We start from the raw sequence: 56,533 nt of genomic DNA, 5'->3' as shown, positions 1-56,533 counted from the left end.
CCTCATATCCACTGAACTAAACGGAAGCGCGAGCACACAGGTGCTGTGACGGCTGACATTGACCAGGTCTGACCTCAGCACGCTGAGCGGCTTGCTGTCAGCCTGAATGCCATCTGACAACACATGCCACGGTCCTTCTGAATCAAGATGATATTTAATTGGGGAGCCATGAGCATTGTGTATAACCGTATACTTCGCATAAGGTCCATGATCTGCAATTAAATCATAGGCAATCAATCTTTCATCAGTCGGATGAAAGTGCATATGCTCGATTACTTCTTCTTTTGTCCGCATTCTGAAAGCCGGATGTTCTTTTCTGAGTTTAATCAGTCCTTTGACATACTGAACGGTCTGACTGAATTCCTCCCGGCGGTGCCAATCAAGCTTATTAATATCGTCAGGTGAGCGGTAGCTGTTCTCAACGCCGAATTTCGTTCTCATAAATTCCTGGCCTGCATGAAGAAACGGAATACCCTGAGACAGCAGAACGATTGACGTTGCCAGGCGGTGCATTCGTTTATGATCGCTCATTGATGCATTTGGTGACGTGAAGCTGATTTTATCCCACAGTGTATGGTTATCATGAGCTTCAGCATAATTGACGACCTGTTCAGGTGAAGTGAATGTCTTCCTGTCATAAGGCACTTTCATGCCTGCAGATACACCCTGAAGCAGGTGATGTCTCATACCAATTCTGCCGTTGATAAATCCGTTATCCTGCTTTGAAAAAGTATTCCCTTTTAAATGATCGCGCAGTGCATCATTAAAATGGGCAATCCCTTTCATCTGACCGGCCTGATGCTGGTTTGCTTTCAGGTGGTCAGGAAGCGCCGTCTGCAAATCCCATCCTTCTCCGAGCATGATGATGGAAGGACTGACCTGATCGAGTGCTTTTCTGGCAGCAATCATCGTCTCAACATCATGTATGCCCATCAGGTCAAATCTAAATCCGTCAATCTGATACTCAGTCGCCCAGTAGACAAGTGAATCCACGATAAACCGTCGCATCATCGCGCGTTCGGATGCCGTATCATTTCCTACTCCGGTCCCGTTTGAGAGCTTGCCATTCTTCGCATAACGGAAATAATAACCCGGCACAAGCTGATGGAAAGGCGAGCGGCTGACATCATACACGTGGTTATAGACAACATCCATAATTACGCTCATCCCGCGGTCATGAATGGCCTGAATCAGTGTCTTCAGCTCCTTTATCCGCAGGGCAGGGTTATGAGGATCTGTAGAGTACGATCCTTCCGGCGCATTGAAATGCTTCGGGTCATAGCCCCAGTTATACTGCGGCTGGTCAAGCTTTGTCTCATCCACTGTCCAGTAATCAAAGAATGGGAGCAGTTGAATATGGGTGACACCAAGCTCAGCCAGATAATCCAGACCTGTAGAGAATCCGTGCGTGGTTGTTGTGCCCTCTTCAGCTAATCCAAGATACTTGCCCTTGTTAAAAGTCCCGCTGTCAGGGTGAATCGTTGCATCGCGGATATGCAGTTCATAGATCACTGCATCAACAGGAGAGGAGAGTGTTCTTGCTGATTTTTTCCATGATAAAGGTCTCGTTTTTTTCATATTAATGACAGCACTGCGCATCCCGTTCACGCTGACAGCTTTCGCATAGGGATCCTGCGTTTCGCGCCACTCTTTTCCGATTCTCACACGGTACAGGTACTGTGCGCCGTCCCAGTCACCGGGGAGATTCAGATGCCAGGCGCCGCAATTGGCCTGCTGCATGTTATATAAATGAATCTGATCATTCATGAAAATTTTTACTTCAACTTCCTGAGCGGGAGGAGACCATACGCTGAAAAATGTCTGTTCCGGCGAATAATCGGCTCCAAGAAAGCCGTCATAATTGAATAACTGATCAAACTTTTTGGTCCGCATAATATCACCAAAAGTGACTTCGCAATACCCGAAATGAGAAATATTCACCTGATATTTTTTGGTTAGTGACAGACGGTTCTTCGTCTTGATCACAAGCCTGTTTGCAAGGTCGGATCCTGCATGATCTTTTTCAGCACGAATCTTTTTGATTTCAGCCCCATCAAGTGACACTTGAAGGTTGTCGTGCTTCCAGTCAAAAGAAAGATTCGTCAGGACAGTGATCTCATCCCATTTATCAATTTTGGCACTAATGATCCCTGGAAAAACGGTTACATCGTTCACCCGTTCATAGATGCGCTCCATTCCCTGCATCAGCCAGACTTCAGCTTTTCCGGAGCGGTCGAATGAAGTAATAAAGCGGTCATCAAAACGCTTACCCGCCCAGTCATCTTCAGCTGTACTTTTTCTTATAATAAAACCGACGCGTTTGATTTCATCAGGACTCTGCAGTGTGAAGACTGCGACTTTGCCATAGCTGTCTTCCTGAGAGAACTCAACCATACGGCCAGGTTCACCTTCAAGCCATACCCAAAGATTCCATCCGTCGTAATCGTTATCATAGCGATGGTAATGAAGTGTTACCGTGACTTCTTTCAGAATTGGAGGCTGCTTTTCAAAAGACTCTATTTTTACCATGCTGATCAGACCCTTCTCTATGGAGTGCCGGAAAATTCATTGTGTTACGACTATTATACGTCAGAATCAGCAGGAGGACATCTTCATGTGTAAAATCTGTATACCCCCTTTCTCATCAAATAGTCTGAATTCATGCCGGATGAGTGCAGAAAAGTGGCAACATTCCGTATATCGCTTAAAATAGAAGAAGACCATAGTAAATTAAAGGGAGGAATAGAGATGAAAGTACTTTATATTAATGCAAACCCGCGAACAAAAAAATCTGTCAGTGAAGAAATTGCTGATACATTTATAGAAGAAATAAAAAAAGCTGAGCAGGGTGTGGAAGTTGAATATGCTCATCTGTATGAAATGGACCTGCAGGAGATTGACGAGGATGTATTAGGATCATGGGGTAAACATCGTACAGGGGAAGCATTTACTGAAATCGAGAAAGAGAAAGTAAAAAGAATGGATGATGTACTTGATCAGTTTTTAGCTGCTGATCTATATGTATTTGTCACACCGTTTTGGAACCTGTTATTCCCGCCAAGAGTGAAGACATATATTGATTCGTTATGTATTCCGGGAAAAACATTCCGTTATACCGCAAGTGGACAGGAAGGATTAATTGAAGGCAAACGCGCTGTTCATATCGAATCTGTCGGCGGGGTGTATAAAGGAACAGGATTAAATTTCTCTGAAGATTATTTACGGGAAGTGATGCGCTTTCTTGGCATTAAGGAATACGATTCAGTCATTTGTGAAGGGATGAGCCAGTACCCTGATATGGCAGATAAGATTCTTGAAGAATCAAAAGCGGAAGCAAGAGAACTGGCCCAGAAGCTTGCGAGACTAGAATAGTGATCAGTCAGGCGTGAAAAAACGGATGACAAGCGGAATCTTGAATACATCACCTTTTAATGCGTATATTCCGGCAATGATGGCAAACACAATCCACAATACAGTCAGCACTGAGTTAATCACCCAGCCGATGCCGATGAAATAAAAGAATCCCGCAAATGCCTGGTACAAAAAGTAGCTGACAGCAAAGTTCAAATAAACATAACCGTGCTCCCTGACAAAGGGGGCATCTCTTTTGATCAGCCATAGAATCAGCGGTCCGACAATAAACGTTACAGTGCTGGTGAAATACATCAGTGCAGCAACGAGACGATCTTCTGACGAATGCATAACCAGGTCCCCCTTTAAAAGTCTTCTTATGATTATATACGTACCCGGAGAGAATAAGTTTCAAAAGAGGATGACTTCGAATGGGGTTGCTACTTTAGAATCGTTTCGCTGCGCTTCAGGCGGATGCTTTCCACGTGGATGGGCCGTTTTTTGACCCCATCAGACCTTCTCGGGGTCTCACCTGTCCGTTTTATCCCGTTGGAGTCACCGTCTTACGCTCCGCTGCACTTACATTGGTCCAACCCGTCAGTTCTTCATAGCTCAAGAGTGTACACCATGAGAGCATACTATAACCCAATAAAAAAGTCTGAGACATATCTGCCTCAGACTTCATCATATTAACTGCTTCTGCCAAGTAATACTGCCGCATAAAAGCCTGCAGCAAGTGTAACTGCACACATGATGACGTTAGCAGCCGACAATGCCAGTCCTGGATACACCACAAACAGTGAGCCGAATACAAGACCGATAATAAATGCATACATCATCACCGGGTAACGGTTCATTAAAAAACGGATCAGCTTACTTGTGAAAATAAAGCCAAAAGCAACACCCGCTCCAACCAGCGCAATCACGGGCAGATTAAAGTTACTGATCGCGGCAATTGCAGTATTATAGACGCCAAGCACAAGCAATAGAAAAGACCCGCTGATACCAGGGAGCATCATTGCAGAACTTGCAAGGATACCAGCCCCGAAAAGAAGCGCCATATTGCCTGCGGTTAATTCCGTAATAATCGCACCCTCCTCTGAAGGGTTCGAAAAGCCGATCATCAATACAATGACTGCGCCAACCAGCAGCATTGCGATATGCTTTGCTTTAAAGTTTTCCTTTGCATTCGATTCTCTCAGCAGATAAGGCAGGATTCCGCCAATCAGCCCGATAAAAAAGAAATAAGTAGGTTGAGGGTGAACTTCAAGCAGCCACTCAATTAGGTTACTGAGCGCTATAATTGAGATCCCCATCCCTGCACCAAGCATGATCAGAAATGGCAGATGTTTCTTCCATTCTCTCGTCGTAATGCCGCTTAAAGCATTGATAAACTGATCATAAATACCGAGCAGGACAGCGATCGTACCACCGCTGACGCCCGGCACAACATCACTTGCGCCCATCGCCATACCGCGGAATATATTTCTCCAGTCAAACATATATACATGCTCCTTTTGAGTTGGTAAAATCAACAATCTTCATTATACGTGAACAAAACGGTTTCGTCATGGCTGAAAAAAGGAAAGATATAGAGAAAACGTTCACATTTTAGGGAGGTTAAAAAAATGAAGAAAGCTATGTTAATTTTAAATCCCTCTTCAGGCAAGGAAGAGGCGCTTGATCATAAAGAATCTGTCCTGACTGTACTAAAAGAAATGGACTATGAAGTAACGTTAAAAGAAACAGAGAAAGAAGATGACGCAACCCGTTTTGCTGAACAGGCATGCCAGGAACAGTATGATACAGTCGTATCCATGGGTGGTGACGGTACGCTGAATGAAACGATTACAGGGCTTGTTGGACAGGATTACCAGCCGTCCCTTGGTATTGTACCTTTAGGCACAGTGAATGACTTTGCAAGGGCATTAAATATTTCAATGGACCCGGAAGAAGCCATTCAGCAGCTCAAAACAGCAGAAACAAAACGGGTGGATATCGGCCGGATCAATGATAAATACTTTATGAATATCATCGCACTCGGCGGGATCGCAGAAGCAACGTTTGGTGTCTCAGTAGAACAGAAAACAAAGCTTGGACCGCTTGCTTATATGATTGAAGGCTTCAAAACCATCAAAGAAAAAGAACCGTTTGCAGCGGATATTACATACGACGGGGTCAAGTGGGAAGGTAATGCACTGCTATTTTTAATGGCATTGACTAACTCTGTCGGCGGTTTTGAAAAGCTTGCACCGGATGCAGAAGTGAATGATGGACATCTGCATTGCTTTGTCATTAAGGATGTTCCACTATTTAAGTTGATCAGCATTATGACCGCTTTACTTAAGGGTGAGCTCGAAGAAGATGAAAATGTAGAATATTTTAAAGCAAAAGAAGTACATGTTAATTCAGATACAGATCTGATATCAAATGTTGACGGCGATGAGGGAGCCCATGTGCCACTGACTGTAGAAGTATTAAGCAGACATATTCCGATACTATGTCCTGTTGAAACAGAGAATGAATAGGAGGAAAAAAATGATTAAAGCAATTGTAACAGGCGGATCAAAAGGACTTGGCGCAGCGATTGTCAGTCATTTGATTGACCGTGATACCGATGTGACAGATGTATCTAGATCAGGGAATGAAGCGATGAAGGGGAATAAACGCTATCATCATAACCAGACAGACATGACATCACTTTCAGATTCACTGCGTTTCCTGAGAACATGGGTTGAAGAACAGAAGGACCTTACAAAGCTGTATCTGATTCAAAATGCCGGAACTGTTCAGCCGATGGAGACAGTCGGCAATATGGACCCATCAGCGATTGAAACGGCGATAACACTGAACTATACAGCGCCTGCAGCCTGGGCAAACCTTGCATTTAAGCTGGCAGATGAACATGGGTTTGAGCTCGTGATTGTCAATATCACTTCAGGAGCGGCGGATAAGCCGAATCACGGCTGGAGTGTATATGGCAGTACGAAGGCTGCACTAAACCTTTTCACAGAGACTGCTGCGCTGGAACAGGGAGATCAGGGCCACACCATCATATCGTACAGCCCGAGCATTATGGACACAGGTATGCAGGAGGAAATCAGATCAACAGATGCATCGTCTTTTGCAGCTGTTAAAACTTTTCAGGCATATAAAGAACAGGGAAAGCTGCGCACACCTGATGAAGTTGGCGGTGTTCTTGTGAAGGTACTAATGGAAGAGGATTTGATAAACGGAAAGCTTTATCACGTGAATGATTATCTCCCTTCAACAAAGTGACATCTGAACGAAATGTTACTTAATGGAAATGTAATGTGTTTTAATTGTTATTATTCTCATAATCCGGGTAACAATAAGTATTGAACAAAATACTTACAATCCTGAAGGGAATGTTGAAGATGAATCTTAAAAAATGGATGCAGGTTGGAGCAGCCGGAATGTTGAGTCTGAGTGTACTCGCAGCATGTGGAGGCGATGAAGAAGAGATGGACCCGGCAGAACCAGGCATGGAGGAAGAAGAAGCACCGATGGACGAGAACACTGATGAAAACATGGAAGAGGACATGGAAGACACTGGTGAAGACATGGAAGACGGAATGGAAGATACCGGTGACGAAATGGAAGAAGAAACAGATGAGATGGAAGATGACACCGAAGAAGATACTGAATCTTAATAGTAAAAAATGGAACTGCCCTGCCAGCTTAGCGGGCAGTTTTTTATATACGCTCTTTCGTCATCCGAAATAAAATGGTAAGCTGAACAAAAAGAGGTGTACATTTTATGAAAACACTATTGTTAACCGGCTTTGAGCCATTTTTACATTTCAAAAAGAACCCGACAATGGAAATCGTAAAAGAATTAGATGGTGAGGTCATCAATGGATGGAAAATTGAAGGACGGATACTGGAAGTGGACTTTGCGAAATCAGGGGATCAGATCATTCAATATTATCACGATGTAAAACCTGACGCTGTGATGTCACTCGGTCTTGCAGGAGGACGTACTCACATTACACCTGAACGTATTGCAATTAATTGTAATGAAGGAGAAAAAGATAACAACGGCTACACACCTTTAGGAGAAAAAATTGCAGAAGAAGGACCTGATGGACTATTCACAAAGCTGCCGATCCGTTCAATGGTTGATCATTTACATGACAATGGACTGCCGGCAAGCATATCGAACTCTGCCGGGACTTACCTTTGCAACCATGTCATGTACCGCATGCTGTGGCATCTGCAGCAGGAAGGCAGAGATATCCCTTCAGGCTTCATCCACATCCCCGCCTCCCACGACATGGCCACAGCCTCCAAAAGACTCCCAAGCTGGTCAGAGCAAGATCTCAAAACAGCAATCAGGCTGTGTATTGAGAAGTTATAGGTATTGTTGGACAATTAAAATGAAATTAACTTGTGAGAGATGGTCTGAGGCGAACGGAGCGTAGGGTGGCGACTCCAGCAGGAGAAGCCGGTTAGCTAAGACCCCGCAGGACGAAGTCCGAGGAGGCTTAGCGCCGGCCCTGCGGAAAGCGTCCGCCCGAAGCGCAGTGAGCCGGTTCAAAGCTTAAGCATCTTTAATGTTACGGATACGCGCATCACACATCGCAAGCTTCTCTTCAAGCTCATCAAGAGACGCAAGAAGTGCAGCGCGATCTCTTTTACGTGCAGCCGTCAGCCGGTCAATCGAATCAATTAGTGAAAGTACATGATCTTTATTAAAAGAAGATTCTTTTCTCATAGAAAAAGCCTCCATATGTTTATGATTTACTAAAACATACGGAAGCTTTTTTATTTTGCGGGGGTATTACGCAATTCTTTTTTGATGCATCACTATCGAAAGCAGGATAGCCGGCATAACGGCAATGCTCATCCCGGTAAAAGCAAGTCCGGAATCGATATCATACAACAGCCCTCCAACCTGAGTGAGAACTGCAGCACTAAGCCCCATTCCAAGTGACGCATACACACCCTGTGCAGTCGGAATCAGCTGTTTATCCACTGACCTGTAGAGGTAGCGGATAAATGCATAATGTGCGAGCCCGAATGTCAATGAATGAAACAGCTGTGTGATCAGGAATATCCACAGTGACGGGAACAGCCCGACAAGTGCCCAGCGGACCACAGCTGCAATTGAAGCAATAAAAAACATGAAAGCTGCAGGACGATCCTTGAAAAAGCGGTCTGCCACAGCAAAAAACAGGATTTCTGAAAGCACCGCAATATTTAAGATGAACCCTATGTATGCATTAGATACGTTCAATTCCTGCAGATATATAAACCCGTAATTATAATAAGAAGCATGTGCCCCCTGAATTAATACACAAATTGAAATGACCAGCATAAAGCCTGGCGTTTTAAACACAGCCTTATAGCTGCCGCGCTTTGGGCTAACCTTTTCCTGAAGTGCATCAGGTGCATATTGAAATGCTCCTGCAATCATCATCACAGAACCGACGGCCATCACGGCAAAAATAGCTGACTCCGTCCAGATCGCAGTCACAAGCCCCACAATGATCAGTCCTACAGTATAACCGACAGACCCCCACGACCGGCTTCTGCCATAATGAATATTGTCAGTACGCATTAAAAGTGAAGCATTACTTTCCATCATCGGCAGGATATTCGGATAGAATAAGCTGAATAAAATCATGACAATCATTAATCCAGTAAAAGAATCGACAGGAATAAAAAGCAGCAGAATACATGTTGAAATGACTGGCAATGCTCTCATCAGAAAAGCCAGTGAAAAACGTTTGCTCAGTTCAGGAAATAAGTAAAGTGTTGAAAAGGACCGTGCGAATAAGCCTGCAGCAATAATAGAACTCGCAGCAGCTACTGTCAGGTCTTTTTCATATACAAGCCAGCCTGTCCAATATGGCAGGAAAATTCCCCATGTAAAGAAGAAAGTAAAAAAGTTAATTGAAAGCCAGGATTGTGCTTTCATATCATCACGCTCCATCTGACAAATGAAAGTTTGTCCTGAGCTAGTATAGCATATTTCCACATAGAAAAAGGCTGAAACATAATCGTTTCAGCCTCAAAATCATTACGTATTATACAGCTGTAATGCTCAAGTCGACGTCGATGTTGCCGCGGGTTGCTTTAGAGTATGGGCAGAAGTCGTGTGCTTTTTTCAGAAGGTCTTCTGCTTCATCCTGAGACACGCCGCTGACTTCAACTTCGAGTTTTACAGAAATTTTTACACCATCATCTTTTTCATCTTTATTCAGACTCACATGTGCAGTTGTTGTTGACTCTACTTTTTTGCCTGCATTTTTAGCCATGAGATTAAACGCCCCGTCAAAGCAGGCTGAATAACCGGCTGCAAAAAGCTGCTCGGGATTCGATTTGCCTTCCGGGTCCTGACCGTCACCAGGCATTGCAAGATCAAGCTGGATTAAATCGTCTGAAGATTTTACATGTCCGTTTCTGCCATTTTTCGCTGTTGCAGTGCTTGTTAAAATTGCCATCAATCTCATCTCCATTTCATTTATTAAAAAATTTTACTCTCTTGTATGATTCACTTTTATTCAATTAGTTAAACATTTTGCTCTGTTGAAGCTGGCTGGTGATTTCCGCTTCAGGGGAACGCTTTCCGCATGGGTGCGCCGTTTTGTGGCGCCATCCTGCCTCCTCGAGCTTCGCTCTGCGGGGTCTCACCTGTCCGACTTCTCCTGCTGGAGTCGTCCCCTGCAGCGAGAATCACCAGTTGAGTTAAAATAACATTGGACTATAACATGGTTATCAATTAAGGACATTCTGCGAATTGCTATAATGATCAGCAGATTTTTGATAAACTGAAAGAATGGAAGACACGCAACAGGAAAGGGACTTGGACATCATGCGACTTGAACAGAATCAAAAAAAGAAAAAAACAAAATGGTGGATTGCACTTGGGGCTGGCGTTACGATCTTTGCCGGCGCTTCACTTGGTGCGCTCAGCGCCTATAACTGGTCGCCTGAAGAGGCAATAGAAGGATTGTTTGGCAGCAGTGAAGAACAGTCTATTACTGAAAGCAGCCATGAAGAACGTAATATAGATGAAGATGTTAAGGAAATGACACGTCAAGAAGATAATAAAACACAAAACGAAACAGAGACCTCTGAAGAAGAAATACCGGATGAAACAGAGGCACCTGAAGACGTGCCTGATGAAACAGAAGAACCGGCAGAAGATACTGAAACACCCGAAGAACCTGTAGAGCGAACACCTGAAACAATGACTGAACCACTTTATGTAGATGGTGTTCTGATTGCGAATAAAGAATATCCGCTGCCGACAGATTATGCACCGGGAGAAGATCCGGAAGCCCGAGCTTCCTATAACGAAATGCAGCAGGCAGCATCAGCAGCAGGATACAGTCTTGTGGCATTCAGCACTTACCGGTCATATGATTACCAGACAGACCTGTATAACAACTACGTTGCACAGCATGGGCAGGAAGAGGCTGACAGATTCAGTGCAAGGCCGGGATATTCTGAGCACCAGACAGGACTTGGTTTTGATATTGGTGCAGAAGGTCAGGAAGAGCACTGGGCTAGCGATAGCTTCAAAGATACACCGGAAGCAAAATGGCTTGCAGAAAATGCGCATAAATTTGGTTTTATTCTGCGTTATCCTGCAGGAAAAGAGCATATTACAGGATACCAATATGAATCATGGCATTTCCGTTACATTGGAAAGGATCTTGCCGGAAAAGTGTATAAAAGCGGACAGACGCTCGAAGAATATCTTGGCATTTAATGCGGAAATATTTCCCGGGAAATCCGAAATGAGGCTGAATAGCAGAAATGCTGTTCAGCTTTTTTTGTATTCTCTTAGTTTCCCTAAACAAAAATATCAGTTATACTACTATTCAGAACAGTCAAATAATGGAGGGTGAAATGGGGACGAGGATTTTGAAATTGCTGTTACAGTGGCTAGCAGCATTTAGCGTACTAATGATTTTATTATTACTCCCGCGGGAAGTGGAGATTCAATCAGGTCCTTCTGGAGAGTTCGAAGCTGCGCACTATCAATATTCTATAGCAGCACATGCAGAAAGTATTAAAGAGTTTTTTACACCTTTGATCAATGGGGAAGGGTTTGGCACTGACAGCTATAACAGACCGTTTATCAGTCATGCCTGGGACATGATGCAGCGCAGTCTCTGGCTGATCATACCGGCGTTTTTCATCAGTATTTTTACTGGGGTCGCAAAAGGTGTATTTGATTTTAAAACCCGTCATGGAAAAAGAAAGTTTGCAGGACTGCAGACGACGTGGATTGGTCTTTCGGTTCCGGATATAGTTTTTATCATCTTTATTCAAATGATTTTAATGTACTTGAATATGAAAGGCATCATTACAGGACTGAGCCTTTACGGAGCGGGCAACCCGGAAGCAATTGTGCTCAATGTGATTTATCTTTCTATTTTTCCGATGTTTTATCTTGCTAATATTACGTTTTCTGCACTTAGTGATGAAAATGGTGCCGACTATATCAGAACAGCAAGGGCGAAAGGGAGTTCATCATTTAAACTTCTTTATATACATATGCTGAGAAACGGGCTTGCGAAGATCTTTGTACATACAAACACGATTGTGCTGTACCTGCTGTCAAATCTGTTTGTCATTGAATATTTTACAAACTACAGGGGAGCGGCTTATTACTTCAAGGAATATATTGCAGTTTCCAATGTCATAAATGGACCGGATTCACTGTTGCTGAATACTGGAGCGATTGCTGCGTTTGCTTTTTTCTTTACAATATTAATTTTACTGGCCGGTTTGATCAGTCAGGTGGCAAGAGGGTTTCTTCTGCCTCATGAAAGGGGTGGAAACGGATGAATAAGCATTTAACGATTGGCGGACTCATGATGGCTTTTCTGCTGGTCCTTACTTTTTTAGGACCGCTGTTACCTGTAATAGACAATAGCATTTCGCAGGAAGGCGTACGTTTTACTGACGAAGGAATCGAAGTGCCGCCATTTCCTCCTTCAGCAGAAGATCCGCTTGGTTCTGACAGAGAAGGCAGAGATATACTGAGTCTGATTGTTGCAGGAGCGCAAGAAACACTGCTTGTTATACTTGCGATTGTTCTTATCAGATTCGCAGTGTCGGCCGTGCTTGGTATCGGCAGTTATTATTTCAAAACGATCAGAGCGGTTCTTTCAATATGGAGTCAGCTTTTCTCTTTTATGCCATCTATTTTTATTGTGATTTTCTTCGCCGGACTGCCATTTGTGGTATTTTCTGAACACAGGCAGATCTGGATGATTGTCATTATCGCAGCGGTTGAAGTAGGGCGGACAGGAGATATGATTAAAACGTCAATGGATTACAGCGCGAAGAAATCTTTTTTTGAAGCGGGGATCGTATCAGGCTGTTCTCAGTGGACACTGTTTAAAAACTACTTCTGGCCGGATTTGCGGCTGACGATTGTCACAAACTTTATCAGTGATATGGGTCGGACGTTATTTTTAATCGCCCAGTTCGCGATTATCGGAGTCTATTTACAAAATGCATTCTGGTCGATCAGAGGCGGTGGCGTTGAGACGGTCAATAATTCATTTATCTGGCCGACGCTGCTGCAAAATATTCATCGTGATGTTTTTACAGCTGAATGGGTGGTATTGTCGACAGTAGGGATCATCACATTTACAATGGTGACATTTTATCTGTTAAGCAGTGGGATCAGGAAATATTATCAGAACAAATATCATCAATCCAGTTAAAAGGAGTGTTCTTCAACATGAAACTGTTAATTTTAGGCGGGACAAAATTTCTTGGCAGACACCTGACAGAAAGTGCAGTCAATAAAGGTCATGAGGTCACACTTTTTAATCGGGGACAGACGAATACATCCCTTTTCCCGGATGTTGAGAAGCTGACCGGGGACCGTAACGGTGATTTAAGTGCACTTGAAAACAGAAGCTGGGATGCAGTCATTGATGTTTCAGGATACACACCATCCCAGGTCAGACAGACTGCTGAACTGTTAAAAAATCACGTCAAACACTATACGTTTATTTCCACGATCTCTGTCTATGAGGATTATACGAATGGACCGGCAGTAGAAGGTGTGACAAAGCTTGCTGAACTGAAGCAGGACACTGAAGAGATAACTGGCGAGACTTACGGACCGTTGAAACAAAAGAGCGAAGAAATAATTGAAGACCTGTATAACGGGCACTCACTGGTCATCCGTCCCGGCCTGATCGTCGGTCCCCATGACCCGACTGACCGCTTCACTTATTGGGTCTGGCGGGCACAGCAGGGTGGAGAAGCACTGGCGCCTGGGAATCCGGATCGTAAAGTTCAGTGGATCGATGTTCGCGACCTGAGTGAATGGGCCATTACGATGATCGAACGCCAGGAAACCGGCACCTATAATGCAGCCGGAGGAGAGCCGCTGCCTACAATGGAAAAATATCTGGAGACAGCAAAGAAAGTCGCCAACACAGAGGTTAAGTATCAATGGGTCAGTGACCGGAAACTGATTGAACATGATGCAGGGCCTTTTGTAGAACTTCCATTCTGGCTCCCGATTTCAGATACTCATCCGGATGGCTTCCTTCTGGCTGACGCATCAAAAGCGATTGATAAAGGACTGACATTCAGACCGCTTGAAGAAACAATAAGTGATACACTGCTCTGGCTGAACGAGCAGAAGGATCATGAATGGAAAGCCGGTCTGACAAAAGAAAGAGAGCAGACTTTGTTGAAACTAAATTGATTTACTTTTCTGAAAATATGATATAATGAAGTTAAATATTTGCGGGGGTGGAAAAAATGAATCGTATTTCGCGTGCAGGATATATCTTCACAGCTTTGCATACGTTGTTTTTCCTTAACCTGACCTTTGATTTTATTGTGTTCTATTAACAAAAGCTGTAGTGAGTTAGACTTGAAATGTATAAGAGTTGAGTGTTTTAAAGGTGAACTTCTCTGCAAAGTGAACCGGATACAAAAACAACGGCTGAGACATCATTGTCACAGCCGTTGTTTTTTGCTTATAGAATTGGAGACAGCAATCTTGAAATCGACTCCTTAAATTTAATCAGATTCGACCGCTCCTGATAGATCTCAGGCGTCAGCTCAGTTGAATCTTTCATGTCCTCTTCAAAAATCATCGCAAGTGAAGTAGCCGTTTCCTGATGATAGAGAAACGCGTTTACCTCAAAGTTCAGGCTGAAGCTCCGCAGATCAATATTTGCCGTTCCAACTGATGCTGCTTCATCATCAGTCACAAGTGTTTTCGCATGAATAAACCCTTTTTCATATACATATATCCTGGCGCCGGCTTTCATCAGTTCTCCGACATAAGAATAAGTTGCCCAATATACAAACATATGGTCAGGCTTATTCGGAATCATTATTCTCACATCAACACCTGACAGAGCTGCTACGCGAAGGGCATCGAGCAGGCTGACATCAGGAATAAAGTAAGGCGTCTGAATGTAGACATATTTGTCAGCATTATTAATCAGTTTCAGATAGCCTGTTTTAATCTGCTCCCAATCCGAGTCCGGACCACTTGAGACGATCTGCATACCTACATCGCCTTTTTGCGGAATCGGAGGAAAGTATATATCCGAATATTCAATATCATAGCGGTGCGACGCCTGATTCCAGTCGAGTATAAACCTTGTCTGAAGCGGGTGTACTGCACTTCCTTCAATTCTCAGGTGTGTATCCCGCCAATAACCGAAACGCTTATCAAGACCAAGATATTCATCCCCGATATTAAAGCCGCCAATATACCCCACACGCCCATCGATAATAGAGATTTTACGGTGGTTTCGGTAATTGAGACGGGGGTTAATGACTGGTACTTTTGAAGGGAAGAAAGCTTCCACCTCACCGCCAGAAGCCCGTAATTCCCTGAAGTACCTCTTAGTCATCCCGCGTGACCCCATGTCATCATAAAGTACACGAACTTTTACACCCTGCTTGGCTTTTTTCACAAGCAGCTGGTAAAGCTCGCGGCCGAGGTTATCTCTCCTCAGAATATAGGTCTGGATATGAATATGATCTTTTGCATCTTCAATATCATCAAACAGCGCTTTGAATTTCTTTCTGCCATCTACTAATATATCAACCTGGTTATCCTGAGTCAGTACGGCGGCATTGTTCACCAGCTGCATATAGATCAAATCACGCATTTTTTCGGTTTCTTCAGATTTGAAATGAAATTTACGTTCATGAATTGCATCAATCTGATAACGGATCAGCTGTTCAATTCCCACACGCTTTCTGCCTTCCCAATTAAAAAGGTGCTTTTTTCTGAGACTTCTGCCAAGCAGCAGATAAAGCGCGAACCCGGCGATAGGGATAAAAAACAGGACCATAAGCCATGCCCATGTGGCACTGGCATCCTTTCTTTCAAGAAAAATAAGGATCCCTGCAAAGAAAAAGTTCAAAATGAAAATAAATCCTACAAAAATTGAGATCCAGTCAAAAGAGATAAAGTCCATATTCAGCCCCTGCCTATCTGAGATTTCTTCTTATTATGTATTATACGCATAATCTCTGATAATCTCTAATTACGGATGACATGCGGAAAAGTTTCGGGAATATTTCAACTTTAATCCGCTTTAAAGTGTTGAAATCTTCAGTTATATGGGATATTTTTGTTATAGAGAGTTTAGAGCATTCGGATTCTTTCTGTTGTATACCTTGTAGGGGTATGTTATGATGGAAATATCAAGAATGCAGTGCAGGGAGGGAATGTGTTTGGAAGCGACAGAATTGAATGAACATACACATTGCAGCAGTGATCGTAAAAGTCATCACTCTGAAGATATGAAGAAAAATCTGACAACCCGTCTGAACCGTATTGAAGGACAGGTGCGTGGGATTAAAGGAATGATTGATAAGGATACGTACTGTGACGATGTGATTACTCAAATCGCAGCAACTCAGTCTGCACTGAACAGCGTATCAAAACTGCTTCTTGAAGGGCACATGAAAAGCTGTATCGTTGACCGGATTCAAGAAGGTGACCTTGAAGTTGTAGATGAACTTCTAGTCACCATGAAAAGGTTAATGAAAAAATAATGTTCAGGAGGAATACCAAATGTCTCAAGTTACATTGAATGTAGAAGGAATGTCATGTCAGCACTGCGTAAAGGCTGTGGAATCAAACGTAGGAGAAATGAGTGGCGTGGAATCAGTAAAAGTTCACCTTGATCAGGGAACAGTCGATGTTGACTATCAGGATTCTTCAGTGACAGTTGACCAGATTAAAGATGTGATTGAAGATCAGGGATATGACGTAAAATAATTTTAATGCGCAGTAATCCTGCGCATTTTCTTCAGAAAATAATATACCCCATATAGGTATATAAGGAGGGCTGTAAAAATGGCTCAGAAGGAATTGAACATTACAGGCATGACTTGTGCAGCGTGCTCAACCAGAGTGGAAAAAGGGTTGAACAGGATGGATGGAATGGAAAAGGCGAGTGTGAATCTCGCTTTAGAACGCGCAACGGTTTCATACGATCCTGACAAAGTGTCGCTGAATGATATTCAGGATAAAGTCACCAGTCTTGGTTACGGTGTTTCTGTTAAAAAAGAGGAATTTGATATTACAGGCATGACCTGTGCAGCGTGTTCGGCGCGTGTAGAAAAAGGGTTGAGCAGACTTGAAGGTGTAAAAAGCGCAACCGTCAACCTTGCACTTGAACAGGCAACCGTTGAGTATACAGACGGTGTGCTGTCAGTTGATGACATTATTGCAAGGGTAGAAAAGATCGGTTACGGGGCAACGCGCAGACAGGACCGCGCGCCAGAAGAAGATCATCGGCAGACTGAAATTAAGCGTCAGCAAAAGAGATTTCTCTTTTCGTTAATTTTTGCAGTACCTCTGTTGTGGACGATGGTCGGCCATTTTTCATTTACAGAATGGATGTATGTCCCTGATCTGCTGATGAATCCATGGGTACAGATGGCACTCGCAACCCCGGTTCAATTCATTGTCGGGGGGCCATTTTACACAGGTGCTTATAAAGCACTGCGCAACGGCAGCGCGAATATGGACGTTCTGGTCGCGCTCGGGACGTCAGCTGCATACTTTTACAGTGTCTACCTGGCCATACAGAGTCTTTCTATGCCAGGACATACAATGGGACTGTATTTTGAAACGAGTGCTGTATTGATTACATTAATCGTGCTGGGTAAGTTATTCGAAGCTAAAGCAAAAGGAAGATCATCTGAAGCAATTAAAAAGCTGATGGGTCTTCAGGCAAAAACAGCATTTGTCATTCGTGACGGTGAGGAAGTTGAGATTCCGCTTGAACAGGTGAAAGCAGGGGATTTACTTGCAGTGCGCCCGGGTGAAAAAATTCCGGTGGACGGTGTGATTAAAGAAGGACAGTCTGCTGTCAATGAATCAATGATTACCGGTGAAAGTGTTCCGGTCGACAAAACTGCAGGCGATGCTGTAATTGGCTCGACGATCAACCAGCAGGGCTTCCTGAAAATTGAGGCAGTCAAAGTAGGAAAAGATACTGCACTCGCACAGATCATCCGCGTGGTAGAACAGGCTCAGGGCTCAAAAGCGCCTATTCAGCGTCAGGCTGACAGAATCTCAGGCATCTTTGTTCCAATCGTTGTCGGTATTGCGATCGTGACATTTATTGTATGGATTTCACTTGTATCACCTGGTGAAGTTGCACCGGCATTAGAAGCAACGATTTCGGTTCTCGTGATTGCCTGTCCTTGTGCGCTCGGTCTTGCAACACCAGTCTCTATCATGGCGGGTTCAGGTCGTGCAGCAGAAGCGGGCATCCTGTTTAAAGGCGGGGAACACCTTGAGGCAGCTCAGGGCATTAATACAGTTGTACTTGATAAGACAGGTACAGTAACTAAAGGTGAACCTGTTCTGACAGATGTTGTACCGCTGGGTAATTGGACTGAAGAAGACCTGCTTATTATGGCAGGATCTGCAGAAGCGGGATCAGAACACCCTTTAGCGAAAGCAATTGTAAGCGGTGTGCGGGAGCGTGGGGCAGAACTTAAAGAAGCGACAGACTTCCAGGCTGTATCAGGATTCGGTATCCGTGCAATTGTTGATGGAAAAGAGATTCTTGCCGGTACACGTAAATTAATGACGCAGGAAGGCATTAACGTATCTGACCTTGAAGCGAACCTGCTTGAACTTGAAGAACAGGGACGCACAGCGATGCTGATCGCAATAGACAGCGAGCCTGCAGGCATCATCGCAGTAGCTGATACAATCAAGGACACCTCAAAAGAAGCGGTCAGCCGTCTGAAGCAAATGGGGCTTGATGTGATCATGATGACTGGTGACAATGAACGCACAGCCCGCGCTATTGCGGCAGAAGCGGGTATTGAAAAAGTGATCTCTGAAGTGCTTCCGGATGGGAAAGCAAATGAAGTGAAAAAGCTTCAGGAAAAGGGACGTACGGTTGCGATGGTCGGAGACGGCATTAATGATGCGCCTGCTCTTGCAACAGCTGATACAGGACTTGCAATCGGAACCGGTACAGACGTTGCAATGGAAGCAGCGGATATTACGCTGATTCGCGGAGACCTCAACAGCATTGCAGATGCTATTATGATGAGCCGTAAAACGATGAAAAATATCAGACAGAATTTATTCTGGGCGTTCGGCTACAATACGCTTGGTATTCCTATAGCAGCAATCGGTCTGCTTGCACCATGGTTAGCCGGTGCGGCGATGGCATTCAGCTCTGTATCAGTTGTGTTGAATGCACTGCGTTTGCAGAGAGTGAAGCTGTAAATATAAAAAGCCTTTCAGCAATGTTGTGCTGAAAGGCTTTTTTGCCGCATAGGTAGCGCTGCAGGCTTTTTGTCTATCTAAGGATGCGAAATATCTGACAGTGTATCTCCCGCTTTTTCATCAGATCGTGGATTCACAGACAAGTCTCCAAGTGACACAATTCCAATGACCTGTCCATTTTCAATAACCGGCAGGCGGCGCACCTGTGTTGAAGCCATCAGGTCAGCGGCTTCTTCTGCAGGCGTATCTGGTGTCACATGAATTAACTCATGTGTCATGACTTGATCGACAGTCTGCTCTTTATGTTCCGCCACTCCGCGTATGACGATATCCCGGTCAGTGACCATACCTGCCGGGCTGCCATTCTTATCAAGAACAGGAAGCACACCAATATTATGTGTTTTCATCAATTCAGCGGCTGTTTCAACTGAATCCGTGATCTTGCACGTGTAGATCTCATCTGTCATTACTTCTCTGATATTCATCTTTCCACCTCCAAATGTAGTACGTCATTATTATTTCACCTGGCTGGATGATTATGCATGAATCTCTCACTTCAGAAAATGTGTAAAAATAATTAATTTTTCACTGAATGAAGGTTAAATCATTGTATCTGGTGGTATGATAATCGTAATGACACTTATTTAAATAATGAAAGAAACATTTATAAATAAAACGAAACTTCTTTAACCACTGATTCGTATGATTAACTATTCAGACTACATTTGCGGGAGAGGTGCTGCTAAGATGTCAAGAAACAGAGAAAGCATCAAAGAAATGATGACAAAAATGACTGAAGTAGGCGTTAAAATCACCACTACAAAATCACGTCTTGAAATACTTGAAGCTGTCAAGGAGCCTCATCAGGTTTCCAGTACATGATCCGTTAGCGGACTAAAAGGTGCTCAATATGAGAGGGCCTTTTTTATTTGGAGGATTTTTTGCACAAATAGTGGGAATATACATATAAAACAGGTAAGGCGAGGAGGGGCAGAGATGTTTCAAAAAGCAATGCTGATCTATAACGGCAATGCAGGACAGCGGGATGCTGAGAAAATTTTGAGTCAGACCGCACCAATCCTGGCATCCAAAATTCCAAAACTGTTTTTATATCAGACGCAAAAACCAGGTGATGCTGAACATTTTTGCCGTCAGCACGGCGAAGAAGTTGAACTGGTCATTGTTATGGGTGGTGATGGGACTGTTCATGAAGCTATTAACGGGCTTGCCCCGCTTGATAAAAGACCCGGTCTCGCAATATTGCCGGCTGGTACCTGCAATGATTTTGCGAGGTCACTTAACATACCGCTCAATCTGAAGCAGGCTGCTGAACTGATTGTATTTAACGGGGTGGAGTGCGAAGTGGATCTTGTAGAAACGGATGACCGGTATTTCAGTAATTTCTGGGGTACAGGGTTAATTGCAGCGGCTTCTGAGAGCATTGATGACACGTCAAAAGGAATGTTTGGACGTCTCAGCTATTATATGAGTGCGCTCAGAACGTTATCTGAACAGGACACTTTCCATTTTAAGCTGGAGTTTGACGGACGTACAGTTGAAGATGATGCTGTTATGCTGTTGTTTATGAATGGCAAATCAATAGGTGCTGCTGAGTTTCCGATGGAGTCTATTCAGATGGATGACGGGTTATTGAATGTCCTGGTAGTGAAGGAAGCAGGGTTTACACTTTTAAAAGAGATCTTCACTGCCAAAACGTCTGTAGATTGGGAAGAAAATGAATCGACGATTACACAATACATGACATCTTCCTGCAAAGTGACACTTGATGAGACGCAGACAATAGATCTTGATGGGGAGCACTATAAAGGAGCACATGATACCATCCGGATTCTAAACAAGCATATTTCTGTGATTGTACCTTCTGGTGCCACTGCTGAAAATGGATAAAAAAAACCGTGTTAAAAGCCTGAAGCCCCTAACACGGTTTTTTAATCATCATCTTCATTCGAGAACATATAGGTCCTGTGATGGAATTTCATTGAGAATAACAATCCGAGTGCAAACAATGTACCGATCAGTGAGCTTCCCCCGTAACTGATCAGCGGCAGTGGAATTCCTGTGATTGGCAGCAGCTGAATGGTCATGCCGATATTCTGAAATACGTGGAAGGTAATCATACTGATTACGCCTGCACACACATATACATTGAATTGGCTCTTTGTTTCAAGTGCTACTTTTGTTAAATGGTAGATCAGCAAAAAGAATAAGCTGACAACAATACTTGCTCCAATAAATCCATATTCTTCACCGATGACTGCAAAAATAAAGTCAGTATGATTATCGGGTACATATACCTGCCGATCCTGATAACCTTTACCGAAAATTTCACCTGACCCGATCGCACTCATTGCAGTGGTGAGCTGATAAGCATCACCTGAAGCATAGCTGTATGGATCAAGCCATGAGTAGATTCGACGCAGCTGATAATCATCGAAAAAGCGCTCCATCAGGTCGCGTCTGAATAGTACGAGATAGATCGCTGAAGCTGCAATTGCACCAACTGAAGCAAATGTAGGAAGCAGCAGCTTCCACGTAATACCCGATACAAGGATAATACCAATTGTAATCGCAATAAAGACAAGCATGGTACCAAGGTCAGGCTGTTCATTAATCAGTATAAAAGGAATACCGACAATCAGTCCGATTTTTGCGAGCAGCCATATGTCGCTCTTTAAATCCCTGTTAATAAATGCTTCATTATGGCCCGCTACAACTCTAGCCAGAACAAGGATGGTAAAAGTCTTCATAAATTCAGAAGGCTGGAGTGTTCCGATAACCGGGAAGTTATACCAGCTGTAAGCACCGTTGATATACGGAACAAGCGACTCCGGAAGGACAAGCAGACCGACAAGTAAAACGATCCCTATCCCGTAAAACACCCAGGCTAATTTCCTGTATTGATCCATATCAAAATACATCATCATACCAATCAGGACGAAGCCTGCCCCGTAGATCATGCCCTGCCTGATTGCGAAATTGGTCCCGATAGCGGCATACTGACCCGTTGTCTGGGCAGATGAAATCGCCAGCACACTTGCAATCATAAATAAAATCAGCAGTGATGCAAGGGTCCAGTCTATTCTGTCTGAAAAGTGTTTATTTGTATTCAATCTATTCACCTGAATTCTAATTTTTCCTCTATGAACAATGCATTCAGCGTATCAGATTATACACTGTTTCACAATTCACTAGAAGTCACAACGCCTGAAAATGTTTCATTACTTTTGTCATAAACGTCTGTCTAATAGACGGATGAGCATCCAAAAAAGTTTCTTTTTCTCCTTTTTCAAACAATTTGATACAATGAAAATATGAGGTTACATAGAGGAGATGGTGGCATGAAGAATCAGGGAAGCAGCCAGGGCTGGATTTATCTTCATTTGAATACAGCACAGGATTTTGCAATGTCCAGCGGGATTGATATGAAGGACTTTTATCATGCGTTATCAGACAGGCTGCATCACCTGCTCCTCTTAAAGCATAAATTTGAGCAGTCTTCTTTCAACATGCATACATATCTGGAATATGTGCATGAACAGGAAGTAAGCGATCTCGTAAAAGAGGACATAGCTGCTTACGGAGAATTCTGCTGGATTGATTTTGAGGATGAAGCAGGCGTTGATGAGATGAGCGCACAGGAATTAGCGGAACTATTATATATGGGACATATGAAGTACCATCTGAACCTGCCGTTTTATAAAAAATTAAACAACCGTTTTGTCTATTTATCAACGGAGGACGGAATGCTCAACCGTACATATTATAAGGAGTGGACAGACTTCTTTTTAATGATTGGAAAGGTGATTCCTGAAAAAATAGCAGTGCGCAAAAATACAAAGCTGCTTCAGTTCAAAAAAGAAAAAGCACTCTCTCCGATTCCGAAAGAAGTGGTGATGAAAATTTCACACCTGCTAAGAGAAGGGGTAGTCATTTCATTCCAGCACAGTGTGGTTAATAAAGGAAAAGTCGAGGTGCCGGTCTGGGTATCGGGTGACTACGTAAATATGGATGATCTGCAGGAAGATATGCAGAAAAAATATAAGCGTGAGCCGTCTGCAGTGTTTTCTTATGACCGGAAAACAAAAGAATGGTCGGCAGTATGATTAATCGGGCACTTGCATGAAGCAGGTGCCTATTTTTATAAGAAAAGCGGAAGGCGCTCGATCAGCTCCGACAGGCATAAGACGGGGAGCTAGCGCCTGTATAGTGAATGAAATACGTTAAACCTTGAAGGTACTTTAAAGGAGCGGTTAAATCAATGAAAAAAATGTCCATTCTTATAACTGGTCTGCTGCTTACCGGCTGCAGTTCAGCGTCTGACACAGAGGAGATTGACCTTTCAAATCGATCATGGGAAGACATAACAGAAGCGGCGGCAGGTGAAACAGTCCGACTTTATATGTGGGGCGGGGATACAGGTATTAACAGCTACATTGATGAGTATGCCATTCCTGCGCTGAAAGAAGAGTATGATGTCACACTTGAGCGGGTTCCGCTTGATACAAATGAAATTATTCAGAAGCTTGAGACTGAAAAAAGAGCAGATCAGAATGAAGGGACAATCGATCTGATCTGGATGAATGGAGAGAATTTCAAGCGTGCGAAAGAAGGGGATCTTCTCTTCGGACCTTTTGTTGAAGAGATTCCATCTTATCAGGAATATTATCAGGCTGAGGATTACGCCTATGATTTCGGCACAGCAACTGAAGGCTACGAAGCACCATGGGGGAAAGTTCAGTTCGTTTTTCAATATGACTCGGCAGTTGTGGATACGCCGCCTTCAACACTTGATGAACTTGCAGACTGGGTTGCAGAGAATCCAGGGAGATTTACATATCCTGAAGCGAGTGACTTTACAGGCAACGCCTTTATCAGACACGTGATGCTAGGTAAAGCTGCAGAAGCGGATGAACTGCTCGGGGAACCTTATGAGCCGCTTGAAGAAGAACAGTCAGCTGCTATGTGGGACTTTTTGAATCAGCTTGAACCTGATCTATGGAGAGGCGGGGAGACATATCCTGCTTCACTTGAAGAGCTTGACCGCCTGTACAGCCAGGGGGAAGTATGGATAACGATGGGATACAACGAGGCACGTGCTGAATCACTTGTGCGTGACGGTATTTTCCCTGAAACAACTGAATCCTTTGTGCTTGAAGATCCCGGCTCAATCGGAAATACACATTTTCTCTCCATCCCTTATAACAGTCCGAATAAAGAAGCTGCCATGGCAGCGATTGACTTCTTCTTAAGTCCGGATGCTCAGCTTGAAAAACTGAAGCCTGATTACTGGGGTGAAAGTACGCCGCTTGATCAGGCGAGCTTAAGTGAAGAGCAGCGTGCAGCATTTGATGAACTTGATCGCGGCCAGACAGTGCCGGATGCAGAAAAACTTGCTGACACGTATATTTCTGAAGTAGACGCAGGATACGTGGAATGGATCGAAACGGAGTGGCGTAATGAAGTGGCAGCGGACTAACGGATTGTTTCTGCTGCTTCTGCCGGCTTATGCATTCTTACTGCTTGCCGGAGGAAGTTTTATACTCGCTTTTATCGAAAGTACAGGCAACGGTGAAGGGTTCACATGGTCTTATTATCTATCACTTTTTGACCGTCGTGAGCTGACAGATGGCTTGACCTACAGTATATGGATTACAGTCAGTTCAACAGTCGTTTCCCTGATCACTGGCTGGCTGATCGTCAGAAGTTTTTATCGTCTGATTGATGGAAATGCAAAATGGCTTGTGTGGATTCCGATGCTGTTTCCGCATTTCGTATGGGGATATTTTGTGCTCCTTTTACTAGGACAGAGCGGGCTGATCTCAACTGCACTGGTTCAAAGCGGGCTGCTTGAGGACCGGACATTATTTCCGGTGCTCGTTCAGGACAGAAGCGGAATCGGTATTTTTATCACCTATGTATGGAAAGAGATTCCCTTTGTCATTTTAATGCTGCTCCCTGTCTATCTACAGCTCCCGCGTCAGTTCCGGGAAGTGAATACCGTACTTGGCGGCGGGCAGAGACACTGGTTCAAAACGGTTGAATGGCCGTGGATAAAGCCGGTGATGTTTGAGACAGGGCTGATTATTACAGCATTTATCTTTACTGCCTATGAAGTGCCAGGTCTGCTCGGGGTATCTTACCCGCAGATGACACCGGTCATTGCCTATGACTGGTTCTACAGCGCTTCAGGAGAAGAACGGTCAATGGCCTTTGCGCTGTTGATGCTTGCGGCTTTCATCCTGGGGGCATGCGCATTAACAGGCTTTGCGCTGATGAATAAAAGAAGAATGCTGCTGTCAAAAAGCAGCCACCGTTATTAGGAGGGGACAATGAAAAAGAACATTTTTTATATGAGCAGTGTGATCTTCTTTTTAATTCCCGTCCTTTTACTGATATTAAAAAGCATAACTGCCCCGTGGCGCTCTGGAAATCTGCCTGACTGGACACTCAGAGGCTGGGAAACAGTTTTTCAGGATAGCAGAGTGATTGAATCAATGGCGATCACGCTTGGCATTGCACTTGCTGTTGCACTCATTAATCTGATCGTGGGCATCCCTGTAGCAAAAGCACTTTCCCACCGGTCTTTTAAGCTGAAGAATACGCTTGAAGTGCTGCTGCTATTACCACTATTTCTGCCGGTCATAGCCGCTGCGATGGGGCTTCACATTACAATGATCCGTCTCGGACTCGCAAATACGTGGATCGGTGTTACGATTGTTCACCTGGTGCCGACCATACCCTACACAATTAAAGTGTTAAAAGCAGGATATGATCGGATTCCGCAGGATATGCTCAATCAGGGCAGGATGCTAAAAGCAGGTGTCTGGCACGCTTTCCGTACGATTGAACTGCCACTTCTCATTCCAAGCATCAGAAGTGCCATCTTTCTCGCTGTTACGATCAGTGCCGGTCAATATGTACTGACCGCTATTATTGGCGGAGGCAGCGTGATTACAATGCCAATCATCTATTATCCGTTTTTGCAGTCAGCTGATGATACAGTCATGTCTGCATTCTCAGTCGCATTTGTACTCATTCCTGCAGCAGCCGTTCTCATTGCAGAAGCAGCTGCTATGGCACTTGCGGGCAGATTATTTATAAAAAGGAGGAGCATACAATGACTCTCCCCTATCTGGAAGTAAAAAACGTCTCAAAACAATTTGATAAAGCAGAAATTTTCAAAGATCTATCATTCTCTCTCAAAAAAGGTGAGATTCTGTCACTCGCAGGCCCTTCAGGTACAGGGAAATCCACCCTTCTTCGCTGTCTGGCAGGGCTGGATCATTTTTCAAATGGAGAAGTGCTGATCGAAGATACTGATCTGTTAGCTATGCAGGTAAAAAAGCGTCCGGTTGGTATGGTGTTTCAGCAGGCGCTGCTGTTTCCGCACCTGACACTTTTAGAAAATGTTGCTTACGGGAAAAAGATTACGCATGGCAAAAAAGAAGCGTATGAAATGGCGCACAGTTATTTGAAGGAAGTAGGACTTGAAAACCATGTGAAACAATACCCCCACGAACTTTCAGGCGGTCAGCAGCAGCGGGCAGCACTGGTCAGAGCCATGCTGTTAAAGCCGAAACTCCTGCTGCTCGATGAACCTTTTTCAAGCCTTGACCCCGGTCTCAGAAAAGAGCTGAGAGAATGGGTCAGAAGTTTTTTGAAAAAAGAAGAGATGACATCTATTTTTGTTACCCATGATAAAGATGAAGCGATGCTGCTCGGTGACCGCACAGCTGTGATGGCTGAAGGGAGACTGCAGCAAATCGGTCTTCCTCATGAGCTGTATCATACGCCGCATAATGCGCTCGTTGCTGAGCTGTATTCAGATGTGATCGTACTCGATGAAGCACGGTACTGTCCGGCTGAAAAAGCCAGCTGGCGTGCAGAAAGAAAAGATGGGCATGAGTGGTTTGAGGCAGAGTGGGTAAATGAAACATATCACTTCGGCAGGAGACTGGCGCATATAAGGCTTATCTCAACCGGCCGCCGTATTACGATTCCGGCAGGTGAGTCGGGGAAGGAAGCAAGTGGATATGTAACAATTCCGCCTGAAGCAATCAAATATTTTAAAGAAACATGATAAGAGAAAGAGGGAAGGGGGCAGGGCATGAACAGAAAAACAGTGTTAGCGATCATTGGGATACTGCTGGCTGCAGCAGGATTGTTCTGGTTTAACAGAACCTATCTGAATGTATCGCCTGTAGATATTCAGCAGTGGATCCAGTCGCTGCACTGGTGGGGACCGCTGTTATTTATCCTGATCTATATGGTCAGACCGCTGATTCTGTTCCCTGCTTCAGTTTTGTCAATCGCAGGCGGTCTTGCTTTTGGGGCAGTATTCGGGTTCATTTACATTATGATAGGTGCGACACTGAGTGCGATTGTCGCATATTTTATTGCCCGCCGTTTTAACCGGTCATTTATTAAAAAGATTCAGGACCCCAGAGTGCAGCTGGTTACGTCTAAGATGGAAGAGAAAGGGTTTTTGTATGTGCTGATCCTGAGACTTGCACCTCTTTTAAACTTTGATCTTGTCAGTTACTCTGCAGGGCTCGCAAACGTGAAATTGAAGGATTTTACCCTGGCTACGATCATTGGTATTGTTCCCGGAACATTCGGCTATAGTTTTCTGGGCTCAAGTGTAGCAGAAGGGGATATGAGAATTATTTTACTCGGTCTTGCATTTCTTGCAGCATTCATTGCTGTTTCATTTATTTTCAGGAAAAAAGTAGCCGTGTGGCTTGGTCTTAAAAAAGAGAAGAATGAAGAGTAGGGGGTGCTGACACTGCTTGATACATATGGAAGGAAATATGCAGAACCGGTAATTCGTAAAACGGCTGACCGGTTTTTAACATTCGGCTGGACCGCTAACCAGGTAACCATTGGCGCATTTATCATCGGAGCGACTTCCGGCCTGATCTATTATCTCGGTTTCCCGGTCCTGGCTGTCATCGTCCTATGGCTTTCAGGATTTCTTGATGCAGTGGACGGATCAATGGCACGGGCAACGAAAACGTCACCTTTTGGCACAGTGATGGATGTCACCTTTGACCGTATCGTGGAGATCAGTGTCATTCTTGGTGTCGCTTTTCTCTACCCTGATATCATGTGGGCGGCCCTATTGTTAATGGCGTCGATTGTGATTTCGATGACGATATTTTTAACCGTCGGAAATGTTTCTGAGAACAATGGAGTAAAGTCTTTTCGCTATCAGGCTGGGCTTGCTGAGAGAACGGAAGGTTTTCTTTTCCTGAGTGTGATGATGCTCGCCCCATCCATCGTCTTGTGGACAACCCTGGCATTCTTCGCAGTCGAATTGTTTACCGCGGGACAGCGGTTTATGGAGGCGAAGAGATTATTGGGATGAGCCCCGTTCTTATCGTCTGCACCGGAAGCAAACCGAAAAAAGCACAGAGCGGTTAGCCGCCCTGTGCTTTTACTTACTGCGCCAACTGCTGTTCAGCAAACTCCCGGTAAAGCGGGTGCGTCTCAATCAGCTGACTATGTGAACCGATCCCTGTGATCCGGCCCTTTTCAATAAAAATAATCTTATCCGCATCTACAATTGTAGACAGGCGGTGCGCAATGACAAATGTCGTACGGCCTTCCATCAGCCGTGTCAGCGCCTGCTGCACAATTCCTTCAGACTGACTGTCAAGACTTGCCGTTGCTTCATCCATCATCAAAATTTTTGGATCCCTCAGAAAAGCCCGCGCAATCGCAATCCGCTGCCTTTGTCCACCTGACAGTTTTACGCCACGTTCGCCAACCTCTGTATTCAGTCCTTCAGGAAATTCCCTGATAAAAGGCTCGGCATAAGCCATGGCCGCAACTTCCCACAAACGTTCATCGCTGATTGACGTTGCATCTGTTAACCCATAGGTTAAATTATCGCGAATTGTCCCAGCCATCATCGGACTATCCTGTGACACATACCCGATCTGACTGCGCCACGCATCCATTGAGAGGCTCGTCACCGACGTGTCCCCAATAAAAATCGCTCCATCAGAAGGCTCATAAAAACGCTCAATCAGCCCGAACATCGTTGTCTTTCCGCCTCCACTCGGTCCGGCAAAGGCGACCATCTCACCAGGCTGCGCTTCAAATGACACGTTGGATAATATCGGCTCACCTTCTTCATAAGAGAAAGAAACATTCCGCACATGAACCGGCAGCCCGCTGATATCCATCTCCTCACCGGAACGTCCTGTTTCCTGAGGTGTATCAATAATACCGATAATCCGTTCTGTCGCACCCTTTGCTTTTTGAAGCTGTGTAAAAAACATCGCAAACGACGTAATCGGAAAAACGATCTGGAACAAGTAGAGTAAAAATGCAACAAGAGATCCGGTCGTCATAGAGCCTTCAGCAACACGAATACCGCCATAACCGATTATAACGACAATAACAGCCATCATAATCAGGTAGATAAGAGGTCCGACAATCGCGAAAATTTTCATCTCTTTTAATCCAAATGACAGCAGCTTACGGATCCCGCCTTTCCCTTTTTCAGACTCAAATGTCTCTGCATTTGAAGCCTTCATCAACCGGATTTCACTTAACGTCTGCTGGATCTTACCGGTGAAAGTTGCCGTCTCATCCTGCAGTCCGCGTGAGATCTTAGACATCTGCCGCCCAAGCGGGATCATAATTCCGACTGTTACTGGTACAGAAATCAGCATCAGCAGTGTCATCTTCCAATCCATAATCAGCAGAATAATGACTGCACCGATAATCGTAATAATTCCGGTGATAGACTGAGGGAAGTGCTGTGAGATCAGATCTTTTACAATCCCTGTATCATTGACTACCCGGCTCACAGACTCACCGCTTGCCTTCTGATCATAATAACTGACAGGCAGCCTGATCATCTTTTCCCACATCTGTTCACGCAGTCTTGCCACAACGACCTGTCCGGTATAGCCCAGTAAATACGTCGATCCGCCGTCAATCAGCGCCTGCACAATAAACACAATCGCAATCGCAGCCACAAGCCAGCCGTTCAGATCCACAGAAAAACCATCAACCAGTTCTCTTGTCAGTAAAGGGATGGTCAGTCCGACAAGTGTGGTCAGGATACTTCCTGCAAGACCGAGCGATAAGGCCAGCCGCGGCACTTTTGTTGATAAAATTAACTGAATAAATGGTTTCAAACTGGTTTCGTTGTTAGCCATGAAATACTCCTGTTCTTAAAAATGTGTATAGGTAAATTATATCTTATTTAACTCTGAATAAGGGAGACGGTGCCTGTATACTTTATTTTCAGGCTGGCCCCCTGCTATGATGGAGAAAACACGCAGGAGGATTTTATGAAAACAGTTATTCTTGCAGGGGGCGGTCACACGCATCTTGAAGTACTGAAGCGTCTGTCGTCACATCACGATTCTTCAGTAAAGTGGATCCTCGTGTCTGCCTCCCGCTACCATTATTATTCCGGAATGTTCTCAGGCTTTGCCGAAGGGTTATATGGAATAGAAGACATTCGGATTGATCTCAAACAGTTATGCGAAAATAAACACATTCATTTTATAGAAGCATCAGTAGAATCATTTGATCCTGAACATAAAACTGTCACTCTCTCAGACGGAGAACGCCTGACATACGATCGCCTTTCACTCGATATCGGTTCTCATACAGCACCGGATCAGATCGAAGGACTCTCAGAAAGACAGACGCAGATGAAGCCTGCGCACCTTTTTCCTGACAGAATTGAAGCATGCCGCAAAGCAAAAGAGCTCGTGATCATCGGAGGCGGTGCAGCAGCCTGTGAAATGGCGTTCTCATTCCATCAGTGGAAACAGCAGCACGGACGCAAATACGACCGTATCACGGTGATTGCCTCAAATGAATTCATTGACCAGAGATCAGATCAGGTTATTGAAGCAATGTTCGAGGAAAAAGGCATTCATTTTATAAAAAATGATTATGCTGTAAAAGTAACGGACCGACACGTTATCACAAAAAATGATAAAAACATTCTATATAAAGAAGTAATCTTTCTCGGCGGGGCACAGGCGCCTGATCTTTTGAAGACATCCGGCCTGCCTGTAGATCAGAAAGGATTTATAAAAGTAAATGCAGGATTACAGACGATTGATAACAGCAGCGTGTTTTCAGCCGGCGACTGCGCGGCCCTTGTTACACACCCGGATCTGCCAAAAAGCGGGGTTTATGCAGTCAGGCAGGGTGAAGTGCTTTATCACAACCTGCTCGCAAGTCTGAACCGTGAGCCACTCGCTGATTACACGCCGCAACAACGAGCGCTCATTCTGCTCTCGACAGGCGGAATGGAAGCGCTCATGCTCTATGGTAAATGGCGTAAAGCCGGCCGCTGGGCGTGGCTGTGGAAGGACTATATTGATCGTGGTTATATGCGGAAATATCAATAAACAGATGAAAAGCCCGTAAAAGCGTGTGTGCTTTTACGGGCTTTTTGAGGTTATTTGTTGTTAAGCGGTTGTTTTTTGGTAAAAGATGTTGCATAGGTCTATTTACATCATTTCCTGTACATCGGTTGAAATCTCCTGAACGTCCGGTGTAATTTTCTGAACACCAGCTGGATTTTCATGAACACCATGTGTAATGTCATGAACCACAGCCAAAATCTCACGAACCATCAACCGGCTTTCGTCACCGCTTCACCTTTTACCTTACGTTTTGTAAAACGATCCACAATAGAGCTGATCGCACCATCACCCGTTACGTTTGCTGCAGTACCAAGGCTGTCCTGCGCGAGGTAAAGAGCAAGCATCAGAGACGTCATTGCACCTGAGAAGCCGAGCATGGATTCAAGCAGGCCGAGTGAAGCGACGACTGCGCCACCAGGTACACCCGGTGCAGCGATCATTGTCACACCAAGCATCAGAATGAATGGGAAGATCTGACTGAATGTCGCTGTGTCGCCCTGTATAAGCATCACGGCCATCGCACAGCTAACAAGTGTAATCGTGCTTCCTGCTAAATGGATATTAGCCAGCAGCGGAATACAGAAGTCAGCCGTTTTCTCCCGGACACCCATTTTTTTCGACTGCTCAAGTGTGACTGGAATGGTTGAAGCAGAAGACTGTGTACCGAGCGCTGTGAAATAAGCCGGCATCATATTCTTCAGCATTTTAAACGGATTCTTACTGTGCAGTGATCCTGCAGTTGTATAAAGCATAACAAGATACAGCACGTGCAGGATAATAATCATTACGAACACGAGCAGGAAAACGTTAATAATTGCGCTGACCTGGCCACCCTGGGTCATATTCGCAAAAATTCCGAATATGTGAATAGGAAGGAGTGGAATGATGATTTTTTCAATCAGCTTTTGAATAATCGTACGGAATTCTTCCAATCCTTTTTGCAGTAGACTGTTTTTAAAAGCTGAAATCCCGATTCCAAGAACAAATGACAGCAGCAGCGCAGACATAATGCCCATCACAGGTGTCATCTCAATACCGAAATACCCGCCAAGCAGTGCTTCTTCCGGATTCTCAAATGCTTTTGATGCTTGAGAGCCAAGAAGAATGGGGTATAGGATAGTAGCACTCAGGAACGCAAGCAGTCCTGCGATCACTGTTGATGCATAGGCAATACCGGCCGTCAGTCCAAGTGCTTTACCGGCACCGCGCCCCATCGCACCAATACCCGGCGCGATAAATGCAATGATAATCAGTGGGATGGCAAATGACAGAAAACCGCTGAAAATATCATTAAAAGTTGCTGCCACACGGATCAGCCACTCAGGACTGAAGCTCCCGATTGCAATACCAAGTGCAATCGCAATAACAATACGGGGAAGTAATCCGATTTTTTTCATGGTGAAGTCCTCCTGTTGTGTACAGTTGTATTTGATAGATGGATTATAACGCGATGATTATACGTTGTTAAGGGGAAAAACTTAATTAGTAATAATAAAATAATTAAGAATTATCAGTAAAATAAGTGTTTCTAGACTCGAAAAATAGTGTTTTTGTTATAGTGAAAAAACAAAAAACCAATTCATCAAACTCATTTAGAAAAATAAAAAACGTGGTAAGATGGAGAGGTAAATCGAAATGAATTTTTTACATAGATCAAGAGATAAACGGAGGACTATATAAATGAAAACAAAACTATGTCTGCTGTTCGGCGGAAAGTCTGCAGAGCATGAAGTGTCATTACAGACAGCCAAAGCCGTTATTAAAGCACTGGACCTGACAAAATTTGATATTGACCCTGTATTTATTACAAAAGACGGGGAGTGGAGAAAAGGTTCCGCACTGACTGCACCAGTGGAAGATGTGAAACAGCTCCAGTTTGAAGCACAGGCAGAAGTATCACCTGCAGAAGGCCTTGTGCCGGCAAAGGAAGCTTCATACGACATCGTGTTTCCGCTGCTGCACGGACCAAATGGAGAAGACGGTACAGTTCAGGGACTGCTTGAAGTTCTGAATGTTCCTTATGTAGGGAATGGTGTACTTGCATCATCAGCCGGTATGGATAAGGTCATTATGAAGAATCTGTTCAGAGACGCCGGTCTTCCTCAGGTAGGCTATACATCCTTTATCCGCTCTGCCTGGGAGCAGGATAAGGAAGCAAGCTATGTAAAGACAGAAAAAGAAATCGGTTATCCGTGCTTCATTAAGCCTGCAAACCTCGGTTCAAGTGTGGGCATCAGCAAGTGTACAAATCGTGCTGAGCTCGAAGCAGGCTTTGAAGAAGCGTTTCAATTTGACCGCAAGATTGTGATTGAAGAAGGGGTCAAAGCACGTGAAATTGAACTGGGTGTGATTGGCAATGATTTCCCTGAAGTATCAGTACCTGGCGAGATCGTAGCAAAAAAGGACTTTTACGATTATAAATCGAAGTATGTAGACGGTGATTCTGTCATGATTATCCCGGCTGAACTGCCGGATGGCATGGCTGAAAAGCTTCAGGAAATGGCTAAAACTGCATTTCAGACAGTCGACTGCTCGGGACTTGTACGTGCAGACTTCTTTGTCACTGAAGACGATGAAATTTATATCAATGAAATCAACACGATGCCAGGATTCACTCCTTACAGTATGTTCCCGCTCTTATGGGAAAACACTGGTGTACCTTACGCTGAGCTGATTGAAAAGCTGGTTCAGTTCGGCATGGAACGCTATGAAGATAAACAGAAACTAAAAACTTCAATCTGAGGAGAAGCCAGTCATGAAAAAAACGTTAAAAGAAATTGCTGAGATCCTGAAAGCTGACGTTCCTGCCCAAGGGTTTGAAGATGCAGTTGCTGAAGGTGCAAGTATTAATACACTGACAATCCAGCCGGGTAATCTGTTTGTGCCTTTTAAAGGCGAAAAAACTGACGGTCACAAATATGTCCGTCAGGCTTTTGAAAAAGGCGCAGGTATTTCACTGTGGCAAAAAGATGTACCTGATGCCCCGCATGACCTGCCGATTATTCTGGTGGATGACCCTGAAGCTGCACTGCAGCAGCTGGCGTCTGCTTACAGACAGGAAAACCATTTTAAAGTCGTCGCGATTACAGGCAGTAATGGAAAAACAACGACTAAAGACATGATTGCAGGCGTTCTTTCAACTAAATACAGCGTGCAGAAAACAGAAGGAAACTTTAATAATAACCTGGGTCTGCCGTTAACACTGCTGAATATTAAAGAATCCACAGATGTGGCTGTGCTTGAAATGGGTATGAGCGGATTCGGTGAAATCGAACTCCTCAGCAACATTGCAACGCCTGATATCGCAGTGATTACGAATATCGGGGAATCACACCTGCAGGATCTCGGATCAAGAGAGAACATTGCAAAGGCAAAGTTTGAAATCATTTCAGGCCTGAATCAGAACGGCATTCTGTTTTACTATGGTGATGAGCCCTTACTGAAAACACTTGTCGAGCAGGCAGAAGACTTAAAAAGCGCATCGTATGGCTATGAGGATACAAATGGTCTTTACCCGAGAAACACTGAGATCGATGAATCAGGAAGCCGTATCCAGCTGGGTACGGAAGAAACGTGGGTATCTATCCCGGTACTTGGCAGACACAACGTCCTGAACGGCCTTGCGACAATCCGTACAGCGCTTCATCTCGGATTGACGCTTGAAGAAATTGAAGAAGGTTTTGCAAAAACTGAAATGACATCTATGCGTATGGAACGTGTGGAAGGGGTAAACGGAGAAATATTTATTAATGATGCCTACAACGCGAGTCCTACTTCCATGCTCGCTGCGCTACAGTTTTTAGAAGAGGCGAAAGCATCCGGGAAAAAGATCGCTGTGCTCGGTGATATGCTTGAACTCGGGGACAACGAAGAAACTTTTCACCGTGAGATCGGACAGAAGATCAATTTTAATGAGATTCCAGTCCTGCTCACGTACGGTCCGCGCTCAAAGTGGCTTGCTGAAGAAGCCCTCCAGAGAAGCCCGCTTGTCTACTGGTTCAAGGAACATGATGAACTTGTGGCAGAGCTTAAGAAGCATCTTTGTAAAGGAGATCTTGTGCTTGTGAAGGGGTCACGTGGAATGGAGCTTGAGAAAGTGATTGAGGCTTTTAAATAAAGCAGCTGAAAAGCCGTCCTGCGGGGCGGCTTTTTGCGTGGTGTGGGGTGATAAGGCTGTCAGGGAAGACGATGTGACCTTCGGCGGCGGTGATGCGACCACAACCGGACACAATGCAACCATAACTGGCGATGATGCAACCATCAGCAGCCACGACACGACCACAAACGGACACAATGCAACCATAACTGGCGATGATACAACAATCAGCAGCTAAAAGGCGGGATCCGCTAAAGATTTAAAACCTCCATTTATGGGTATAAAAAACGGTAGAAGATTGAACGGAGGGACGTCATGGGACAGACAGGATGCTTGCTGCTTCACGGATTCACAGGCGGGGCTTACGAGGTGAATCCGCTTGCCAGATACCTGCGTGAGCATACAGACTGGATTATTTCAGTGCCGGTGCTCCCCGGCCATGGCAGACATCTCAGGCTGCATGAGACGAACGCAGTTGAATGGATCACATATGCAGAAGAAGAGCTGAAAAGGCTGTATATGTATTGTGACGAAGTATACGTAGTCGGCTTTTCAATGGGCGGTCTCATTGCAGCTTACCTGACCATCCACTATCCGGTGAAAAAACTGGTATTACTCAGTGCAGCAGCCCTTTACATTAATCCAAAACAGATCCTGAGCGACATTAAAATAGTATTTGCAGATACATTAAGACGAAAGCTGAATGAAAATGAATGGTTTGGTCATTATAAATATAAGCTCTTTCATACACCAATCCGCTCCACAAGAGAGTTCAGACGCCTGGCATCGTATGTCGTACCGCTGCTCCCAAAAATCAGCGTGCCTGTTTTCATTGCACAGGGACAGATGGATGGGATCGTGCCTCCAAAAGCAGCGAGATTCGTCTATGACCGGGTTGGAACTTACCAGAAAAGATTATATTTATCAAAATCGTCTAAACACCTGATATGCTATGGGTCCGACTGTGATCAGCTTTTTCATGAGATCGCTTTCTTTTTAAAACAGGAGAAAGTTCCTGACAACGGATGATTGTTTTTTGAAAATAGACATGATAAGATACGTAAGACATCTGCTACAATTAGCAAAAAGCTCTCTTATTTATAAGAAGAGTGTGATATAACTTTTAAATGCGCAATGCGGGAGCATCCCGTGAAGGACGTATTTTGTCCTGCGTATTTTTGATGGTTGTCTTTAACCAGCATGAAAGACCAATTGACATATTGGCATCTCTGACGCACTCGGCCTATGACCGGGTTTTCTTTTTGGGGAAGAAATGCCCCTGTTATTTTAAATGTTAAGGACAACGAACAAAGGCTGTCGCAGTCTTCTGAGCGATCTTAGCTATGTGTATGAAATAGATGATTCACAAAACAAAGGAGAATGAAGGATTTGACACTTTTTTCAGAACTACCAATTAGTCCAGTAATCCAAAAATCAATTAAACGTATGGGATTTGAAGAGGCAACGCCAATTCAGGCTGGCACAATTCCACTATCAGCAGAAGGTAAAGACATTATCGGGCAGGCGCAGACAGGAACAGGTAAAACGGCTGCATTCGGTATTCCTATGCTTGAAAAAGTGGATACTAAATCACAAAACATTCAGGGTCTGATTATCGCACCAACGCGTGAGCTTGCGATTCAGGTTTCTGAAGAGCTTTACAAAATCGGCAGCGACAAGCGTGTGCGTGTACTTTCTGTATATGGTGGACAGGACATTCAGCGTCAGATTCGCGCAATGAAAAAGGCGCCACATATTATCGTAGGTACACCTGGCCGTCTTCTTGACCACATTAACCGTCGTACGCTGAAGCTTGACCAGGTTCAGACACTTGTTCTTGATGAAGCTGATGAAATGCTGAACATGGGATTCATCGATGATATCGAATCAATCCTTAAAAACGTTCCGGAAACTCGCCAGACACTGTTGTTCTCAGCAACAATGCCTGGACCAATCCGCAAGATTGCTGAACGTTTCATGAAGAACCCTGAAGTTGTAAAAGTTCAGGCGAAGGAAATGACTGTTGAAAACATTGAGCAGTTCTTTGTAAAAGCACATGAGCGCGAAAAATTCGACGTACTTTCACGTCTGATCAACGTTCAGTCACCTGAGCTTGCAATCGTATTCGGACGTACAAAGCGCCGTGTTGATGAGCTTGCACGTGCACTTGAAATCCGCGGCTATATGGCTGAAGGAATTCACGGTGACTTAACGCAAGCGAAGCGTATGAGTGTACTTAAGAAATTCAAAGAAGGCCGTATCGACGTACTTGTTGCAACAGATGTTGCTGCACGTGGTCTTGATATCTCAGGCGTTACACACGTATACAACTATGACATTCCTCAAGACCCTGAAAGCTACGTTCACCGTATTGGACGTACAGGCCGTGCAGGTAAAAAAGGTATGGCGATGACATTCGTAACGCCGCGTGAAATGAACTACCTTCGCGTTGTTGAACAAACAACGAAGAAGAAAATGGAGCAAATGCGTCCACCAAGTTCATCAGAAGCACTTGAAGGTCTTCAGCGCGCAGCAGTTGACGAACTGAAAGAAACACTTAAGAAAAACAATCTTGAGGAGTACAAAGTACTTGCTCGTGAACTGTTAAACGATGGCGAAGAATCATTGGATCTAATCGCAGCTGCTCTTAAGATCCTTACTAAAGAGCCGGACGAAACACCAATCGATATCACACCTGAGCGCCCACTTTCTTCTAAGAAGAAATCATACCGCAAAGACGACAAAAAGTTCGGCAACCGCGGTGGAAACCGTGGCGGTAAAGGCGGAGGCGGCGGCAAACCTTACAACAGCCGTCAGCGCCAGCCAAAGCGTCAATCACGCGAAGGGTAAGCAGAAAAGCGGAAGCAGGCGTTTAGGGGCGTATGCGCTGGACTGAAGCGGATTGAGATAAAGGAAACACAGTGAACGAAGTGAGCTGATGTTGACTTATCTTAAGGAGCTGAGGGAAGCGCACTAGCCCCTGCCTGCTGGAGCTGGACAATGGGAAAAGCGTAAGGCGCTCGTTCAGCTCCGACGGGCATAAGACGCGCAGCGGAAAACGGGTGAACTTTCCCGTTTACCGATGGGTGGCTTATGACCCTAGGAGCTAGCGCCTGAAGCTGGACACCAAGAAAAGCATAGGTGAGCATTTAGGGGCGTACATGTTGGACTGAAGCGCCGGAGATAAAGGAAACACGGTGAACGAAGTGAGCCGATGTTGACTTATCGGACAGAGCTGAAGGAAACATGCTAGCCCCTGCAAACCGAAGCTGGACAACATATAAAAAGCTGCACACGGATCTGTTCCGGTGCAGCTTTTTTATTTGAGAAAAAAGCACTGAAGGAAAAGTAGCTGTGCCTGAGGGAATTGTGATGACAGCTGAAGGAATTCGTCCGCGCCCCATCAATCCCCATCCGTCCACTCCAACCCAAACAAAAAAGCCGTCCTAAAAACCAGGACAGCTTTATCATTATTCTCTTTCCTGAAACGTAAAGACAATCCCGTTTGCCTGCAGCATGCCGTCGATTTTAGAAAAAGAGGCCTGCATCTGTCCATTGCGGTCAAATTCAAGGTTTTCGCCATCATTCATTTTAAGAATAAGGGTGTCATATTTCACTTCTTCATTCTGCTTGAGCAGAACAGCATCTTCTATGTCACTCCATGCATATTCATTTGAAGTGACATCGAAAAGATCGTTATGGATAATTTTCTCTTCTCTTAATACAGAATAATTTGTTAAGCTCAGGACCAGCAGGACAAGTGAAACTGCCAGAAGCCCGAAGCCGGTTCCTTTGAACACCTTTCCTTCTTTATACATCAGGAAAAAGAATACAGATAACAGGAGTCCAAAAGCGCCGAAAAGGATATTGGATAGGGCAGGCGTACGTATGGTGATGACATCCCCGTACGAAAAGAACAGATAGTGGAGCAGGTTCGGGCCGATAAAGGCAAAAATCAGCGAAACAATAAAGGTGATCACGCTCAGAACAATCCACATGATATTCCCTTCTGTAAAATCGCGGTGCATAAACATCCTCCTTACAATAATTTCATATCTACTATACAGAATTTTTTGATAAAAAGTTTCGTTTTTTAAAATATTTCATGAAAACTTTTGAAACATATATGACCGGCAGTTCGTATGATAAAGTAGATACATAAAAGATACATATAGACAGGAGAGAAAATGATGGGGAGACAGGAGCCTAAAATGAGAATTTCAGAACGGGCGTTAACCGTCTGGAAGCTTTATGGCTGGATTTCTGCAGCAGTCACCCTGTTGATTGGGGCAGGGTTAACCACACTTACACTCATATTTGACTGGTCGGTATGGTTTATTATCGGCTCAGCGATCGCACTAATACTTGAAATTGTATTGTTTGTTTTTGTACTGCCAACGCTGAAATGGAAACGCTGGCGTTATGAAGTGAGAGAAGAGGAGATTGAACTGCAGCATGGGATCTTTATTGTGACACGTACACTGGTGCCCATGGTTCGTGTGCAGCACGTAGAAACAGAGCAGGGACCGATTTTGCGTAAATACAGGCTTGCAACAGTCAGTATTTCAACAGCAGCCACACTGCATCAGATCCCTGCGCTTGATATTAACGAAGCAGATGCATTAAGAGACTCAATTTCTGCTTTGGCAAGGGTGGCTGAAGACGATGTCTGAGGAAAAACGCCTGCATCCGATTACAGCTGTGATGAATGCACTGAAAACGCTGAAAGAAGCATTTATTCCATTTGTTATCCTGATCTTTTTAAACCGCGGGGAAAGGGAATCGTTTCTTGATTATCTGCCGTTTTTGGTTATGGGTGCCATGGTGATTCTGTTTCTCTTTCTTGGCGTGATTAAATGGTGGCGTTTTAAGTACTGGGTTGAAGAGGATGAACTTAAAATTGAACAGGGTTTATTCGTAAAGAAAAAGCGCTATATTCCTTTTGAAAGAATACAGAGCCTGAACTATACAGAAGGTGTTCTGCACAGGCCTTTAAAGCTTGTGAAAGTTAAGGTTGAGACAGCAGGCAGCTCTTCAACTCTTGAGTCAGAGGCAGAATTGACGGCGATTACAAAAGTTGAAGCAGATGATCTGAACCGCATGATTTCAGCTGCTAAAAAGCGGCTGAAAGAAGAACATTCGGTAGTGCCTGAGGGAGAAGAAATAGTAGAGCAGGAACCGGATGAGCAGGTCCTGTATAAAATGAGCCCGAAAGATCTTGTGGTCATGGCGACTACTTCAGGCGGAGCGGGCGTTGTAATCGGTGGTATCCTGATTTTTCTTTCACAATTTGGCGAGATTATTCCATATGAAGCCGTGTTTCAGGAGCTGATTGATTTTGTGCAAGCAGGCTTCCTGCTTGCAGGGATTTTGGCAGTAGTGGTCTTTTTCGTGGCCTGGCTTATTGCAGTCGGTCTGACGTTCCTGCGCTATGCGCATTTCACAGTGAAGCTTGTGGATAAGGATATTGTGATTACCAGGGGATTGCTTGAGAAAAAGCAGACGACTGTGCCGCTGAAGAGAATCCAGGGCATCACGTTTGATCAGAATATCATGCGGGAGCCGTTTGGATATACATCAGTGACGATCGAAAGTGCAGGCGGATCTGTCCTTGAAAAAGACTCAAATGCGATCAGATTATTGCCGATGATCCGTGAAAAAGAAACCTATGCCATTCTGGATGAAATTCTGCCTGAATATCATTGGAAGACAGAATTTACAGGTGCGCCTAAGCGTGCCCTGAAGCGATATATCTTTTGGAAAGTGTTGTTCTCGTTGGTCTTGATCGTGCCGGTTTCTTATTTCTTTTTTCCGCTCGGCCTGATCTCACTGATATTGATCCCGCTGGCAGTGATCCTGGGCTGGATGCAGTACAAAACAGCAGGCTGGAGCGCGTCGCATGATCAGCTGACACTGAAATACAGAGGCATCAGCAAGCAGATCGTTTACCTGAAAAAGAAACGGATTCAGTCAGTGGAATGGACCCAGACCTTTTTTCAGCATAAAGGAGATGTTGCCACATTGCATGCAACGATTAAATCATATACGAGCGGCAGCCACAGCAGCATTGCACATGTCGCAAAAGAAGATGCCGATCTTGTCATGGACTGGTACAGCCCTGAAGCGGAAGTGAAAAAGGTACACGAACCGATCATGACAAATCCTGAATTAGAAGGACAATAAGAAAATGCCTGGAGTGATAAAAGCTCCAGGCATTTTGCTATTCCCGACGCCGCTGCTGAAAGATAAACAGGCCAATCATTACGCCTGCTGCAAGTCCTGCAAGGTGTGCGGTTATATTAATGTTTGAACTGAAAAATGTCATCACAACACTGATCGCAATGATCGGTACCATGACCTGTCTGATCTCCAGAGGTGCTGCCTGCTTATAAATGAGCCAGATCGCCCCGTATAATCCGAACAGTCCAAAGATCGCCCCACTGGCCCCGACTGAAGAGTAAAAAGGCGGTTGTAATACCCACGTTGCCACATTTGCGATAATCCCGGTAAGTAAATAAACAACTGAGAACTGTACAGACCCAAGCAAGCGTTCAAGTGCAGGTGCAAACAGTACTAATGAAAATGTGTTGAACAGCACATGAAATAAGTCAGCGTGCGCAAAGATCGGCGTAATCAGACGCCAGTATTCTCCCTGAGAAATCAATCCGTTAATGCCTGCGAGTGAAAACAGGACTGAAGATCCAATACCGCCCGGAAGTGAAGTCGCAATAAATACGAGCGCATGGATCAGGATCAACAGTGATACGACAGGGTAAAACCTGATAAACTGTGATAAGCTTTCAGTACGTACAAACAAATGAAATCCTCCCTGTACCTGATTAGTTCTATCATACAGGATTCTATACGAAAAAGGTGACTCAGATGATTCATGGAATCGGTTTGGATATTGTAGAAATTGAACGGATAGACAAACTGCTTGTAAGACAGCCGAAAATCATCCGGCGTGTCCTGACTGAGCGTGAGCAGCAACAGTTCGGGCAGCTTGGCGAAAGACGCAGACTGGAATTTCTGGCAGGGCGCTTTGCTGTCAAAGAGGCATATGCAAAAGCACTTGGATGCGGCATTGGAAGTGAGCTGTCTTTTCAGGATATTGAGATTGAAAAAGCATCATCCGGCAAGCCTTATATCAGTCATCCGGATTATCAGGTGCATGTAAGCATTACCCATACAAAGGAATATGCCGCCGCGCAGGTGGTGATTGAGGGGACAGGTGCTTAGGTGCGCCTGTTTTTTTGGTTGGTGGAAATGGGTCTCTGATGAAAGGGCGGGTTTTGGAAATATATCAGCAATTTAGTTTTATCTATCACCTTTTTGTTTATTCAATCGCCTTTGCTTATAATTGCGTCACCTTATACATGTATTCGAAAAAGGTGAAGGAATTCAATCACCTTTATGAATATTAGTATCACCTCGTGCCTTAATTCAATCATCTTTTCAACAATTCGACCGCCCTGCCAGCTCCGCGTGTTATGCTTGTCGGAGCTTAAACGCCTGCTTCCGCTTTTCTAATGATCCAGCTCCAGGCGCTAGCTCCTCGGATCATAAGCCACGCATCGGTAAACAGGAAAGGTCACCTGTTTTTCGTTCCGCGTCTTATGCCTGTCGGAGCTGACCAAGCGCCTTCCGCTTTTCTTGTGTCCAGCTCCAGCAGGCAGGTCCTCGAGTCATAAGCCACAATGAGAAAATGGGAAAGATCGCCCATTTCTCTCATTGCGTCTTATGCTTGTCGGACCTAAACGCCTGCTTCCGCTTTTCTCCCTGATCCAGCTCCAGGCGCTAGCTCCTCGGGTCATAAGCCACGCTGAGAAAATGGGGAAGGGCACCCATTTCTCTCAGCGCGTCTTATGCCTGTCGGAGCTGAACGAGCGCCTTCCGCTTTTCTATGTCATACAAGCCCATCTCCTCTCATACACTGAAAGTGCACTGGCAACGATGCTTAATGAGTGAAGGGGAGGAAACCATGAAGAAAACCGCTCTCTGTTTGATAATGGTCTTTTTAGTGATGCTGATGGCTGCGTGCGGTGAGAAGACGAGGGAAGAAGCGGCTCAGGACCTGATGGACAAGGTGGAGGAGACTGAAAGCTATAAGGCAAAAGCGAAGATGACCTTTACCACAGGAGAGACACCACAGGAATATGATGTGGAAGTCTGGCACATGAAGCCTCATTATTACCGGGTTCATCTGAAGCATGCTGAAGACAAGCAGAGTCAGATGATTATCAGAAATGATGAAGGTGTATTTGTCCTGACGCCTGCGCTGAACAAGAGCTTCCGTTTCCAGAGTGACTGGCCTTCAAATGGCAGTCAGGCTTATCTGGCTGAATCGCTTGTAAAAGATATTCAGGAAGATAAGGAAGCAGTTTTTACGGAAAAAGAAGGGCAGTATGTGTTTGATACGAAGACAAGGTACAAGCATCAGCAGATGTTCCCGCTTCAACAGGTTATATTTGATAAGAAGACACTTGCACCAACAGACGTAAAAGTAAAAGATGAAGAAGGAAATGTAAAAATCGAACTGAGCTTCAGTGAAGTGGATTACAAAGCGTCATTTGAAAAAAGTGATTTTAACCTTGAGAAAAATATGATGGGTGCCCAGCTTGAAATGCCTGTATCAGGTGACGGGGAAGAAACAGAAGAGTGGGCAGTATTGTACCCGACTGCTGAGATCGAAGGCGCTGCACTGAAAGAAGAAAAAGAAGTGAACACCGATAACGGCAGCCGGGTGATTCTGACGTATGAAGGCGCAAAAAATTATACGATCATTCAGGAAAAACTGGATGCTGCACCTGTCATGCTGACCACATCTGAAGCCACTGGAGAAATAGCGGACCTCGGCTTTGCAGTAGGGGCTATGACAGAGAATTCACTTGAATGGACCTACAATGGCGTCAACTACTTACTTGCTTCCAATGATCTGACAGAAGAAGAAATGCTCGAAGTCGCTCGCTCAGTGCAGGGGTCTATGATAAAATAACGGCATCCAAAACAGGAGCGACTCCTGTGACAAGAGAAGGTGCCAGATGATGAATAATGAATTCCATAGAGATACATGGATTGAAGTAGATTTGGATGCAGTCAGACATAATATCACTCAATTGTCCGGCCGACTTAATAATGACACAGTGATCATGGCTGTTGTAAAAGCGAATGCGTATGGACATGGTTATCTCGAAATAGCAGAGACAGCACTTGAAAGCGGAGCGGAATGGCTGGCAGTGGCTTTTCTTGATGAAGCACTCTTTCTTAGAAAGCACGGCTTTACCGCTCCGATCCTGGTGCTTGGCGCTACGCGGCCTGAAGATGCCGCACTGGCTGCGCAGCATGGGATCCGCCTGACTGTTTTTTCAGGAGACTGGCTGAGGAAAGCCGGAAACGTTCTTGATCGCGATACGTTGAACGTACATCTGAAAATCGATACAGGAATGGGACGGATCGGATTTAGAGAAAAAGCAGATTTAAAGGAAGCGGAAAGATTTGTAGCGGATTCTTCCCGTTTAACGATAGAAGGGGTCTTCACTCATTTTGCTACAGCGGACGAGCCTGACCGCAGCTATGCTGATTGGCAGCATGAACGTTTCCATGAGTTCCTTGAGGTATTCGAGCAGCAGCCGGAAATGATTCATGCTTCTAACAGCGCAGGTGCATTTCTCAGAGATAATACAGCATTTAACGCTGTACGCTTCGGTATTTCAATGTACGGATTTGTGCCTTCCGGAGATATCCGCAATGAGATGCCCGTTACGCTTCAACCGGCCCTTTCCCTTTATACGAAAATCGTTCAGGTGAAGCAGCTGAAAAAGAACGATAAAGTCAGTTATGGCGCAACCTACACAGCAGAGCAGGATGAATGGATTGCGACGCTGCCAATTGGTTATGCTGATGGATGGATCAGGCAGATGCAGGGCTTTGAAGTACTTGCAGGAGAGCACCGCGCGGAAATGATCGGACGGGTCTGTATGGACCAGTGCATGATCAGGCTGCCTTTTAAAATGGAGGAAGGCACGGTTGTTACTTTAGTCGGGCGTACAGAAAATGACTGTATCATGCTTGATGACGTTGCTGCGCATAACGGAACGATTCACTATGAATCTGCCTGTCTGCTGGCTGCGAGACTACCCCGGATCTATTGGGAAAATGGTGTGATAAAAAAGGTCTTTAATCATCTGAAATAATCATTTTTGCAAAGAATTGTCAGATATTTTAAAAGAGAACCTTTTCAGTACGGCTTTTTAATGTTAATATAAACATGGACTTGAATGATGAATGAACAAAAGAATAAATGTTTCAGAAAAAATAGGTATGCATATGATGGTGGAGGTGTAGTTTGTGTCGGAATCCAGCGCAACATCAGAAATCTTGGTACGATTACCAAAGCAACTGCTAACAGAACTGGAAGCGTTTGCCGAACAGGAAGAATTAAGCTGCAGTGACTGTATTTATCGTGCAACAAAAGCTTATGTCCGTGACAGACGCAGAAAACAAACTCAAGATGCTATGCGCCGGGGCTATATGGAAATGGCGAAGATCAACTTATCAATGGCTTCGGAAGCGCTACAGGCAGAATACGAAGCAGACCATACCATTGAACGTCTGGTAAGTGGGGGATAACGCTTTGATAGTGAAGCGTGGAGACGTATTTTTTGCTGACCTATCTCCCGTTGTCGGTTCAGAGCAAGGTGGAGTCCGCCCCGTTCTCATCATCCAAAACGACATCGGAAATCGGTTTAGTCCCACAGTAGTGGTCGCAGCAATCACAGCACAAATTCAAAAAGCCAAGCTCCCTACCCACGTTGAAATCAGTTCAAAGCGTAATGGCTTTGAACGTGATTCAGTTATTTTGCTGGAACAGATCAGAACATTAGACAAACAACGATTAACAGACAAAATAACCCATCTGGATGACGAGACGATGGATAAGGTAGACGAGGCACTTCAGATCAGCCTTGGCTTGATAGACCTCTAATGTGGAAAACGCTCTTTCAGGAGCGTTTTTTTTCATATCAATAGACCCGGGGGCAACACTCCTCTATAATAGAACATAAGTACGAATACAGAATGATAAGTTAGAGGTGAAATTTTTGTATAACAAAATCACTGCGCACATTGAAGATCATCGTGAAGAGCTCGAACGGGCATGGAAAGAACGGCTTACGAGCGATTCAGATGCGCGCATCATTGACATCATGCCAGAGCACATTTTTGAATCAACAAGCTCAGAGTTTTTTGATATTATTCTACTGAACCTGAAAGATAAAGATAGAGAATATAAAGAAAAGCTTCAGAGTTTTTCTGACAAAGTAGTCAGACTGGGCTGGCCGGTTGCGCTGGTTGTAAAAGGATTGAGAGAATTTGTACATACCGTGCAGGAAAACTTAGTCCAATATGGAAGTATTGATAAAGAGAGAGAAGGAGAGTATCTCGAGCTCCTGGATAAATGGATGACACCATTCTCAAATGAAATCATCCAGACATATGCAGAAACATGGGAGAAAACTGTATCTCTTCAAAAGATGGCCCTTCAGGAGCTGTCTGCCCCGTTAATACCGGTTATGGAACAGATATCAGTCATGCCGCTTGTAGGAACCATTGATACTGAAAGAGCAAGACTTGTGATGGAAAATCTGCTTGACGGAGTGGTCAGCCACCGCTCTGAAGTCGTGCTGATAGACATTACAGGCGTGCCTGTAGTAGACACGATGGTTGCTCACCATATTATCCAGGCGGCGGAAGCGGTTCATCTGGTCGGGGCAAAATGCATGCTGGTCGGAATCCGGCCTGAAATTGCCCAGACGATCGTTAATCTGGGGATTGACTTAGATAAATTTATTACAACCAGCACAATGAAAAAAGGTGTTGAGCTGGCGTTAGAGATGACAGGCAGAAAAATAGTGGAATTGGAGGGGTAAACGGTGAGAATTCCGATCCTAAAACTGAATGATTGCCTTTTAATTTCAATTCAATGGGAGTTAGATGATCAGACTGCCCTTGAATTTCAGGAAGATTTGCTAAAAAGAATTCACGAAACCAATGCGCGCGGTGTGGTCATTGATATTACATCAATTGATTTTATCGACTCGTTTATCGCTAAGGTGCTTGGTGATGTGATTAATATGTCCAGACTAATGGGTGCAAAAGTTGTTATTACAGGAATCCAGCCGGCAGTGGCCATTACACTGATCGAGCTTGGCATCAGACTTGATGACGTAATGACCGCACTTGATCTGGAAAAAGGTTTAGAGAAACTTCAACAGGAATTGGGGGACTGACCATATGGAAATCCAATCCTGTGTATCCATTCTGAACGAGTGGGATATCGTAGCTGCTCGCCAGCTTGGCAGAAATGTAGCGAAAGAGCTGGGATTTGGAACCGTAGATCAGGCTAGAATCACAACAGCCATCAGTGAACTCGCCCGAAATATTTACCTGTATGCAGGAGAAGGTCAATTATGTATTGACCGGCTGAATGAAAACGGTAAAGCAGGGCTTAGAATAATTGCACTGGATAAAGGTCCGGGTATTCCAGATATCAGAAAAGTAATGGAAGACGGTTTTTCAACTTCAGGGGGTCTAGGAGCTGGCCTGCCGGGTGTACGGAGATTAATGGATGATTTCAACATTGATTCAAACCCTGGCGAAGGTACAGATATCCGCGCAACAAAATGGCTCCGATAGGAGGGGCATTTGACGAATGAATAAACAAGAAACACTTGAAGCACAATATAGTAAAATTTTGCAGGAATATATGAACAACCAGTCTGAGCAGGCTCTATATGCTGCTCAGCAATTCAGCCGGACTGCTCTTGCAAAAAAAGTGCCGCCGGAGGAAATCATCAGTCTTCAAAAGAATGCAATGCAGCAGTTAATGCCTGACCTCTCACCGGAAGTCTGGCATTCTTTTGATATTCTGCTTGAAGTCATGACAGCATACGGATTTGCTTTCAGAGAACATCAGAGTCTGCTTGACACACAAAAGGAATTGAAAAATGAAATGGAGATTGCATCGAACGTACAGGACACACTCCTTGGCACCTCTGTGCCGACAGTGGATGGTCTTGAAATTGGTGCACTGAGCGTTCCTGCCAAACAGATGAATGGTGACTATTACCACTTTGTTCATGACGGAGATCATTCAGTGAATGTGGCCATTGCGGATGTAATCGGTAAAGGGATCCCGGCAGCACTCTGCATGTCTATGATCAAGTATGCAATGGACAGTCTGCCTGAATACCGCAAAGACCCAAGCGCTGTGCTTGAAAGTCTGAATAGAGTAGTAGAACAGAACGTAGACGACTCTATGTTCATTACGATGTTCTATGGGATGTATGAGCTGCGCAGTAATATTCTGCATTTTGCTTCCGCAGGCCATGAGCCCGGCTTTTTCTACCGCGGGAAAGATAAGGAGTTTCTTGACCTTGAAGCGAGAGGGCTTTTACTTGGTGTTGATAAAAACACAAAGTACAAGCGCTATGAGCAGGCAGTTGAAGTGGGAGATATGATTATTCTAATGTCTGATGGTGTAACAGAATGCCGCACAGATGAAGGATTCATTGAACGTGAAACGTTAATTTCCTATATCAATGAATATATAGAACTCCCACCGCAGGAAATTGTAAATAAAATTTTCCGGGACCTGGAGCGTCTGCAGCACTTCCAGTTAAGGGATGACTTTACAATTATCATTTTAAAAAGAACAAAATAGTTCCGGCTGATTACGTTTAACTCCCTGCAGTTAGGGTAGTTTACAAGTACGTCTTACGGAGATTTTGTGTATAAGCGCCTGCACCTCACTGGAAGATCAGAGGGTCAGGGGCTGGACATTCGAAAAAAAGGTGGAACTAATATGAATATTAAAGTTGATATAACAGAGCAGAGAGAAGATTTTGCAAGACTTGAAATTGCAGGGGAAATTGATGCTTATACTGCACCGGCTTTAAGAGAGAAAACAGAACCTCTTTCGAAACAGGAAGGAATCCACGTAGTAGCTGACCTTTCTGAGGTAAGTTATATGGACAGTACGGGCATTGGTGTATTTGTCGGATTGTTCAAAGGAATTAAAGCAAATGGCGGACACCTTCAGCTTATTGGTCTTTCAGATCGCCTGAAACGCCTTTTTGACATCACTGGACTTGCAGACATCATGGATATTAACTCCGAAGTAAAAGGTGGAATGGAATGATGAAACCATTTGATTACATTGAGATGAAGATACCCGCCAAAGCTCAGTATGTCGGTGTGATCCGCCTGACGATTTCAGGCGTGGCCAGCCGTATGGGCTTCACTTATGATGATATTGAAGATTTGAAGATTGCGACAAGTGAAGCAATTACCAATGCTGTTCAGCATGCTTATAAAGGTAATGATGAAGGAGAAATCGTTGTTGGTTTTGCATTATACAATGATCGCCTTGAAGTCATTGTGGCAGACCACGGTTCAAGTTTTGATTTCATCAAAGTAAAAGAAGAAGTTGGACCTTACAATGAGGGTTCACAGGTTGACATGCTCCGTGAAGGGGGGCTAGGTCTTTACCTGATCGAAAGCCTGATGGATGACGTGAAGATCAGTCAAAAAGAGGGTGTAACGGTCTTTATGACAAAGTACATTGAGGAAGAGCAGGTGGAGAGGGATGCGGAAACTGTCTCAACCTAATCAACCAAGCAAAAGTGAAGTACTGGAATGGATCAAAGCCTATCAGGAAACGCAGGATGAAGATGCACAGCACAAGCTAGTTGTTCATTACAAAAATCTTGTAGAATCCATCGCCAGAAAATATTCCAAGGGTAAATCGTATCATGAAGATATTGCACAGGTTGGAATGATCGGTCTCCTGGGTGCGATCCGCCGTTATGATGATACTTTTGGAAAAAGCTTCGAAGCTTTCGCGATCCCTACGATTATCGGTGAGATTAAGCGGTTTTTACGCGATAAAACATGGAGTGTTCATGTACCGCGGCGAATCAAGGAACTTGGTCCAAAAATTAAAGCGACAGTTGAAGAGCTTACAACAGATCTGCAGCGCTCCCCAAAAGTAAGTGAGATCGCGATGCACCTGGAAGTTTCAGAAGAGGAAATTCTGGAAGCGATGGAAATGGGAAAAAGTTATCAGGCACTGTCCGTTGACCATTCTATTGAAGCGGACTCTGACGGAAGCACAGTCACACTGCTCGATATTGTTGGCAGCATGGATGATAACTATGAAAAAACGGATCAGCGCATGGTACTTGAGAAAGTACTTCATGTGTTAAGTGAGAGAGAAAAACAGATTATACAATATACGTATCTAGAAAATATGAGTCAAAAAGACGCTGGTGATATGCTCGGCATTTCTCAGATGCATGTTTCCAGACTGCAGAGAAGAGCCATCAAAAAACTGCGTGATGCAATCCAGCAGGAAAATTCTGAAGACGGGAATTTTGCCTGATGGATGTACTTGACCACAGTTTAGTTACCGTACATGCAGGACAGTATGCAAAGGATGGAAGACAGGATTGCGGCGACAGTTATTATTTTGCGGCAACTGATGACTATTTTATATGCGTGCTGGCAGACGGTCTTGGGAGCGGAAAGTATGCGCATGAAGCTTCCCAGGCAGTTTGCAGTGCAGTAGAGGAAAACATGGATGAAGACGTTGATCAGCTGATGGAAAGAGCCAATCAGTCTCTTGCGAAAAAAAGGGGCGCGGCAGTTGCGATTGTAAAAATCGAATATGCCACAAGACAGGTTACATACAGCTGCGTTGGAAATATCCGCTTTTATTTTTATTCAGAAGCAGGCAAGTTGACTTATCCGCTGCCGGTAACCGGATATTTATCCGGCAGGCCCCAGCGTTATAAGACGCAGAGCTTCGCTTATGAAGATGGCGCATCATTTCTCATTCATTCAGACGGACTGCAGATCACACGTGTACGACCGCTGCTACAGTCAGGACGCTCAATTGACTATATTTCAACTTATCTCGATTCAATCGTTTCGGGAAGTGACGATACAACCTTTATCATTGGGAGACTGCCTCATTAAGGAGTCTCTTTTTTTTATATAAAAAATATAATTTAGGATTTGCACAGCTGTTGATTGAAGCGGAAGGGGGCGACTCCAGTAGGAAAAGTCGGTCAGGTAAGACCCCGCAGAGCGAAGCTCGAGGAGGCTTACCGCCGGCCCTGCGGAAAGCGTCCCCCTGCAGCGGAAATCATCAGCCAACATCAACAGAGCTAAATACTCTGTGGTACAATTAATCTCGGAAATGATTATAGAAAGGCAGTGAAAGGCATGGATCAGAAACAACAGATCGCCCGTCTGGCAAACAGTATCTCAATTAGTGCTGACAAAGTAGAAAAAGTAATTGAGCTCCTTAATGAAGGAAATACAGTCCCATTCATTGCGCGATATCGTAAAGAAATGACAGGTGCACTTGACGAAGTCCAGATCAAAAACATATCTGACAGCTGGGTCTACCTGCAAAACCTGGAGACACGAAAAGAAGAAGTACTGCGTCTGATTGAAGAACAGGACAAACTGACAGAAGAACTGAAACAATCCATTATAAATGCTGATAAACTGCAGGCAGTAGAAGATCTCTACCGTCCCTATAAACAAAAAAGAAGAACACGGGCTACCAAAGCGAAGGAAAAGGGTCTTGAACCATTAGCAAAATGGCTCTTATCCTTCCCGAGAAACGGAAACGTGGAAGAAAAAGCATCTGAATTTATCTCAGAGGAAAAAGAAGTGCCTAATGCTGACGAAGCACTTGCCGGAGCAAGAGATATCATTGCTGAAATGTATGCAGATGATGCAAAAATCCGTGAATACATAAGAAACCAGACTTTCAGAAGCGGTAAAATCACTTCTGCAGTCAAGAAAGCAGAGCTTGATGAAAAAGGCATTTTCGAGATGTACTATGAATACGAAGAGCCCGTTTCAAAGATCGTCCCGCACCGTACACTTGCACTGAACCGTGGTGAAAAAGAAGATGTGCTTCGCGTCTCGATCCAGCCGGACCAGGAGAGAATCCTTTCTGAATTAAAGCGCAAGCACGTGAAGTATCCTCAGTCAGTATCAGCTGAACAAATAGCTGAAGCCATTGAAGACAGCTATAAACGTCTGATCCTCCCATCTATTGAAAGAGAGATCAGAAATGAACTCACTGAAAAAGCGGAAAATCAGGCGATTCACATTTTCTCTGAAAATCTGAAAAACCTCCTGCTGCAGGCACCACTGAAAGGGAAAAAAGTGCTTGGCGTTGACCCGGCTTACCGAACAGGATGTAAGCTTGCAGTCGTAGACGAGACCGGTAAAATGCTATATATTGGCGTGATCTATCCGCATACAACAAAAGATCCTTCAAAAGCGGCTGCCACATTTAAAAAGGTGGTAAAAGACTTCGGTATTGAGCTTGTGGCTATCGGAAACGGTACTGCATCAAGAGAAACGGAACAATTCGTAGCAGACCAGCTTCAGGAAATTGATCAGGAAGTGTATTACCTGATTGTAAATGAAGCGGGGGCGAGTGTTTACTCTGCTTCAGACGTAGCGCGCGAAGAATTTCCTGATCTGCAGGTAGAAGAAAGAAGTGCTGTATCGATCGCCAGACGTCTGCAGGATCCATTGGCAGAGCTTGTGAAAATTGATCCGAAATCAGTCGGTGTCGGTCAGTACCAGCATGACGTGTCACAGAAGAAGCTGAATGAATCCCTGACCTTTGTTGTTGAGACCGCTGTAAATAAAGTAGGAGTGAACGTGAATACAGCATCACCTTCACTGCTTCAGTATGTAGCAGGTCTATCAAAAACCGTTGCACAAAATATCGTGAAAGCACGTGAGGAAGCGGGTAAATTCAGCAACCGCAAACAGCTGAAAAAGATTCCGCGACTCGGGGCGAAAACATATGAGCAATGTATCGGCTTCCTCCGTATTGCAGAAGGAGAAAATCCGCTCGATAAAACTGCTATTCACCCGGAAAACTATCAGGACGTACAGAAAATGATCAATCAGGCAGGTTACGACCTGAATGCGATCGGTTCTGAAGAGCTGAAAGAAGCGATCATTCAAAAAACACCTGAGCAGTGGTCAGAGGAAACAGGCATCGGTATTCATACGATGAAAGATATTATCGAAGCGTTGATTCGTCCAGGGCGCGACCCGCGTGATGAACTTGACAAACCGATCCTGAAAAAGGATGTACTCAAGATGGAAGACCTGAAACCTGGCATGGAATTGCAGGGAACAGTCCGCAACGTAGTGGACTTTGGCGCATTCGTGGATATCGGTGTCAAACAGGACGGGCTTGTCCACATTTCAAAACTGAAAAAAGGTTTTGTGAAACATCCGCTTGATGTTGTATCACTCGGAGACGTGGTAACTGTCTGGATTGAACAGGTCGACGTCAAAAAAGGCAGAATCGCACTCACTATTTTAGAGCCAGCCGACCAGACTGACTAATTGGAGGAATATAAATGGTCTATTATGTTATCGCCATTGCGGCAGCCGTTGCAGCACTTGGCATTACATTCAACTATATCGCCCATCTGGGTACAGTAATAAAAACTGCAGAAGGCCGCGGCGATGAAGGGATGACAGTATCAGCTGTGCTCACGCGTTTCTTCTTTTCAACGATGATCATTGAGCTCGTACCGATCGTTATCATGCTGCTTGCATATGTACTAATGGACAGACCGGATAACGGACTGCCGGTCATCCCGCTCATCATCATTCTGGCAGCAGCTGCGTTCGGCGTTACTCAGGTATTGATCAGAATGAACCAGCAGGTGCCGGCAGAAGTAAAAGGACAGGTACGCTCCTTTTCTCTGATCAGCATACAATTGATCACATCAATGCCGCTTGTCGCGCTGATCTTTCTGTTTATCTAAAAGGGGCAGCCAATGACAAACGAAGAATTACAGCAACTGACAGAACATATCTCACTTGAATCGTTCGGTAAAAAATTCCGTCACCAGGCATACTTTAACACAAGGCTCAGAACAACAGGGGGGAGATACCTGCTAAGGAGTCACCATATTGAGATCAACAAAAAGTATCTGGATGAACATGGGTATGAAGAACTGACAGGTATTATTAAACACGAGCTCGCACATTACCACCTTCATATAGAAGGAAAAGGGTATCAGCACCGTGATCGCGACTTCAGAGAACTGATTAAAAAAGTGGGAGCACCAAGATTCTGCACACCACTCCCTTCACAAAAGAAAAAGCAGCTTCCGCGTAATAAGGTATATGAATGTATCAACTGCGGACAGCTATATCACCGTAAGAGAAGGTTTGATACAAGTAAATACCGCTGTGGTAAGTGCAGCGGTAAACTGACCTTTTTAGGTGTGGATCATTCAAGAGCTTAATACAGGGTTCCCAGAGGTTTTTTCCTTCGGGAACTTTTTTGTTTCATTATCTTTGTTAAAGTTCAATGTTGTTTTAACACAGCTAGTGATTGAAGCGGAAGGGGACGATACCAGCAGGAGAAATCGGACAGATGAGTCCCCTGGAGCAGAAATCAACAGCCTAAATGAACAAAGGCATTTCATTTAAAGGGAGAGTGATGATTTTCATCATTGTATGAGTGGATTGCTTTTGACATCGCCTCTTAAATGTGGTAAATTACATTCACTAGCCTTTGAAGCGGACGGTATACACAGAGGAAAATAACATAAATTATTTTATAAAAGTTATTGACTAATGTTTTGAGTATCTGTTATGATATTAAACGTCGGCAAGAGAGACGCCAAGTGAACAACTTACATAAAGGCTTGCTGCAACAACTGAATCATATCGTTCCACAGTAGCTCAGTGGTAGAGCAATCGGCTGTTAACCGATCGGTCGTAGGTTCGAGTCCTACCTGTGGAGCCATTTTTATGGGGAAGTACTCAAGTGGCTGAAGAGGCGCCCCTGCTAAGGGTGTAGGTCGCGTAAGCGGCGCGAGGGTTCAAATCCCTCCTTCTCCGCCAGAACATGGCCCGTTGGTCAAGTGGTTAAGACACCGCCCTTTCACGGCGGTAACACGGGTTCGAATCCCGTACGGGTCACCACTTATTTTTGAAAAATACATAGTTTCATCTGGTCCCGTGGTGTAGCGGTTAACATGCCTGCCTGTCACGCAGGAGATCGCCGGTTCGATCCCGGTCGGGACCGCCATTTTTATTGGGCTATAGCCAAGCGGTAAGGCAACGGACTTTGACTCCGTCATGCGTTGGTTCGAATCCAGCTAGCCCAGCCATTTTTTAGAGCCATTAGCTCAGTTGGTAGAGCATCTGACTTTTAATCAGAGGGTCGAAGGTTCGAGTCCTTCATGGCTCACCATTTTGTTTCATGCGGGTGTGGTGGAATTGGCAGACACGCTAGACTTAGGATCTAGTGCCGCAAGGCGTGGGGGTTCAAGTCCCTCCACCCGCATTTTTATTTTAAAATAAGCATTGACACTTAGAAGTTATATTGATATAATATTACTTGTCGCTCGAAACCGAGCGGTCGTGGCGGAATGGCAGACGCGCTAGGTTGAGGGCCTAGTGGGAGAAATCCCGTGGAGGTTCGACTCCTCTCGACCGCACCAAACAAGTAAGCGCCCGTAGCTCAATTGGATAGAGCGTTTGACTACGGATCAAAAGGTTAGGGGTTCGACTCCTCTCGGGCGCGCCATATTTTACAACATTATATGCGGGTGTAGTTTAGTGGTAAAACCTCAGCCTTCCAAGCTGATGTCGTGAGTTCGATTCTCATCACCCGCTCCATTATTTTTGAAATACTTGAACCTTGAAAACTAAACAACCAAACGTCAATGTTTTAAGATTTTACGTCTTTTTCGAACAAAAAAGACAATGAGCTTTTCAAACACTTTACGGAGAGTTTGATCCTGGCTCAGGACGAACGCTGGCGGCGTGCCTAATACA

The 56,533-nt window shown here is 44.6% G+C and carries 59 protein-coding genes and 10 tRNA genes (1 of these 69 cut by a window edge); 55 read left to right on the top strand and 14 right to left on the bottom strand.

Going from position 1 to position 56,533, the window contains the following annotated elements; genetic code table 11:
- Positions 1-2,529, bottom strand: partial view of a type I pullulanase gene (gene pulA, locus JOD21_RS10710; protein ID WP_204729612.1) — the 5' portion only. 6 nt of this gene lie to the left of the window's left edge; the window shows 2,529 of its 2,535 coding nt (coding positions 1-2,529); the start codon lies at positions 2,527-2,529; the stop codon falls past the left edge of the window.
- A gap of 219 nt (positions 2,530-2,748) precedes the next feature.
- Here pulA and JOD21_RS10705 point away from each other — a divergent pair, with 219 nt between their 5' ends.
- Positions 2,749-3,372, top strand: a complete 624-nt coding sequence (locus tag JOD21_RS10705; protein WP_204729611.1) for an FMN-dependent NADH-azoreductase — start codon at positions 2,749-2,751, stop codon at positions 3,370-3,372.
- Positions 3,373-3,375: 3 nt separating this feature from the next.
- Here JOD21_RS10705 and JOD21_RS10700 read toward each other — a convergent pair whose 3' ends face one another.
- Complete coding sequence (locus JOD21_RS10700) at positions 3,376-3,702, bottom strand: DUF4870 domain-containing protein (RefSeq protein WP_204729610.1); 327 nt, start codon at positions 3,700-3,702, stop codon at positions 3,376-3,378.
- A gap of 338 nt (positions 3,703-4,040) precedes the next feature.
- Entirely contained in the window at positions 4,041-4,853 is an 813-nt protein-coding gene (locus tag JOD21_RS10695; protein ID WP_204729609.1) for a DUF368 domain-containing protein, read from the bottom strand.
- A gap of 126 nt (positions 4,854-4,979) precedes the next feature.
- Between JOD21_RS10695 and JOD21_RS10690 the strand changes: the two genes are divergently transcribed.
- The 4 genes from JOD21_RS10690 to JOD21_RS10675 all read left to right on the top strand — a co-directional run bounded on the left by JOD21_RS10690 (position 4,980) and on the right by JOD21_RS10675 (position 7,732).
- On the top strand, positions 4,980-5,879 hold the full coding sequence (locus JOD21_RS10690; protein WP_204729608.1) for a diacylglycerol/lipid kinase family protein: 900 nt from the start codon (positions 4,980-4,982) through the stop codon (positions 5,877-5,879).
- Between the two features lie 10 nt (positions 5,880-5,889).
- Positions 5,890-6,630 (top strand): SDR family NAD(P)-dependent oxidoreductase, encoded by a 741-nt coding sequence (locus JOD21_RS10685; protein ID WP_204729607.1) that lies wholly within the window; start codon positions 5,890-5,892, stop codon positions 6,628-6,630.
- A gap of 119 nt (positions 6,631-6,749) precedes the next feature.
- Positions 6,750-7,025: a DNA primase gene (locus tag JOD21_RS10680; RefSeq protein ID WP_204729606.1), complete on the top strand. Its 276-nt coding sequence runs from the start codon at positions 6,750-6,752 to the stop codon at positions 7,023-7,025.
- A 107-nt stretch (positions 7,026-7,132) separates the two neighbouring features.
- Positions 7,133-7,732, top strand: a complete 600-nt coding sequence (locus tag JOD21_RS10675; protein ID WP_204729605.1) for a pyroglutamyl-peptidase I — start codon at positions 7,133-7,135, stop codon at positions 7,730-7,732.
- Between the two features lie 183 nt (positions 7,733-7,915).
- On the opposite strand, the gene JOD21_RS10670 is transcribed toward JOD21_RS10675, so the two are convergent.
- From JOD21_RS10670 to JOD21_RS10660, 3 genes are all read right to left on the bottom strand, one after another.
- The gene (locus tag JOD21_RS10670) at positions 7,916-8,089 is read right to left on the bottom strand and encodes a hypothetical protein (protein WP_160289497.1); all 174 of its coding nucleotides are present in this window, start codon (positions 8,087-8,089) and stop codon (positions 7,916-7,918) included.
- Positions 8,090-8,155: 66 nt separating this feature from the next.
- Positions 8,156-9,295 (bottom strand): MFS transporter, encoded by a 1,140-nt coding sequence (locus JOD21_RS10665; protein ID WP_204729604.1) that lies wholly within the window; start codon positions 9,293-9,295, stop codon positions 8,156-8,158.
- A 109-nt stretch (positions 9,296-9,404) separates the two neighbouring features.
- On the bottom strand, positions 9,405-9,821 hold the full coding sequence (locus JOD21_RS10660; protein WP_239581544.1) for an organic hydroperoxide resistance protein: 417 nt from the start codon (positions 9,819-9,821) through the stop codon (positions 9,405-9,407).
- A 371-nt stretch (positions 9,822-10,192) separates the two neighbouring features.
- Here JOD21_RS10660 and JOD21_RS10655 point away from each other — a divergent pair, with 371 nt between their 5' ends.
- The 4 genes from JOD21_RS10655 to JOD21_RS10640 all read left to right on the top strand — a co-directional run bounded on the left by JOD21_RS10655 (position 10,193) and on the right by JOD21_RS10640 (position 14,068).
- Entirely contained in the window at positions 10,193-11,095 is a 903-nt protein-coding gene (locus JOD21_RS10655; protein ID WP_239581543.1) for a M15 family metallopeptidase, read from the top strand.
- 140 nt (positions 11,096-11,235) lie between these two features.
- Complete coding sequence (locus JOD21_RS10650) at positions 11,236-12,180, top strand: ABC transporter permease subunit (protein ID WP_204729602.1); 945 nt, start codon at positions 11,236-11,238, stop codon at positions 12,178-12,180.
- Positions 12,177-13,067: an ABC transporter permease subunit gene (locus JOD21_RS10645; protein WP_204729601.1), complete on the top strand. Its 891-nt coding sequence runs from the start codon at positions 12,177-12,179 to the stop codon at positions 13,065-13,067. Before JOD21_RS10650 ends, JOD21_RS10645 begins: the two co-directional genes overlap by 4 nt.
- Before the next feature lie 17 nt (positions 13,068-13,084).
- On the top strand, positions 13,085-14,068 hold the full coding sequence (locus tag JOD21_RS10640; protein WP_204729600.1) for an NAD-dependent epimerase/dehydratase family protein: 984 nt from the start codon (positions 13,085-13,087) through the stop codon (positions 14,066-14,068).
- Positions 14,069-14,345: 277 nt separating this feature from the next.
- On the opposite strand, the gene cls is transcribed toward JOD21_RS10640, so the two are convergent.
- Positions 14,346-15,809 (bottom strand): cardiolipin synthase, encoded by a 1,464-nt coding sequence (gene cls, locus JOD21_RS10635; RefSeq protein WP_204729599.1) that lies wholly within the window; start codon positions 15,807-15,809, stop codon positions 14,346-14,348.
- A gap of 259 nt (positions 15,810-16,068) precedes the next feature.
- Between cls and JOD21_RS10630 the strand changes: the two genes are divergently transcribed.
- From JOD21_RS10630 to JOD21_RS10620, 3 genes are all read left to right on the top strand, one after another.
- Entirely contained in the window at positions 16,069-16,392 is a 324-nt protein-coding gene (locus JOD21_RS10630; RefSeq protein ID WP_275579594.1) for a metal-sensitive transcriptional regulator, read from the top strand.
- 19 nt (positions 16,393-16,411) lie between these two features.
- Positions 16,412-16,618 (top strand): copper chaperone CopZ, encoded by a 207-nt coding sequence (copZ, locus tag JOD21_RS10625; protein ID WP_204729598.1) that lies wholly within the window; start codon positions 16,412-16,414, stop codon positions 16,616-16,618.
- A 78-nt stretch (positions 16,619-16,696) separates the two neighbouring features.
- Positions 16,697-19,099, top strand: coding sequence for a heavy metal translocating P-type ATPase (locus JOD21_RS10620; RefSeq protein WP_204729597.1), 2,403 nt, complete (start codon positions 16,697-16,699; stop codon positions 19,097-19,099).
- A 77-nt stretch (positions 19,100-19,176) separates the two neighbouring features.
- Here the strand turns inward: JOD21_RS10620 and JOD21_RS10615 are convergent, their stop codons facing one another.
- Positions 19,177-19,584 (bottom strand): CBS domain-containing protein, encoded by a 408-nt coding sequence (locus JOD21_RS10615; protein ID WP_204729596.1) that lies wholly within the window; start codon positions 19,582-19,584, stop codon positions 19,177-19,179.
- Between the two features lie 262 nt (positions 19,585-19,846).
- On the opposite strand from JOD21_RS10615, the gene JOD21_RS19475 reads away from it, so the two are divergent.
- Together JOD21_RS19475 and JOD21_RS10610 are read left to right on the top strand one after the other, a co-directional pair.
- Positions 19,847-19,981, top strand: coding sequence for an Lmo0850 family protein (locus JOD21_RS19475; RefSeq protein WP_268747443.1), 135 nt, complete (start codon positions 19,847-19,849; stop codon positions 19,979-19,981).
- Between the two features lie 114 nt (positions 19,982-20,095).
- Positions 20,096-21,007, top strand: a complete 912-nt coding sequence (locus JOD21_RS10610; protein ID WP_204729595.1) for a diacylglycerol/lipid kinase family protein — start codon at positions 20,096-20,098, stop codon at positions 21,005-21,007.
- A 41-nt stretch (positions 21,008-21,048) separates the two neighbouring features.
- Here the strand turns inward: JOD21_RS10610 and JOD21_RS10605 are convergent, their stop codons facing one another.
- Entirely contained in the window at positions 21,049-22,230 is a 1,182-nt protein-coding gene (locus JOD21_RS10605; RefSeq protein WP_204729594.1) for an FtsW/RodA/SpoVE family cell cycle protein, read from the bottom strand.
- Between the two features lie 228 nt (positions 22,231-22,458).
- On the opposite strand from JOD21_RS10605, the gene JOD21_RS10600 reads away from it, so the two are divergent.
- The 7 genes from JOD21_RS10600 (at position 22,459) to JOD21_RS10570 (ending at position 28,487) form a co-directional block, all read left to right on the top strand.
- A complete protein-coding gene (locus tag JOD21_RS10600; protein WP_204729593.1) occupies positions 22,459-23,223 on the top strand; it encodes a hypothetical protein in 765 nt (254 codons plus the stop codon).
- Between the two features lie 155 nt (positions 23,224-23,378).
- Positions 23,379-24,596 carry an ABC transporter substrate-binding protein gene (locus tag JOD21_RS10595; protein WP_204729592.1) on the top strand — a complete coding sequence of 406 codons (1,218 nt, stop codon included), beginning with the start codon at positions 23,379-23,381 and terminating at the stop codon, positions 24,594-24,596.
- Positions 24,577-25,440: an ABC transporter permease gene (locus tag JOD21_RS10590; RefSeq protein WP_204729591.1), complete on the top strand. Its 864-nt coding sequence runs from the start codon at positions 24,577-24,579 to the stop codon at positions 25,438-25,440. Before JOD21_RS10595 ends, JOD21_RS10590 begins: the two co-directional genes overlap by 20 nt.
- Positions 25,441-25,449: 9 nt before the next feature.
- Positions 25,450-26,241: an ABC transporter permease gene (locus JOD21_RS10585; RefSeq protein WP_204729590.1), complete on the top strand. Its 792-nt coding sequence runs from the start codon at positions 25,450-25,452 to the stop codon at positions 26,239-26,241.
- Positions 26,238-27,200, top strand: a complete 963-nt coding sequence (locus JOD21_RS10580; RefSeq protein WP_204729589.1) for an ABC transporter ATP-binding protein — start codon at positions 26,238-26,240, stop codon at positions 27,198-27,200. Before JOD21_RS10585 ends, JOD21_RS10580 begins: the two co-directional genes overlap by 4 nt.
- 27 nt (positions 27,201-27,227) lie before the next feature.
- Positions 27,228-27,893: a TVP38/TMEM64 family protein gene (locus JOD21_RS10575; protein WP_204729588.1), complete on the top strand. Its 666-nt coding sequence runs from the start codon at positions 27,228-27,230 to the stop codon at positions 27,891-27,893.
- A gap of 12 nt (positions 27,894-27,905) precedes the next feature.
- The gene (locus JOD21_RS10570) at positions 27,906-28,487 is read left to right on the top strand and encodes a CDP-alcohol phosphatidyltransferase family protein (protein ID WP_204729715.1); all 582 of its coding nucleotides are present in this window, start codon (positions 27,906-27,908) and stop codon (positions 28,485-28,487) included.
- 73 nt (positions 28,488-28,560) lie between these two features.
- Here the strand turns inward: JOD21_RS10570 and JOD21_RS10565 are convergent, their stop codons facing one another.
- Positions 28,561-30,294, bottom strand: a complete 1,734-nt coding sequence (locus JOD21_RS10565) for an ABC transporter ATP-binding protein (protein WP_204729587.1) — start codon at positions 30,292-30,294, stop codon at positions 28,561-28,563.
- Between the two features lie 135 nt (positions 30,295-30,429).
- On the opposite strand from JOD21_RS10565, the gene JOD21_RS10560 reads away from it, so the two are divergent.
- Entirely contained in the window at positions 30,430-31,509 is a 1,080-nt protein-coding gene (locus tag JOD21_RS10560) for an NAD(P)/FAD-dependent oxidoreductase (RefSeq protein ID WP_204729586.1), read from the top strand.
- Between the two features lie 102 nt (positions 31,510-31,611).
- Here the strand turns inward: JOD21_RS10560 and JOD21_RS19470 are convergent, their stop codons facing one another.
- Both JOD21_RS19470 and JOD21_RS10555 read right to left on the bottom strand, forming a co-directional pair.
- Positions 31,612-31,737: a hypothetical protein gene (locus JOD21_RS19470; protein ID WP_275579593.1), complete on the bottom strand. Its 126-nt coding sequence runs from the start codon at positions 31,735-31,737 to the stop codon at positions 31,612-31,614.
- A complete protein-coding gene (locus JOD21_RS10555; protein ID WP_204729585.1) occupies positions 31,737-32,924 on the bottom strand; it encodes a dicarboxylate/amino acid:cation symporter in 1,188 nt (395 codons plus the stop codon). The genes JOD21_RS19470 and JOD21_RS10555 overlap by 1 nt, the downstream gene beginning before the upstream one ends.
- A gap of 283 nt (positions 32,925-33,207) precedes the next feature.
- On the opposite strand from JOD21_RS10555, the gene JOD21_RS10550 reads away from it, so the two are divergent.
- The 5 genes from JOD21_RS10550 to cshA all read left to right on the top strand — a co-directional run bounded on the left by JOD21_RS10550 (position 33,208) and on the right by cshA (position 38,473).
- Entirely contained in the window at positions 33,208-34,269 is a 1,062-nt protein-coding gene (locus JOD21_RS10550; protein ID WP_204729584.1) for a D-alanine--D-alanine ligase, read from the top strand.
- A 13-nt stretch (positions 34,270-34,282) separates the two neighbouring features.
- Positions 34,283-35,644, top strand: a complete 1,362-nt coding sequence (locus tag JOD21_RS10545; RefSeq protein WP_204729583.1) for a UDP-N-acetylmuramoyl-tripeptide--D-alanyl-D-alanine ligase — start codon at positions 34,283-34,285, stop codon at positions 35,642-35,644.
- 37 nt (positions 35,645-35,681) lie between these two features.
- Positions 35,682-35,861 carry a hypothetical protein gene (locus JOD21_RS10540; protein WP_204729582.1) on the top strand — a complete coding sequence of 60 codons (180 nt, stop codon included), beginning with the start codon at positions 35,682-35,684 and terminating at the stop codon, positions 35,859-35,861.
- Between the two features lie 77 nt (positions 35,862-35,938).
- Positions 35,939-36,652: an alpha/beta hydrolase gene (locus tag JOD21_RS10535; protein WP_204729581.1), complete on the top strand. Its 714-nt coding sequence runs from the start codon at positions 35,939-35,941 to the stop codon at positions 36,650-36,652.
- Between the two features lie 360 nt (positions 36,653-37,012).
- Entirely contained in the window at positions 37,013-38,473 is a 1,461-nt protein-coding gene (gene cshA, locus JOD21_RS10530; protein WP_204729580.1) for a degradosome RNA helicase CshA, read from the top strand.
- Positions 38,474-39,093: 620 nt separating this feature from the next.
- Here the strand turns inward: cshA and JOD21_RS10525 are convergent.
- The gene (locus JOD21_RS10525; protein WP_204729579.1) at positions 39,094-39,651 is read right to left on the bottom strand and encodes a hypothetical protein; all 558 of its coding nucleotides are present in this window, start codon (positions 39,649-39,651) and stop codon (positions 39,094-39,096) included.
- 162 nt (positions 39,652-39,813) lie between these two features.
- On the opposite strand from JOD21_RS10525, the gene JOD21_RS10520 reads away from it, so the two are divergent.
- Together JOD21_RS10520 and JOD21_RS10515 are read left to right on the top strand one after the other, a co-directional pair.
- Positions 39,814-40,296, top strand: coding sequence for a PH domain-containing protein (locus tag JOD21_RS10520; protein WP_204729578.1), 483 nt, complete (start codon positions 39,814-39,816; stop codon positions 40,294-40,296).
- Entirely contained in the window at positions 40,289-41,806 is a 1,518-nt protein-coding gene (locus JOD21_RS10515; protein ID WP_204729577.1) for a PH domain-containing protein, read from the top strand. Before JOD21_RS10520 ends, JOD21_RS10515 begins: the two co-directional genes overlap by 8 nt.
- A gap of 37 nt (positions 41,807-41,843) precedes the next feature.
- Here JOD21_RS10515 and JOD21_RS10510 read toward each other — a convergent pair whose 3' ends face one another.
- Positions 41,844-42,440, bottom strand: a complete 597-nt coding sequence (locus JOD21_RS10510; RefSeq protein ID WP_204729576.1) for a rhomboid family intramembrane serine protease — start codon at positions 42,438-42,440, stop codon at positions 41,844-41,846.
- A gap of 65 nt (positions 42,441-42,505) precedes the next feature.
- Between JOD21_RS10510 and acpS the strand changes: the two genes are divergently transcribed.
- The 26 genes from acpS (at position 42,506) to JOD21_RS10380 (ending at position 56,374) form a co-directional block, all read left to right on the top strand.
- Positions 42,506-42,862, top strand: coding sequence for a holo-ACP synthase (acpS, locus tag JOD21_RS10505; RefSeq protein ID WP_204729575.1), 357 nt, complete (start codon positions 42,506-42,508; stop codon positions 42,860-42,862).
- Positions 42,863-43,604: 742 nt separating this feature from the next.
- Positions 43,605-44,618, top strand: a complete 1,014-nt coding sequence (locus JOD21_RS10500) for a LolA family protein (RefSeq protein ID WP_204729574.1) — start codon at positions 43,605-43,607, stop codon at positions 44,616-44,618.
- Positions 44,619-44,667: 49 nt separating this feature from the next.
- Entirely contained in the window at positions 44,668-45,816 is a 1,149-nt protein-coding gene (gene alr / locus JOD21_RS10495) for an alanine racemase (RefSeq protein ID WP_204729573.1), read from the top strand.
- A gap of 154 nt (positions 45,817-45,970) precedes the next feature.
- The gene (locus tag JOD21_RS10490; RefSeq protein WP_039807347.1) at positions 45,971-46,252 is read left to right on the top strand and encodes a CopG family ribbon-helix-helix protein; all 282 of its coding nucleotides are present in this window, start codon (positions 45,971-45,973) and stop codon (positions 46,250-46,252) included.
- Between the two features lie 4 nt (positions 46,253-46,256).
- The gene (locus JOD21_RS10485; RefSeq protein WP_204729572.1) at positions 46,257-46,607 is read left to right on the top strand and encodes a type II toxin-antitoxin system PemK/MazF family toxin; all 351 of its coding nucleotides are present in this window, start codon (positions 46,257-46,259) and stop codon (positions 46,605-46,607) included.
- A gap of 115 nt (positions 46,608-46,722) precedes the next feature.
- Positions 46,723-47,550, top strand: a complete 828-nt coding sequence (locus tag JOD21_RS10480; RefSeq protein WP_204729571.1) for an STAS domain-containing protein — start codon at positions 46,723-46,725, stop codon at positions 47,548-47,550.
- 3 nt (positions 47,551-47,553) lie between these two features.
- Complete coding sequence (locus JOD21_RS10475; protein ID WP_039807352.1) at positions 47,554-47,910, top strand: STAS domain-containing protein; 357 nt, start codon at positions 47,554-47,556, stop codon at positions 47,908-47,910.
- A 4-nt stretch (positions 47,911-47,914) separates the two neighbouring features.
- Positions 47,915-48,316: an anti-sigma regulatory factor gene (locus tag JOD21_RS10470; RefSeq protein ID WP_039807354.1), complete on the top strand. Its 402-nt coding sequence runs from the start codon at positions 47,915-47,917 to the stop codon at positions 48,314-48,316.
- A gap of 16 nt (positions 48,317-48,332) precedes the next feature.
- The gene (locus JOD21_RS10465) at positions 48,333-49,343 is read left to right on the top strand and encodes a PP2C family protein-serine/threonine phosphatase (RefSeq protein WP_204729570.1); all 1,011 of its coding nucleotides are present in this window, start codon (positions 48,333-48,335) and stop codon (positions 49,341-49,343) included.
- A 141-nt stretch (positions 49,344-49,484) separates the two neighbouring features.
- Positions 49,485-49,820: an STAS domain-containing protein gene (locus JOD21_RS10460; RefSeq protein ID WP_204729569.1), complete on the top strand. Its 336-nt coding sequence runs from the start codon at positions 49,485-49,487 to the stop codon at positions 49,818-49,820.
- Positions 49,820-50,290, top strand: coding sequence for an anti-sigma B factor RsbW (gene rsbW / locus JOD21_RS10455; protein WP_452176703.1), 471 nt, complete (start codon positions 49,820-49,822; stop codon positions 50,288-50,290). Before JOD21_RS10460 ends, rsbW begins: the two co-directional genes overlap by 1 nt.
- Positions 50,268-51,062 carry an RNA polymerase sigma factor SigB gene (sigB, locus tag JOD21_RS10450; protein ID WP_204729567.1) on the top strand — a complete coding sequence of 265 codons (795 nt, stop codon included), beginning with the start codon at positions 50,268-50,270 and terminating at the stop codon, positions 51,060-51,062. Before rsbW ends, sigB begins: the two co-directional genes overlap by 23 nt.
- Entirely contained in the window at positions 51,062-51,658 is a 597-nt protein-coding gene (locus JOD21_RS10445; RefSeq protein WP_204729566.1) for a PP2C family serine/threonine-protein phosphatase, read from the top strand. Before sigB ends, JOD21_RS10445 begins: the two co-directional genes overlap by 1 nt.
- A gap of 249 nt (positions 51,659-51,907) precedes the next feature.
- Positions 51,908-54,076 (top strand): Tex family protein, encoded by a 2,169-nt coding sequence (locus tag JOD21_RS10440; protein ID WP_204729565.1) that lies wholly within the window; start codon positions 51,908-51,910, stop codon positions 54,074-54,076.
- Positions 54,077-54,090: 14 nt separating this feature from the next.
- Complete coding sequence (locus JOD21_RS10435) at positions 54,091-54,504, top strand: hypothetical protein (RefSeq protein WP_204729564.1); 414 nt, start codon at positions 54,091-54,093, stop codon at positions 54,502-54,504.
- A 12-nt stretch (positions 54,505-54,516) separates the two neighbouring features.
- On the top strand, positions 54,517-54,990 hold the full coding sequence (locus tag JOD21_RS10430; RefSeq protein WP_204729563.1) for a SprT family protein: 474 nt from the start codon (positions 54,517-54,519) through the stop codon (positions 54,988-54,990).
- Between the two features lie 431 nt (positions 54,991-55,421).
- Positions 55,422-55,496 (top strand) — tRNA-Asn (locus tag JOD21_RS10425).
- Between the two features lie 7 nt (positions 55,497-55,503).
- Positions 55,504-55,594: transfer RNA gene (locus tag JOD21_RS10420), tRNA-Ser, on the top strand.
- Positions 55,595-55,600: 6 nt separating this feature from the next.
- A tRNA-Glu gene (locus tag JOD21_RS10415) sits at positions 55,601-55,675 on the top strand.
- A gap of 30 nt (positions 55,676-55,705) precedes the next feature.
- Positions 55,706-55,781, top strand: a tRNA-Asp gene (locus tag JOD21_RS10410).
- Between the two features lie 7 nt (positions 55,782-55,788).
- Positions 55,789-55,863: transfer RNA gene (locus JOD21_RS10405), tRNA-Gln, on the top strand.
- Between the two features lie 7 nt (positions 55,864-55,870).
- Positions 55,871-55,946: transfer RNA gene (locus tag JOD21_RS10400), tRNA-Lys, on the top strand.
- A gap of 11 nt (positions 55,947-55,957) precedes the next feature.
- Positions 55,958-56,039: transfer RNA gene (locus tag JOD21_RS10395), tRNA-Leu, on the top strand.
- A gap of 71 nt (positions 56,040-56,110) precedes the next feature.
- Positions 56,111-56,196 (top strand) — tRNA-Leu (locus JOD21_RS10390).
- Positions 56,197-56,205: 9 nt separating this feature from the next.
- Positions 56,206-56,282: transfer RNA gene (locus JOD21_RS10385), tRNA-Arg, on the top strand.
- A gap of 18 nt (positions 56,283-56,300) precedes the next feature.
- Positions 56,301-56,374 (top strand) — tRNA-Gly (locus JOD21_RS10380).
- Positions 56,375-56,533 lie beyond the last annotated feature (159 nt).

It is taken from the genome of Jeotgalibacillus terrae (assembly GCF_016908195.1).
GTDB classification, from domain to species: Bacteria; Bacillota; Bacilli; order Bacillales; family Jeotgalibacillaceae; genus Jeotgalibacillus; species Jeotgalibacillus terrae.
This window is presented reverse-complemented; position numbering and strand designations above follow the sequence as displayed.

Bases quoted from the DNA above. Each gene is read 5' to 3' on its own strand.
- JOD21_RS10705 (WP_204729611.1), top strand. From the start codon at position 2,749: ATGAAAGTACTTTATATTAATGCAAACCCGCGAACAAAAAAATCTGTC.
- JOD21_RS10700 (WP_204729610.1), bottom strand. From the start codon at position 3,702: ATGCATTCGTCAGAAGATCGTCTCGTTGCTGCACTGATGTATTTCACC.
- JOD21_RS10695 (WP_204729609.1), bottom strand. From the start codon at position 4,853: ATGTTTGACTGGAGAAATATATTCCGCGGTATGGCGATGGGCGCAAGT.
- JOD21_RS10690 (WP_204729608.1), top strand. From the start codon at position 4,980: ATGAAGAAAGCTATGTTAATTTTAAATCCCTCTTCAGGCAAGGAAGAG.
- JOD21_RS10685 (WP_204729607.1), top strand. From the start codon at position 5,890: ATGATTAAAGCAATTGTAACAGGCGGATCAAAAGGACTTGGCGCAGCG.
- JOD21_RS10680 (WP_204729606.1), top strand. From the start codon at position 6,750: ATGAATCTTAAAAAATGGATGCAGGTTGGAGCAGCCGGAATGTTGAGT.
- JOD21_RS10675 (WP_204729605.1), top strand. From the start codon at position 7,133: ATGAAAACACTATTGTTAACCGGCTTTGAGCCATTTTTACATTTCAAA.
- JOD21_RS10670 (WP_160289497.1), bottom strand. From the start codon at position 8,089: ATGAGAAAAGAATCTTCTTTTAATAAAGATCATGTACTTTCACTAATT.
- JOD21_RS10665 (WP_204729604.1), bottom strand. From the start codon at position 9,295: ATGAAAGCACAATCCTGGCTTTCAATTAACTTTTTTACTTTCTTCTTT.
- JOD21_RS10660 (WP_239581544.1), bottom strand. From the start codon at position 9,821: ATGGCAATTTTAACAAGCACTGCAACAGCGAAAAATGGCAGAAACGGA.
- JOD21_RS10655 (WP_239581543.1), top strand. From the start codon at position 10,193: ATGCGACTTGAACAGAATCAAAAAAAGAAAAAAACAAAATGGTGGATT.
- JOD21_RS10650 (WP_204729602.1), top strand. From the start codon at position 11,236: ATGGGGACGAGGATTTTGAAATTGCTGTTACAGTGGCTAGCAGCATTT.
- JOD21_RS10645 (WP_204729601.1), top strand. From the start codon at position 12,177: ATGAATAAGCATTTAACGATTGGCGGACTCATGATGGCTTTTCTGCTG.
- JOD21_RS10640 (WP_204729600.1), top strand. From the start codon at position 13,085: ATGAAACTGTTAATTTTAGGCGGGACAAAATTTCTTGGCAGACACCTG.
- cls (WP_204729599.1), bottom strand. From the start codon at position 15,809: ATGGACTTTATCTCTTTTGACTGGATCTCAATTTTTGTAGGATTTATT.
- copZ (WP_204729598.1), top strand. From the start codon at position 16,412: ATGTCTCAAGTTACATTGAATGTAGAAGGAATGTCATGTCAGCACTGC.
- JOD21_RS10620 (WP_204729597.1), top strand. From the start codon at position 16,697: ATGGCTCAGAAGGAATTGAACATTACAGGCATGACTTGTGCAGCGTGC.
- JOD21_RS10615 (WP_204729596.1), bottom strand. From the start codon at position 19,584: ATGAATATCAGAGAAGTAATGACAGATGAGATCTACACGTGCAAGATC.
- JOD21_RS19475 (WP_268747443.1), top strand. From the start codon at position 19,847: ATGTCAAGAAACAGAGAAAGCATCAAAGAAATGATGACAAAAATGACT.
- JOD21_RS10610 (WP_204729595.1), top strand. From the start codon at position 20,096: ATGTTTCAAAAAGCAATGCTGATCTATAACGGCAATGCAGGACAGCGG.
- JOD21_RS10600 (WP_204729593.1), top strand. From the start codon at position 22,459: ATGAAGAATCAGGGAAGCAGCCAGGGCTGGATTTATCTTCATTTGAAT.
- JOD21_RS10595 (WP_204729592.1), top strand. From the start codon at position 23,379: ATGAAAAAAATGTCCATTCTTATAACTGGTCTGCTGCTTACCGGCTGC.
- JOD21_RS10590 (WP_204729591.1), top strand. From the start codon at position 24,577: ATGAAGTGGCAGCGGACTAACGGATTGTTTCTGCTGCTTCTGCCGGCT.
- JOD21_RS10585 (WP_204729590.1), top strand. From the start codon at position 25,450: ATGAAAAAGAACATTTTTTATATGAGCAGTGTGATCTTCTTTTTAATT.
- JOD21_RS10580 (WP_204729589.1), top strand. From the start codon at position 26,238: ATGACTCTCCCCTATCTGGAAGTAAAAAACGTCTCAAAACAATTTGAT.
- JOD21_RS10575 (WP_204729588.1), top strand. From the start codon at position 27,228: ATGAACAGAAAAACAGTGTTAGCGATCATTGGGATACTGCTGGCTGCA.
- JOD21_RS10565 (WP_204729587.1), bottom strand. From the start codon at position 30,294: ATGGCTAACAACGAAACCAGTTTGAAACCATTTATTCAGTTAATTTTA.
- JOD21_RS10560 (WP_204729586.1), top strand. From the start codon at position 30,430: ATGAAAACAGTTATTCTTGCAGGGGGCGGTCACACGCATCTTGAAGTA.
- JOD21_RS19470 (WP_275579593.1), bottom strand. From the start codon at position 31,737: ATGGTTCGTGAGATTTTGGCTGTGGTTCATGACATTACACATGGTGTT.
- JOD21_RS10555 (WP_204729585.1), bottom strand. From the start codon at position 32,924: ATGAAAAAAATCGGATTACTTCCCCGTATTGTTATTGCGATTGCACTT.
- JOD21_RS10550 (WP_204729584.1), top strand. From the start codon at position 33,208: ATGAAAACAAAACTATGTCTGCTGTTCGGCGGAAAGTCTGCAGAGCAT.
- JOD21_RS10545 (WP_204729583.1), top strand. From the start codon at position 34,283: ATGAAAAAAACGTTAAAAGAAATTGCTGAGATCCTGAAAGCTGACGTT.
- JOD21_RS10535 (WP_204729581.1), top strand. From the start codon at position 35,939: ATGGGACAGACAGGATGCTTGCTGCTTCACGGATTCACAGGCGGGGCT.
- JOD21_RS10525 (WP_204729579.1), bottom strand. From the start codon at position 39,651: ATGCACCGCGATTTTACAGAAGGGAATATCATGTGGATTGTTCTGAGC.
- JOD21_RS10520 (WP_204729578.1), top strand. From the start codon at position 39,814: ATGGGGAGACAGGAGCCTAAAATGAGAATTTCAGAACGGGCGTTAACC.
- JOD21_RS10515 (WP_204729577.1), top strand. From the start codon at position 40,289: ATGTCTGAGGAAAAACGCCTGCATCCGATTACAGCTGTGATGAATGCA.
- acpS (WP_204729575.1), top strand. From the start codon at position 42,506: ATGATTCATGGAATCGGTTTGGATATTGTAGAAATTGAACGGATAGAC.
- JOD21_RS10500 (WP_204729574.1), top strand. From the start codon at position 43,605: ATGAAGAAAACCGCTCTCTGTTTGATAATGGTCTTTTTAGTGATGCTG.
- alr (WP_204729573.1), top strand. From the start codon at position 44,668: ATGAATAATGAATTCCATAGAGATACATGGATTGAAGTAGATTTGGAT.
- JOD21_RS10470 (WP_039807354.1), top strand. From the start codon at position 47,915: ATGGAAATCCAATCCTGTGTATCCATTCTGAACGAGTGGGATATCGTA.
- JOD21_RS10465 (WP_204729570.1), top strand. From the start codon at position 48,333: ATGAATAAACAAGAAACACTTGAAGCACAATATAGTAAAATTTTGCAG.
- JOD21_RS10460 (WP_204729569.1), top strand. From the start codon at position 49,485: ATGAATATTAAAGTTGATATAACAGAGCAGAGAGAAGATTTTGCAAGA.
- rsbW (WP_452176703.1), top strand. From the start codon at position 49,820: ATGAAACCATTTGATTACATTGAGATGAAGATACCCGCCAAAGCTCAG.
- sigB (WP_204729567.1), top strand. From the start codon at position 50,268: ATGCGGAAACTGTCTCAACCTAATCAACCAAGCAAAAGTGAAGTACTG.
- JOD21_RS10445 (WP_204729566.1), top strand. From the start codon at position 51,062: ATGGATGTACTTGACCACAGTTTAGTTACCGTACATGCAGGACAGTAT.
- JOD21_RS10440 (WP_204729565.1), top strand. From the start codon at position 51,908: ATGGATCAGAAACAACAGATCGCCCGTCTGGCAAACAGTATCTCAATT.
- JOD21_RS10435 (WP_204729564.1), top strand. From the start codon at position 54,091: ATGGTCTATTATGTTATCGCCATTGCGGCAGCCGTTGCAGCACTTGGC.
- JOD21_RS10430 (WP_204729563.1), top strand. From the start codon at position 54,517: ATGACAAACGAAGAATTACAGCAACTGACAGAACATATCTCACTTGAA.